General features: G+C 70.5%; 48 protein-coding genes, 1 tRNA gene and 1 pseudogene (1 of these 50 cut by a window edge). 40 read left to right on the forward strand and 10 right to left on the reverse strand.

What is annotated here, in order from left to right; translation table 11 throughout:
• Nucleotides 1-489: 489 nt before the first annotated feature.
• The 15 genes and pseudogenes from NYF13_RS27405 to NYF13_RS27475 all read left to right on the forward strand — a co-directional run.
• Nucleotides 490-822 (forward strand): annotated as a pseudogene (locus tag NYF13_RS27405) (PhoH family protein); the annotation flags it as partial.
• The gene (gene ybeY, locus NYF13_RS27410; RefSeq protein WP_315660648.1) at nucleotides 819-1,370 is read left to right on the forward strand and encodes an rRNA maturation RNase YbeY; all 552 of its coding nucleotides are present in this window, start codon (nucleotides 819-821) and stop codon (nucleotides 1,368-1,370) included. The pseudogene NYF13_RS27405 and the gene ybeY, both read left to right, overlap by 4 nt.
• A 10-nt stretch (nucleotides 1,371-1,380) precedes the next feature.
• A complete protein-coding gene (locus NYF13_RS27415) occupies nucleotides 1,381-2,733 on the forward strand; it encodes a hemolysin family protein (RefSeq protein ID WP_315660649.1) in 1,353 nt (450 codons plus the stop codon).
• The gene (locus tag NYF13_RS27420; RefSeq protein ID WP_315660650.1) at nucleotides 2,726-3,061 is read left to right on the forward strand and encodes a cytidine deaminase; all 336 of its coding nucleotides are present in this window, start codon (nucleotides 2,726-2,728) and stop codon (nucleotides 3,059-3,061) included. Before NYF13_RS27415 ends, NYF13_RS27420 begins: the two co-directional genes overlap by 8 nt.
• A complete protein-coding gene (era, locus tag NYF13_RS27425; RefSeq protein WP_315660651.1) occupies nucleotides 3,061-3,960 on the forward strand; it encodes a GTPase Era in 900 nt (299 codons plus the stop codon). The genes NYF13_RS27420 and era overlap by 1 nt, the downstream gene beginning before the upstream one ends.
• A 172-nt stretch (nucleotides 3,961-4,132) precedes the next feature.
• Nucleotides 4,133-4,459, forward strand: a complete 327-nt coding sequence (locus tag NYF13_RS27430) for a CD225/dispanin family protein (RefSeq protein WP_315660652.1) — start codon at nucleotides 4,133-4,135, stop codon at nucleotides 4,457-4,459.
• A 27-nt stretch (nucleotides 4,460-4,486) separates the two neighbouring features.
• Nucleotides 4,487-4,813 carry a CD225/dispanin family protein gene (locus NYF13_RS27435; RefSeq protein ID WP_315660653.1) on the forward strand — a complete coding sequence of 109 codons (327 nt, stop codon included), beginning with the start codon at nucleotides 4,487-4,489 and terminating at the stop codon, nucleotides 4,811-4,813.
• Entirely contained in the window at nucleotides 4,810-5,259 is a 450-nt protein-coding gene (locus tag NYF13_RS27440) for a DUF2752 domain-containing protein (protein ID WP_315660654.1), read from the forward strand. Before NYF13_RS27435 ends, NYF13_RS27440 begins: the two co-directional genes overlap by 4 nt.
• A gap of 196 nt (nucleotides 5,260-5,455) precedes the next feature.
• The gene (locus NYF13_RS27445; protein ID WP_315660655.1) at nucleotides 5,456-6,499 is read left to right on the forward strand and encodes an RDD family protein; all 1,044 of its coding nucleotides are present in this window, start codon (nucleotides 5,456-5,458) and stop codon (nucleotides 6,497-6,499) included.
• A gap of 68 nt (nucleotides 6,500-6,567) precedes the next feature.
• On the forward strand, nucleotides 6,568-7,104 hold the full coding sequence (locus NYF13_RS27450) for a CD225/dispanin family protein (RefSeq protein ID WP_315660656.1): 537 nt from the start codon (nucleotides 6,568-6,570) through the stop codon (nucleotides 7,102-7,104).
• A gap of 49 nt (nucleotides 7,105-7,153) precedes the next feature.
• Nucleotides 7,154-7,915 carry a DNA repair protein RecO gene (recO, locus tag NYF13_RS27455; protein ID WP_315660657.1) on the forward strand — a complete coding sequence of 254 codons (762 nt, stop codon included), beginning with the start codon at nucleotides 7,154-7,156 and terminating at the stop codon, nucleotides 7,913-7,915.
• 43 nt (nucleotides 7,916-7,958) lie between these two features.
• Nucleotides 7,959-8,795 carry an isoprenyl transferase gene (locus NYF13_RS27460; RefSeq protein WP_315660658.1) on the forward strand — a complete coding sequence of 279 codons (837 nt, stop codon included), beginning with the start codon at nucleotides 7,959-7,961 and terminating at the stop codon, nucleotides 8,793-8,795.
• Nucleotides 8,792-9,220 (forward strand): hypothetical protein, encoded by a 429-nt coding sequence (locus NYF13_RS27465; protein WP_315660660.1) that lies wholly within the window; start codon nucleotides 8,792-8,794, stop codon nucleotides 9,218-9,220. The genes NYF13_RS27460 and NYF13_RS27465 overlap by 4 nt, the downstream gene beginning before the upstream one ends.
• Before the next feature lie 253 nt (nucleotides 9,221-9,473).
• Nucleotides 9,474-10,493, forward strand: a complete 1,020-nt coding sequence (locus tag NYF13_RS27470; protein ID WP_315660661.1) for a permease — start codon at nucleotides 9,474-9,476, stop codon at nucleotides 10,491-10,493.
• Entirely contained in the window at nucleotides 10,490-11,266 is a 777-nt protein-coding gene (locus NYF13_RS27475; protein ID WP_315660662.1) for a TIGR03943 family putative permease subunit, read from the forward strand. The genes NYF13_RS27470 and NYF13_RS27475 overlap by 4 nt, the downstream gene beginning before the upstream one ends.
• Nucleotides 11,267-11,709: 443 nt before the next feature.
• Here the strand turns inward: NYF13_RS27475 and NYF13_RS27480 are convergent, their stop codons facing one another.
• Both NYF13_RS27480 and NYF13_RS27485 read right to left on the reverse strand, forming a co-directional pair.
• On the reverse strand, nucleotides 11,710-12,129 hold the full coding sequence (locus NYF13_RS27480; protein WP_315660663.1) for a Fur family transcriptional regulator: 420 nt from the start codon (nucleotides 12,127-12,129) through the stop codon (nucleotides 11,710-11,712).
• On the reverse strand, nucleotides 12,126-12,509 hold the full coding sequence (locus tag NYF13_RS27485; RefSeq protein ID WP_315660665.1) for a metalloregulator ArsR/SmtB family transcription factor: 384 nt from the start codon (nucleotides 12,507-12,509) through the stop codon (nucleotides 12,126-12,128). Before NYF13_RS27485 ends, NYF13_RS27480 begins: the two co-directional genes overlap by 4 nt.
• A 282-nt stretch (nucleotides 12,510-12,791) precedes the next feature.
• Here NYF13_RS27485 and NYF13_RS27490 point away from each other — a divergent pair, with 282 nt between their 5' ends.
• The 12 genes from NYF13_RS27490 to NYF13_RS27545 all read left to right on the forward strand — a co-directional run bounded on the left by NYF13_RS27490 (nucleotide 12,792) and on the right by NYF13_RS27545 (nucleotide 26,170).
• A complete protein-coding gene (locus NYF13_RS27490; RefSeq protein WP_315660666.1) occupies nucleotides 12,792-13,883 on the forward strand; it encodes a hypothetical protein in 1,092 nt (363 codons plus the stop codon).
• A gap of 2 nt (nucleotides 13,884-13,885) precedes the next feature.
• The gene (locus NYF13_RS27495) at nucleotides 13,886-14,524 is read left to right on the forward strand and encodes a class F sortase (RefSeq protein WP_315660667.1); all 639 of its coding nucleotides are present in this window, start codon (nucleotides 13,886-13,888) and stop codon (nucleotides 14,522-14,524) included.
• A gap of 77 nt (nucleotides 14,525-14,601) precedes the next feature.
• Nucleotides 14,602-15,252, forward strand: coding sequence for a class F sortase (locus NYF13_RS27500; RefSeq protein ID WP_315660668.1), 651 nt, complete (start codon nucleotides 14,602-14,604; stop codon nucleotides 15,250-15,252).
• 96 nt (nucleotides 15,253-15,348) lie between these two features.
• Nucleotides 15,349-16,737 carry a glycine--tRNA ligase gene (locus NYF13_RS27505; protein WP_315661255.1) on the forward strand — a complete coding sequence of 463 codons (1,389 nt, stop codon included), beginning with the start codon at nucleotides 15,349-15,351 and terminating at the stop codon, nucleotides 16,735-16,737.
• 222 nt (nucleotides 16,738-16,959) lie between these two features.
• Entirely contained in the window at nucleotides 16,960-17,919 is a 960-nt protein-coding gene (locus NYF13_RS27510) for an ABC transporter ATP-binding protein (RefSeq protein ID WP_315660669.1), read from the forward strand.
• Nucleotides 17,916-18,656 carry an ABC transporter permease gene (locus tag NYF13_RS27515; protein ID WP_315660671.1) on the forward strand — a complete coding sequence of 247 codons (741 nt, stop codon included), beginning with the start codon at nucleotides 17,916-17,918 and terminating at the stop codon, nucleotides 18,654-18,656. Before NYF13_RS27510 ends, NYF13_RS27515 begins: the two co-directional genes overlap by 4 nt.
• 31 nt (nucleotides 18,657-18,687) lie before the next feature.
• Complete coding sequence (locus NYF13_RS27520) at nucleotides 18,688-19,878, forward strand: sensor histidine kinase (protein WP_315660672.1); 1,191 nt, start codon at nucleotides 18,688-18,690, stop codon at nucleotides 19,876-19,878.
• Nucleotides 19,875-20,480 carry a response regulator transcription factor gene (locus NYF13_RS27525; RefSeq protein ID WP_315660674.1) on the forward strand — a complete coding sequence of 202 codons (606 nt, stop codon included), beginning with the start codon at nucleotides 19,875-19,877 and terminating at the stop codon, nucleotides 20,478-20,480. Before NYF13_RS27520 ends, NYF13_RS27525 begins: the two co-directional genes overlap by 4 nt.
• Before the next feature lie 43 nt (nucleotides 20,481-20,523).
• A complete protein-coding gene (locus tag NYF13_RS27530; protein ID WP_396287729.1) occupies nucleotides 20,524-21,192 on the forward strand; it encodes a YdcF family protein in 669 nt (222 codons plus the stop codon).
• A gap of 30 nt (nucleotides 21,193-21,222) precedes the next feature.
• On the forward strand, nucleotides 21,223-22,500 hold the full coding sequence (locus NYF13_RS27535) for a deoxyguanosinetriphosphate triphosphohydrolase (protein WP_315660677.1): 1,278 nt from the start codon (nucleotides 21,223-21,225) through the stop codon (nucleotides 22,498-22,500).
• Nucleotides 22,501-23,243: 743 nt separating this feature from the next.
• Nucleotides 23,244-24,347, forward strand: coding sequence for a serpin family protein (locus NYF13_RS27540; protein WP_315660678.1), 1,104 nt, complete (start codon nucleotides 23,244-23,246; stop codon nucleotides 24,345-24,347).
• Nucleotides 24,347-26,170: a glycosyl transferase gene (locus tag NYF13_RS27545; RefSeq protein WP_396287730.1), complete on the forward strand. Its 1,824-nt coding sequence runs from the start codon at nucleotides 24,347-24,349 to the stop codon at nucleotides 26,168-26,170. Before NYF13_RS27540 ends, NYF13_RS27545 begins: the two co-directional genes overlap by 1 nt.
• Nucleotides 26,171-26,437: 267 nt before the next feature.
• On the opposite strand, the gene NYF13_RS27550 is transcribed toward NYF13_RS27545, so the two are convergent.
• Nucleotides 26,438-27,382 carry a sigma-70 family RNA polymerase sigma factor gene (locus tag NYF13_RS27550; RefSeq protein ID WP_315660679.1) on the reverse strand — a complete coding sequence of 315 codons (945 nt, stop codon included), beginning with the start codon at nucleotides 27,380-27,382 and terminating at the stop codon, nucleotides 26,438-26,440.
• A gap of 53 nt (nucleotides 27,383-27,435) precedes the next feature.
• On the opposite strand from NYF13_RS27550, the gene dnaG reads away from it, so the two are divergent.
• From dnaG to NYF13_RS27565, 3 genes are read left to right on the forward strand one after another with little or no spacing between them, the layout of a single operon-like run.
• On the forward strand, nucleotides 27,436-29,343 hold the full coding sequence (dnaG, locus tag NYF13_RS27555) for a DNA primase (protein ID WP_396287731.1): 1,908 nt from the start codon (nucleotides 27,436-27,438) through the stop codon (nucleotides 29,341-29,343).
• Nucleotide 29,344: 1 nt separating this feature from the next.
• On the forward strand, nucleotides 29,345-29,869 hold the full coding sequence (locus tag NYF13_RS27560) for a hypothetical protein (RefSeq protein WP_315660681.1): 525 nt from the start codon (nucleotides 29,345-29,347) through the stop codon (nucleotides 29,867-29,869).
• 54 nt (nucleotides 29,870-29,923) lie between these two features.
• Nucleotides 29,924-30,691, forward strand: coding sequence for a trans-aconitate 2-methyltransferase (locus tag NYF13_RS27565; RefSeq protein ID WP_315660682.1), 768 nt, complete (start codon nucleotides 29,924-29,926; stop codon nucleotides 30,689-30,691).
• A 13-nt stretch (nucleotides 30,692-30,704) separates the two neighbouring features.
• Here NYF13_RS27565 and NYF13_RS27570 read toward each other — a convergent pair whose 3' ends face one another.
• Nucleotides 30,705-30,878, reverse strand: coding sequence for a hypothetical protein (locus NYF13_RS27570; protein WP_315660683.1), 174 nt, complete (start codon nucleotides 30,876-30,878; stop codon nucleotides 30,705-30,707).
• 160 nt (nucleotides 30,879-31,038) lie between these two features.
• On the opposite strand from NYF13_RS27570, the gene NYF13_RS27575 reads away from it, so the two are divergent.
• Nucleotides 31,039-31,111 (forward strand) — tRNA-Asn (locus NYF13_RS27575).
• Between the two features lie 670 nt (nucleotides 31,112-31,781).
• Here NYF13_RS27575 and NYF13_RS27580 read toward each other — a convergent pair.
• Nucleotides 31,782-32,024, reverse strand: a complete 243-nt coding sequence (locus tag NYF13_RS27580) for a hypothetical protein (RefSeq protein ID WP_315660684.1) — start codon at nucleotides 32,022-32,024, stop codon at nucleotides 31,782-31,784.
• 922 nt (nucleotides 32,025-32,946) lie between these two features.
• Between NYF13_RS27580 and NYF13_RS27585 the strand changes: the two genes are divergently transcribed.
• From NYF13_RS27585 to NYF13_RS27600, 4 genes are all read left to right on the forward strand, one after another.
• Nucleotides 32,947-40,260: an RHS repeat-associated core domain-containing protein gene (locus NYF13_RS27585; protein ID WP_315660685.1), complete on the forward strand. Its 7,314-nt coding sequence runs from the start codon at nucleotides 32,947-32,949 to the stop codon at nucleotides 40,258-40,260.
• On the forward strand, nucleotides 40,253-40,807 hold the full coding sequence (locus tag NYF13_RS27590; protein ID WP_315660686.1) for a hypothetical protein: 555 nt from the start codon (nucleotides 40,253-40,255) through the stop codon (nucleotides 40,805-40,807). The genes NYF13_RS27585 and NYF13_RS27590 overlap by 8 nt, the downstream gene beginning before the upstream one ends.
• Nucleotides 40,808-41,183: 376 nt before the next feature.
• Nucleotides 41,184-42,170, forward strand: a complete 987-nt coding sequence (locus tag NYF13_RS27595; protein ID WP_315660687.1) for a Dyp-type peroxidase — start codon at nucleotides 41,184-41,186, stop codon at nucleotides 42,168-42,170.
• 33 nt (nucleotides 42,171-42,203) lie between these two features.
• A complete protein-coding gene (locus tag NYF13_RS27600) occupies nucleotides 42,204-42,407 on the forward strand; it encodes a hypothetical protein (RefSeq protein WP_315660688.1) in 204 nt (67 codons plus the stop codon).
• 516 nt (nucleotides 42,408-42,923) lie between these two features.
• Here the strand turns inward: NYF13_RS27600 and NYF13_RS27605 are convergent.
• From NYF13_RS27605 to NYF13_RS27620, 4 genes are read right to left on the reverse strand one after another with little or no spacing between them, the layout of a single operon-like run.
• Nucleotides 42,924-43,466 (reverse strand): hypothetical protein, encoded by a 543-nt coding sequence (locus NYF13_RS27605; protein WP_315660689.1) that lies wholly within the window; start codon nucleotides 43,464-43,466, stop codon nucleotides 42,924-42,926.
• A gap of 1 nt (nucleotide 43,467) precedes the next feature.
• Entirely contained in the window at nucleotides 43,468-44,298 is an 831-nt protein-coding gene (locus NYF13_RS27610; RefSeq protein ID WP_315660690.1) for an ABC transporter ATP-binding protein, read from the reverse strand.
• Entirely contained in the window at nucleotides 44,295-45,335 is a 1,041-nt protein-coding gene (locus NYF13_RS27615; RefSeq protein ID WP_315660691.1) for an iron ABC transporter permease, read from the reverse strand. Before NYF13_RS27615 ends, NYF13_RS27610 begins: the two co-directional genes overlap by 4 nt.
• Entirely contained in the window at nucleotides 45,332-46,351 is a 1,020-nt protein-coding gene (locus tag NYF13_RS27620; protein ID WP_315660692.1) for an ABC transporter substrate-binding protein, read from the reverse strand. Before NYF13_RS27620 ends, NYF13_RS27615 begins: the two co-directional genes overlap by 4 nt.
• Before the next feature lie 785 nt (nucleotides 46,352-47,136).
• Between NYF13_RS27620 and NYF13_RS27625 the strand changes: the two genes are divergently transcribed.
• The 5 genes from NYF13_RS27625 (at nucleotide 47,137) to NYF13_RS27645 (ending at nucleotide 56,379) form a co-directional block, all read left to right on the forward strand.
• Nucleotides 47,137-52,896, forward strand: a complete 5,760-nt coding sequence (locus NYF13_RS27625) for a type I polyketide synthase (protein WP_315660693.1) — start codon at nucleotides 47,137-47,139, stop codon at nucleotides 52,894-52,896.
• On the forward strand, nucleotides 52,896-54,128 hold the full coding sequence (locus tag NYF13_RS27630) for a glycosyltransferase (protein ID WP_315660694.1): 1,233 nt from the start codon (nucleotides 52,896-52,898) through the stop codon (nucleotides 54,126-54,128). Before NYF13_RS27625 ends, NYF13_RS27630 begins: the two co-directional genes overlap by 1 nt.
• 273 nt (nucleotides 54,129-54,401) lie before the next feature.
• Complete coding sequence (locus tag NYF13_RS27635) at nucleotides 54,402-54,767, forward strand: hypothetical protein (protein WP_315660695.1); 366 nt, start codon at nucleotides 54,402-54,404, stop codon at nucleotides 54,765-54,767.
• Between the two features lie 128 nt (nucleotides 54,768-54,895).
• A complete protein-coding gene (locus tag NYF13_RS27640) occupies nucleotides 54,896-55,438 on the forward strand; it encodes an RHS repeat-associated core domain-containing protein (protein WP_315660696.1) in 543 nt (180 codons plus the stop codon).
• A 116-nt stretch (nucleotides 55,439-55,554) separates the two neighbouring features.
• Entirely contained in the window at nucleotides 55,555-56,379 is an 825-nt protein-coding gene (locus NYF13_RS27645; RefSeq protein ID WP_315660697.1) for a tetratricopeptide repeat protein, read from the forward strand.
• A gap of 423 nt (nucleotides 56,380-56,802) precedes the next feature.
• Here NYF13_RS27645 and NYF13_RS27650 read toward each other — a convergent pair whose 3' ends face one another.
• Nucleotides 56,803-57,671 carry the 3' portion of a S41 family peptidase gene (locus NYF13_RS27650; protein ID WP_315660698.1) on the reverse strand. Its footprint extends 52 nt past the window's final position, so only the last 869 of its 921 coding nucleotides appear in the window; the start codon falls outside the window, past its right edge — the gene reads right to left on this strand; it ends in the stop codon at nucleotides 56,803-56,805.

Genomic DNA, 57,671 nt, shown 5'->3' on the forward strand with positions numbered 1-57,671 from the left:
GGCACCCGGTCCCACACCAAGTTCATTCCCGAGCAGTACCTGCAGAACTCGGCGGCGGTCCGGTTCTCGTTGCTTCAAGGGCTGCTGGACTCCGATGGCGGTCCGGTCGCGCAACGGGCCCGCAGTTGCCGAATCCAGTACACGACGACCTCGCCGAAACTCAAGGACGATGTGATCCGCCTGGTGCGGTCACTCGGCGGTGTCGCCTACTCCGGGTGCCGTCCGGCCGAAGGACGAAAACCAGGACGGGCCAAGGGCCAGGACGTCGCCTACCGGCACGATGCCTTCGTCCTCGACATCCGTCTTCCTGCTGGCCTGAAGCCGTTCCGCTTGGAGCGTAAGCTGCGCAAGTACGACCAGGACGGCGGCGGCAGGCCGATGCGCTTCATCGACCGCATCGAGGCCGCCGGGCAAGCCGAGGCCGTCTGTATTCAGGTGGCGGCCGAGGATTCGCTCTACGTCACCGAGGACTACCTGGTCACTCACAACACCCTGAACGACGCCTTCATCATCCTGGACGAGGCCCAGAACACCACGCCCGAGCAGATGAAGATGTTCCTCACCCGGCTCGGCTTCGGCGCCAAGATCGTGGTGACCGGCGACATCACCCAGATCGACCTGCCCGGCGGCCAGCGCAGCGGACTGCGCGTGGTCCGCGAAATCCTCGAAGGGGTCGAAGACCTGCACTTCAGCGAGCTGACCAGCCAGGACGTGGTCCGTCACCGGCTGGTCGGCGACATCGTCGACGCCTACGAGAAGTGGCAGGCCGTGCAGGACAGCCAGGACCAGCCGTCCGGTGGCTGGAAGGGCAACCGCCGATGAGCATCGAGATCGCCAACGAGTCCGGGGTCGACGTCGACGAGGCGTCGATCGTCTCGGCCGCCCGCTTCACGCTCGACAAGATGGAAGTCAGCCCGCTGGCCGAGCTGTCCATCCTGCTGGTCACCCTCGAGGTGATGGAGGACCTGCACGAGCGGTGGATGGACCTGCCCGGTCCCACCGACGTGATGGCCTTCCCGATGGACGAGCTGGACTCCTCCCGCCGCCCCGACGCGCCCGACGCTTCGCCCGCCCTGCTCGGCGACATCGTGCTGTGCCCGGCGTTCGCCCAGGACCAGGCCAAACAGGCCGGCCACGGGCTGATCGACGAACTGCACCTGCTCACCGTGCACGGCTGCCTGCACCTGCTCGGCTACGACCACGCCGAGCCGGCCGAGGAACGCGAGATGTTCGGCCTGCAGAAGCGGATCCTCACCGAGTTCCAGGCGGCCGTGGCCGAGCTGGACCGGAAGAACGCCCAGCGCAACGCGGACGACCGCGTGCTCGGCATCGCGGGCCTCGACGCGCCCGCGGCCGGGGAAACCTCCTAGGCGCACGGTCATGGGCAGTCCCACGACGCAGCTGGTCGTCGCGATCGCGCTCGTCCTGCTCGCCGGGGTGTTCGCGGCGGCCGACGCGGCCATCAGCACGGTCTCGCAGGCCCGCACCGACGGACTGGTCCGGATCGGGCGGCCCGGTGCGCGCCAGCTCGCCGCCGTGGTGGCCGAGCGCCGCCGGCACATCAACCTGCTGCTCCTGCTGCGGCTGAGCTGCGAGCTGACCGCGACGGTGCTGGTCACGGTGGCGTTCGGGCACTGGTTCGGCGAGCTGTGGCCGGCCGTGCTGCTGTCCGCGGTGGTGATGGTCGTGGTCAGCTACGTGCTCATCGGCGTCGGCCCGCGCACCATCGGCCGCCAGCACCCGTACCGCGTCGGCACGGCCGTGGCCGGGCTGGTGCGCGTGCTCGGCTCGGTCCTCGGGCCGCTTTCGCGGCTGCTGATCGTGATCGGCAACGCGATCACCCCGGGCCAGGGCTTCCGCGAGGGCCCGTTCAGCTCCGAGGTCGAGCTGCGCGAGCTGGTCGACCTGGCCCAGGAGCGGGGCGTCGTCGAAGACTCCGAGCGCGAGATGATCCACTCGGTGTTCGAGCTCGGCGACACGGTGGCGCGCGAGGTGATGGTGCCGCGCACCGAGATCGTCTGGATCGAGCGCACCAAGACCGTCCGCCAGGCGCTCGCGCTGGCGCTGCGCACCGGGTTCACCCGGCTGCCGGTGATCGGCGAGTCGGTGGACGAGATCGTCGGCGTGGTCAACATCAAGGACCTGATGCCCGCCTTCATGGACCCGGACGGCCCCAGCACCGTGGTCGACGCCGTGATGAACCCGGCCAGCTACGTGCCCGACTCCAAGCGGCTCGACGAGCTGCTCAAGGAGATGCAGCGCACGCACAACCACCTGGCGATCGCGGTCGACGAGTACGGCGGCACCGCGGGCCTGCTGAGCATCGAGGACATCCTGGAGGAGATCGTCGGCGAGATCACCGACGAGTCCGACACCGACGAGCGCCCCGAGGTCGAGGAGCTCGACGGCGGCGCCGTGCGCGTGTCCTCCCGCCTCGGCATCGACGACCTCGGCGAGCTGTTCGGGATCGACCTCGAAGAAGACCACGACGTGGAGACCGTGGGCGGACTGCTCGCGGAGCGGCTGGGCCGGGTCCCGCTGCCGGGAGCCGAAGCCGAGGTCGCCGGCCTGCGGTTGTTCGCCGAAGGCGGCAAGGACCGGCGCGGCCGGATGCGGATCACCTCGGTGGTGGTGCACCCGGCCGACGCCGAGGCGGTGACCGAATCCGGTGCGCGCCGCCGCACCAGGGTGCCCCAGCCCGAAGAACGCGACAGGAGAGTCGAACATGCCTGACCTCGAGGCCGAGGACCAGAAGCTCGTCACGCTGGCCCGGTCGTCGCGCGCCCGCTCGCGCACGGCGGAAGGTGCCGCCGTGCGCGACACCGACGGCCGGACGTACACGGCCGCGACCATCGACCAGCCCTCGTTCAAGCTGACCGCGCTGCAGGCCGCCGTGGCCGCCGCGCTGTCGAGCGGAGCCGAGGGGCTCGAGGCGGCGGCCGTCGTCACGTCCGACGCGCTGGTCCAGGAGGCGTCCGTGCACGCCGTGCGCGACCTGGCCGAAACGGCTTCGATCATCCTGGCCGACCCGGAGGGCAACGTCGTCGAGGTGCTCGCCTGATGACCGCACCGCACCGCTCGGGCTTCGCCTGCTTCGTCGGACGGCCCAACGCGGGCAAGTCGACGCTGACCAACGCGCTCGTGGGCTCGAAGGTCGCCATCACCTCCAGCAAGCCGCAGACCACCCGGCACGCCATCCGCGGGATCGTGCACCGCGACGACGCGCAGCTGGTCATCATCGACACCCCAGGCCTGCACCGGCCGCGCACCCTGCTGGGCCAGCGGCTCAACGACATCGTGCACTCGACCTGGTCCGAAGTGGACGTGGTCGGGCTGTGCGTGCCGGCCGACGAGAAGGTCGGCCCCGGCGACCGGTTCATCGCGGCCGAGCTGGCCAAGATCGCGAAGCGGACGCCGGTGATCGGCATCGTCACCAAGACCGACCTGGTGCCGCCGGAGCAGGTCGCGGCGCAACTGCTGGCGCTGCAGGAGGTGATGGAGTTCGCCGACCTGGTGCCGGTGTCCGCTGTGGACGGTTTCCAGGTGCAGACGGTGGCCGACCTGCTGGTGGCCCGGCTGCCCGAGGGCCCGCAGCTCTACCCGGACGGCGAGCTCACCGACGAGCCGGAGCAGACGCTGGTGGCCGAGCTGATCCGCGAGGCCGCGCTGGAGGGCGTCCGCGACGAGCTGCCGCACTCGATCGCCGTCACGGTCGAAGAGATGCTGCCGCACGAGGGCCGCGACGACATGATCGACGTGCACGCGTTCCTGTACGTGGAGCGGCCGAGCCAGAAGGGCATCATCCTCGGGCACAAGGGCGAGCGGCTGCGCGAGGTCGGCGCCACCGCACGGCGGCAGATCGAGGGCCTGCTGGGTTCGAAGGTCTACCTCGACCTGCACGTGAAGGTGGCCAAGGAGTGGCAGCGCGACCCGCGCCAGCTGCGTCGGCTGGGTTTCTGAGCGCCTTTCGCGAACGGCCGGTGGCCGCAATGTCTCGATTGGATCGCGGGACCGTCTTTTCCCGGCGGGAACCGGGCAGCGGCCCCTAAAGTCGCAGCTTCGTGCCACCGCCGGCTGATCGGGCAGCCGCGGCGGCGATCCAGGAGAAGACCAGGAAAGGGTTTCCCCCACCATGACCAGTGACCAGGGCCTGCCCCCCTACTCCGGCGGACCGCAGGAGGGCTACCAGCCCGGACCGCCGCCGTCGAACAACCTCGTGTGGGCCATTCTCACGACCATCTTCTGCTGCCTGCCGTTCGGCATCGTGTCGATCGTCCAGGCCGCGAAGGTGAACGGGCTGTGGGCCCAGGGCCAGACCGCGGCGGCGCAGCAGGCCGCGCAGTCGGCGAAGAAGTGGGCGATCATCTCGGCGGTGATCGGCGTGATCTGGATCGTGATCGCGGTGATCCTGTCGGCCACGGGGGCGCTCACCTTCGGCGGTAACGTCAGCACCTACTGACGGCGAACACCCACCAGGGGGATTTCCATGACCGGCCCGTACCCACCGCCCGGCGCCCCGGGCTACGGCCAGAACGGTTACGGACCGCCGCCGGACAACAACCTCGTCTGGGCCGTCCTCACCACCGTGCTGTGCTGCCTGCCGCTGGGCATCGTTTCGATCGTGAAGTCCGGGCAGGTCAACAGCCTGTGGTTTCAGGGCCTCCACGCGGAGGCGCACCAGGCGGCGGCCGACGCGCGGAAGTGGGCCCTGTGGTCGGCCATCACCACCGGAGGCCTCCTGGCGCTGTACGTGGTGTTCATCGTGGTGATGGTCGTGGTCGCCGGGGGTTCGGCCTCGGAGTACACACCATGACGACCGTCTACACGGGAGTTCCGGCGCGAGGGCCACGGGCGAAGGCACGGGCCCTCGCGCCGCCCGCCGCCGCCGTCGCGGGCCTCGGCGTCTGCTGCGCGTTGGTGTGGCTGGGCGACCCGACCACCCCCGGCGGGCCGCTGCCGGTGTGCCCGACCAAGTACCTGTTCGGGATCGACTGCCCCGGCTGCGGCGGCCTGCGCATGGCCTACAGCCTGATGCACGGCGATTGGGCCGGGGCCTTGCACTACAACGCCGTCTCGCTGGTTTTCGTGGTGCTGCTCGCCTGGAGCGGGGCCGCGTGGACCCTCGGCCGGCTGCGGGGCCGCGCGGTCCGTTCGTGGCTGCACTGGCGCCGGACGCCGCTCGTGGTGGCCGTGGTGTTCTGCCTCTGGTTCGTGGTGCGCAACCTGCCGTTCCCGCCGTTCACCGGACTGGCGGTCTGAAGTTCGCCCCCGGGCGGAACCGGGGCGGGCTCGCCCCCGTCGCAGGAGTCCGGCCCGCCTGCAACCACGGGTGCCTGCCCGGACCGGCGGCGGGCGTGACCGAGTACGCTCCCGCGCACCGGCCACCAGCGCGACCACGGCCGGTCCCGCGTGCGAAGCATCGCGCGGGTGAACGACGAACGAGGGGGAATACCCGATGACCGATCCCTACGGCCGGCCCACCGGCCCGCCGCAGGGCCGGCCGCCCACCGGCGGGCCGTACGGCTCGCCGGGTGATTTCGGCCGGCAACCGCCCTCTGGCGGGTTCCCCCAGCCCGGCGAGCCCGGCCGGCCCGTGACCGGTGGCTTCGGCCAGCCGGGTTACGGCCAGTCGCCCGGTGGGTACGGTCAGCCGACGGCTTTCGGCCCGCCCGCGCCGTACGGGATGCCGGGCTCGTACGGTCCTCCCGGCGGTTACGCGAACTGGGGCCAGCGCGCCGGGGCGTACCTGATCGACATCGCGCCGCTGATCGCGGGCATGATCGTGGCCCTCCTGGTCACCATCGCCAGCACCTCCGCGGGCACGATCGTCTACCTCTTCGCGCTCCTGGGCTTCCTCGGCTGGACGGTCTACAACCGCTGGATCGCGGCCGGCGCCACCGGCCAGTCGCTGGGCAGGCGGATCCTCGGCATCAGGCTGATCCGCGAGGACACCGGCCAGCCGCTCGGCGCCGGTATGGCTTTCGTCCGCGATCTCGCGCACGTCCTCGACAGCGCGATCTGCTACCTCGGTTTCCTGTGGCCGTTGTGGGACGACAAGTCCCAGACCTTCTCCGACAAGATCATCGGCACCATCGTCGTGCCTGCGGAGGCCGCGCCCGTAGCCGCCCCGTACGGGCCGCCGGGCTTCGGCCAGCTTCAGCAGCCGTTCGGCGGCGGGTTCCCCCCGGCCGGACCGCAGCCGGGCTTCGGGGGCTGGCCCCAGCAGCCGGGCGGGTTCGCGCCGCCGGGCCAGTCGGGCCAGCCGCAGCCGGGCGGGTTCGGTCAGCCGGGCCAGCCGTTCGGCCGGCCGCAGCCGGACGGTTCCGGCGCGTCCGGTTTCGAGCAGGCCGAGGCGACCCGGATGATCACGCCGGGCCGTCCGGACGGCGGCGCGTCCGACCCGGCCGAGCGCACCCAGGCGCTGAAGCCGGGACCGGCCGAGCCCGGCTGGTCCGAGGCCACGCAGCACCTCCCGCCGGAGCAGTCCGGCCGGAACTGAGCCGTCCATCCGGAAAGACCCGCGGCGGGGGAGCTCGCCGGGACCACGAGAAGTTGGGGTAACCAGTCATGACCAATCCCTACGGTCAGCCGCAGCCCTACGGTCAGCCGCAGCCCTACGGTCAGCCGCAGCCCTACGGTCAGCCGCAGCCCTACGGCCAGCAGCCGCCCTACGGCCAGCCGCAGCAGCCGGGTTACGGCCCGCCGTCCGGCGGCCTGCCCGCCTACGGAGCCCCGCAGGGCCAGTACGCCCAGCCGGCCCCGTACGGCCAGCCGGCCTACGGCGGACCGGGCATGGGCATGGGCCTGCCCGGCGGCGGCGACATCAACTCGATCAAGGAGTACAAGGGCTGGGCGATCGGCTGCATCTTCCTGATGTGGATCCTCGCGATCTTCGCCATCATGAAGTCGAACGAGGTCCGCACCTTCAAGATGCAGGGCAACTACGTGATGGCCGAGCAGGCCTCCCAGACCACGAAGACGCTGTGCCTGATCGCCACCATCATCGGCGCCATCGGGTGGGCGTTCGGGATCATCATGGTCATCGTCTCGATCGCCGCCGCCGCGTCGGTGAGCACGCACTACTGCAGCGGCTACTACTGCTGAACCAGGGTGTCACCGCCCCGATGTCGCCCGGAAGTGGGACGATGTCGGGGTGGTGAACCTGTACCGCGACACCGGAGTGGTGCTCCGCACGCACAAACTGGGTGAGGCCGACCGGATCATCACCCTGCTGACCCGGCGGCACGGCAAGGTCCGCGCCGTCGCCAAGGGCGTGCGCCGCACCTCCTCGCGGTTCGGCGCCCGGCTGGAGCCCTTCGGCCACGTCGACGTGCAGTTCTACACCGGCCGCACCCTCGACGTGATCACCCAGGTCGAGACCGTGGACGCGTTCGCGCTGCCGCTGGTCGCCGACTACCAGCGCTACACCGCGGCCAGCGCCATCGCGGAGACGGCCGACCGGCTGTCGGCCGAAGAGGGCGAGCCGGTGCTGAAGCTGTACCTGCTGGCTGTCGGCGCCCTGCGCGCGCTCGCGGGCGGCGAGCGCGACCCTTCCCTGGTGCTCGACGCGTTCTTCCTGCGCGCCATGTCCTACGCCGGCTGGGCGCCCGCCATCACCGAGTGCGCCCGCTGCGGGCTGCCGGGCCCGCACGCCGCGTTCAACGTCGCCGCGGGCGGCTCGATGTGCCCCGACTGCCGCCTCGCCGGCTCGGTGCACCCCGCGCCCGAGGTGCTGGTCCTGCTCGAAGCCCTGCTGCACGGCGAGTGGCCGGTGGCGGAGGCGGCGCCCGGGATCACCCGCCGGGACGCGTCCGGGCTGGTCGCGGCCCACCTGCAGTGGCATCTGGAGCGTCAGCTCCGGTCCCTGCCCCTGGTGGAGCGGCGCGCCCGGGAGGTCACGGCACCGGGCAAGTAGGGTCCTCCTGGTAGGAAGATTCACCCTTCGGAGGAGGCGCTCAGTGCTGCGCAGGGGTCGTGAGAACCGGGTGTCGGGCTACGAGCAGCGGGCGCCCGATCCGCACCCGTCCGGGGCCCGGCCCCCGGAGATCCCCCGGGAGCTGGTCCCCCAGCACGTGGCGCTGGTGATGGACGGCAACGGCCGCTGGGCCAACCAGCGCGGCCTGCCCCGGATCGAGGGGCACAAACGCGGTGAGGCCGTGATGATCGACGTGGCCAGCGGCGCGGTCGAACTCGGCGTCAAATGGCTCTCGGTGTACGCGTTCTCCACGGAGAACTGGAAGCGCAGCCCCGAAGAGGTGCGGTTCCTGATGGGCTTCAACCGCGACACCATCCGGCGCCAGGTGGACTACCTCGGCTCGATCGGCGTGCGCATCCGCTGGGCCGGGCGGCGGCCGAAGCTGTGGGCCAGCGTGATCAAGGAACTCCAGGTCGCCGAGGAGAAGACGAAGGACAACACGGCGCTCACCATGACCATGTGCGTCAACTACGGCGGCCGCGCCGAACTGGGCGACGCGATGCGCCGGATCGGCCAGGACGTGGCCGCGGGCCGGATCAACCCGGACAAGATCGACGAGCGCACCATCGGCAAGTACCTGTACCAGCCGGAAATGCCCGACGTCGACCTGTTCCTGCGCCCTTCGGGTGAGCAGCGGACGTCGAACTTCCTGCTGTGGCAGTCCGCGTACGCCGAGATGGTCTACCAGGACACGCTGTTCCCCGACTTCGACCGGACCCACCTGTGGCGCGCCTGCCTGGAGTTCGCGAAGCGAGACCGCCGCTTCGGCGCGGCGGTCGACCAAGCGGAGCGGGCGGCCGCGGAAGGAGAGGCATCATGACCACCGCGGAGGCCGCCGAAACCGGCGCACTGCTCACCCTCGCCCGCGAGGCGCTGGAGCGCTACCTCGACGTGCGCGTGGACGACGACGGCGCCATCACCTTCTCCCACGCCGACGTGCCGTGCGTGATCCAGGCGACGCGGCTGGCCGAGGGCCTCACGGTGCTCAGCCTGACCTGCGTCGTGGCCTGGGACCTGCCGGAGGACCCGGCCCTCGCCGTGGCGGTCGCGGAGCGGGCGGGCCAGGGCTTGTTCGGCACCCTCGGCGTCGGGCACACCGAGAACGGGCTCGACGTGACGCTGCGGTACGCGTTCCCGGCCGAGGGCATGGAGCTTTCGCCGCTGGGCACCCTGCTGATGCTGGTGGTGTCGACGGCGTCGCAGCTGCGGACGGAACTGCCCGGGCTCACCCCCGGCGGGGGCTGAGGGCCTTGGTCCGCCCGCCTCCCGGTGTAGGCCGGGTGAGTCTGCCCGGTCCCGGGCGGCGGGCTGAACGGTTGAGTTCGGGCCGGCGCGGTTCCCGTGCGGCCTCCTGAGCTTCGGAGCCCGGCCGGATCTGCCCGGTTTGCCGCTCCTGGGATCGCCGCCCGGGTGAAAATCCCCGGAAACCGTCGCGAGAGGACCGTTCGCGACGCGTGCGGCTGTGATCTCGTCGGGGTGCACTGGCATCATCGGGCTCGTGGAAACCCTCTCCCGCACCACGACCGAGGAGCCTCGGCGCACGCGGCGGTTCCGGATCAGCTCCATCGAGATCCTGTGCGCCGTGCTGCTGGTCGCCATCCTGGCCCAGGGCTGGCTCCAGAACGCCTTCGACGTGCCCGCGCTGCGCACCGGCTCCACGGTGTTCGTCGCGGTGTGCGTGCAGGCGTTGCCGTTCCTGGTGCTCGGGGTCCTGATCAGCGGCGCGATCGCGGCCTTCGTACCGGCGCGGGTGCTGGAGCGGGTGCTGCCGAAGAAGGCCGGCGCCGCGGTCGGAGTCGCCGGGCTCGCCGGGGTCGCGCTGCCCGGCTGTGAGTGCGCTTCGGTGCCGGTCGCGCGGCGGCTGATCGGCCAGGGCGTCGCGCCCGCGGCCGCGCTGACCTTCCTGCTGGCCGCGCCGGCGGTGAACCCGGTGGTGCTGGTGGCCACCGCGGTCGCGTTTCCCGGGCGGCCGGAGATGGTGCTGGCCCGGTTCGCCGGTTCGCTCGCCACCGCGATGACCATGGGCTGGATCTGGGCCCGCTGGGGCAAGCTGTCGTGGATCACCGAGCGCGCGCTGCGGCGGCTGCCCGACGTCGCGCCGGGGCAGCGCTGGAAGGTGTTCGCCGAGACCGCGCGCACGGACCTGGTGGAGGCCGGCGGGTTCCTGGTGCTGGGCGCGCTGATCTCCTCCACGCTGAACGTGCTGGTGCCGGAGAAGTGGTTCGGCGTGCTGTCGGACCAGGTCGTGGTCGGGGTGCTGGTGATGGCGGTGCTGGCCGTGGTGCTGGCGCTGTGCAGTGAGGCGGACGCGTTCGTCGCCGCGTCGCTGACGGCGGTGCCGATGCTGCCGAAGCTGGTCTTCCTGGTGGTCGGGCCGGCCATCGACGTCAAGCTGTTCGCCCTGCAGGCGGGCACGTTCGGCCGGTCCTTCGCCGCGCGGTTCGCACCGGTGACCTTCGTGGTCGCGCTGGCCTGCGGCAGCGTCGCCGGCCTGCTGGTGCTGGGGGGTGCGCGATGAGGCGCGAAACGCAGAACGTGCTGCTCATCCTGCTCGGCGGCGCGCTGGTGAAGATCGCCCTGAACGGCGACTACCTGCGCTACGTCAAGCCCGCACAGCAGCCGTGGATCATCCTCGGCGGGGCGGTGATGCTGGTGCTCGGCGGCGTCGCGATCGTCAGCGACGTCCTGACCGCCCGGGCCACCACCCGTGCGGCCTCGGCGGCGGGCCCGGACCACGGCGCGGAGCCCGCCCACGCCGCCCACGCAGACGACGGCCACGGGCATTCCCACACCGTGCGGTCCGCGTGGCTGCTGGTGGTGCCGGTGCTCGCGGTGTTCCTGGTGGCGCCGCCCGCGCTGGGCGCGGATTCGGTGACCCGCACGGAGGCCCGGATCCCGCAGAGCGCGGCCAACACCTCGGCCGCGGCGTTCCCGCCGCTGCCCGCGGGCCCGGTGGTGCCGATGGCGATGAACGAGGTGGTTAGCCGGGCCGGCTGGGACTCGAACGGAACCCTGAACGGACGCACCGTGTCGATGACCGGCTTCGTCGTCCACGCCGGGGGCCAGACCCTGCTCGCGCGCCTGGTGATCAGCTGCTGCGCCGCCGACGCCTCCCCGGTGACGGTCCACCTCAAGGGCCCCGCCGCCGACCGCTTCCCCAGCGACACCTGGCTCCAGGTCACCGGCCAGGTCGTGCCCGGCACCGCCAGCGAGGCCAACAGCTACACCCCGGACCTGACCCTGGCCACCATCGAGCGCATCCCGGCGCCGAAAGACCCGTACGAGTACTGAGGCCGCGAGCCGACGCATCCGCGCCGAAATCCGGGGTCACCTGCGCCACGCCGAGCGGGCCCACGTCCGGCGGGCCGGTGTCACTGGCGCTGGCGGCTTGGGCCGGGCCGGGCGGCGAGCTAAGCCCGGTCGAGCGTGGCCGGGCCCGCCGAATGGGTGCCGGAGTGCTCTGGCCCTACGGCACTCTCCGGCTTGTCGCGTCGAATCAACCAGAGCCGAGCTGCGCTGCTTGCTTGGCCATATCGGATCGCGCTGGGCCGAGCTGTGCTGCACGCTTTGTCTTGTCAGATCGCGCTGGGCCGAGTCTCGCCGTGCGACCTGTCGCGCCCGGATCGCTCTGGGCTGAAGCGCGCTGCCCGCCCATCGACACCGAGCGCCGTCTGGCGACATCGCTTCGCTCGACTTGTGGCGGAGTGGCCCCGGGCTGAGCTGTCCTGTCCGACTTACCGAGCCGCGCCGGCCGCGTGCTCGGCGCAGGTGCCGGTGATCTCCACCGTGTGGCTGATGTCGGAGAACCCGTTCTCCGAAGCGATCTTCTCCGCCCAGCGCTCCACCGCGGGGCCCTCGACCTCCACCGTGCGGCCGCACACGCGGCAGACCAGGTGATGGTGGTGGTGGGAGGAGCAGCGGCGGTAGATGGCCTCACCCGAATCGGTGCGGAGCACGTCGATCTCGCCGGCCTCGGACAGGGACTGCAGGGTGCGGTAGACGGTGGTCAGGCCGATTCCGTCGCCCCGTTTGCGCAGCTCGTCGTGCAGTTCTTGGGCCGAGCGGAAGTCGTCGACGGTGTTGAGCAGGTCCACCACCGCGGTGCGCTGCTTGGTCGAGCGGCGGCCGGGCACCGGGGCCGAGGTCATCGTCATTTCCCTTCCTGCACGTGGGCCACCGCGTCGACGACGATGTGGGCCAGGTGGTCGTCCACCAGGCGGTAGACCACTTCACGGCCGCGCCGCTCGCCCTCCACCACGCCCGCGGTCTTCAGCACGCGCAGGTGCTGGCTGATCAGCGGCTGCGCCACGTCGAGGGCGTCCACCAGCTCGTGCACGCACCGATCCGACTCCCGGAGCTGCAGCACGATCGCAATCCGGACCGGCGCGGCCAGCGCGCGCAGCAGGTCCCCGGCGTCGGCGAGGATGCCGGCGGACGCGCCGAGCGGGGCGGCGGCGGGACGCCCGGGCGAGTGCGGCTCGGCCTCCGGGGGGATCGGGCCGGCCGAGAGAGCGCCCGAAGTCGCCGTGGCCATCGCTGCCTCCAGTCACGTCTCGATCACCCGGGAATCCGGGGCGCCGGATTCCGAAGCCGGATGTCATTACCGGTAACGGTCGCCACCATCGTAGTGTTCCCCCGCCCTCGCGCGCGGCCACCGCCCCCGCAGTCCGGACTCACCCGCGCGGGTGAGTCCGTGAAGGATTGGCACCACGGCTTCGCAACCGGTCGCCTACGGTGCACTGGTGTCGCGGGGCGTTTCGTCGCTGCTGGCCACGCTGACGACCCGCGCGTGGTGAGCCGGAGGCAGTGGGGAGACATGACCCGTTTCGTGACCAAGACGGTGGTGGCGGTCTGCGCGGCACTGCCCGTGCTCGCGCCAGTCACGGCTTCGGCCCGGACCGCGGCGGGAGTGGACGAGCGGACCGGCCCGGTGTCGTTCGCCAACGCGGCCTCGGTGCGGCTCGGCGCGGACGCGCAGCACGGCGGGGCGCTGATCACCGAAACCCAGCGCTCCCCGGTGAGCCCCGGCCGGTCGAAGCTCGGCGAGGACCGCGTTTCCGTGCCGAAGAACGACGGAGAGCGCGCCAGCTTCGGCGGCAACTACGAGATCGACCTCGGCCCGTACGGCAGCGGCGCGCCGAGCCCGTACCCGGCCGGCATCGCCAGCCGCGACCACGACGTCGTCGCGGAACTGCAGGCCACGGACGTGCCCAGGGCCGTCGCCGAGACCAACTACGCGCTGCGTGACCACGCCCGCGGCGGCGCCGGACCGGTCGACGACACCGTGCTGGTCCTCGAAGGCGCCCGCAGCGCGGTCGACTGTGCTGCGCCGAGGAAGCTCACCGGCACGACGAGCGTCACGCGGCTGTGGGTCCGCGGCGACGGCGACGCGTTGCGCCCGGTGGCCGTGCCCGAGGGCTCGGCCACGCTGCGCGTGAGCAACCTGCGCATGGGCGCGCCCGGCTCCGTTCCGCAGGCCAGCCGCGACACCACGGTGTCGGACCTCGAGGTGTCCCGGGTCTCGGCCTTCGACCAGTTGATCAAGCAGGACGGCTGGCGGGCCGGCGACGTGACCGCGGTGGCCGGCTGGCGGGTCCGGATCACCACCCACGTGCACGACGCGGCGGACGTCCAGCTCCAGGACGTGCCGACGACCATCGTGCTCGGCGGCGTCAGCTGCTCGATCCCGAAGGACTTCGTGGCCCGGCCCGCCGGTGGTACCAGCGGTGGAGCGAAGGTGAACCAGCCGCCGGTGCCGACCGAGGTCCCGGCTGGGTACCTGGCCCCCGCGCCCGCGCCGCCGAGTGGCCGCCGGGTGCCGATCGGTCTCGGCCTGCTGGGCGGCGGCCTGGTCTTCGGCGCGCTGGCGATCGGGCTCGGACGCCGTCGCGTGGCCCGCGGCGAGTAACCGTGCTTCGCCGAGCGCTGATCCTGCTGTTCTCGGGGCTCGCCGTGCTCGGGCTGGCTGCGGGGGTGGTGGTGCTGACCTGGGCGCCCGCCCCGGCGCCGGTCGCCGCGGCCGAGCCCCCGCCGGGCTCACTGCCCGGTGAGGACGGCGCGCCCGCCGTGCTGCCCGCCGACAGCTCCGCGGTGGGGCAGCAGCGGCCCGGCACCGTCCGGCTGCCCGGTGGCGCCGAGTCGCGCCTGGTGCGCACCGAGGTGACCCGCGACGGCGTGCTGCCGATCCCGCGCGGGCTCGTCGACGCGGCGTGGTGGGGCGCCCGGCTCGGTGCCGAACAGGGCGCCGCGGTGCTGTCCGGGCACGTCAACTGGGGCGGCGCCAAGGGGCCGTTCGACGAGCTGTGGCGGATCCGCACCGGCGACGACGTGAGCATCGTCGACGCCGCCGGCGGCCGGTGGCTCTACCGCGTGACCGGAGCCATGACCGTGGCGAAGGGGGAGCTGCCCGCGCAGGCCCCGCGGTGGTTCGCGCAGAGCGGCCCGCACCGGCTGGTACTCGTGACCTGCGGCGGCGACTACGTCGGTGGGCGCGAAGGTTACGACGAGAACCGGATCGTGACGGCGAACCTGGTTTCGCGCCCGGACTGAGCCCGCCGACCCGGTGCAACCCCCGGGGCCTCCCGCGGCATGTCTCCCGGCGAGTACCCGCCGAACCAGGGAGCACGATGCAGGGGACACAGGAACACACCGCGAGGGGTTCGTGGCGAGGGGCGCGGCTGGTCGCCGGGCTGGCGGCGGTGGCCGCGCTGGTCACCGGGTGCGGCTCGGCCGGCCCGTCGCCGTCGTCCGGGTCCGTTGGGTCCTTGCCTGCGTCCGCGTCGCGCCCGTCCGCCGGCCCGGGCGGGCCGCAGCCGCAGGCGGATCCCGGCCGTACGCCCGGCACGGTCAGCCTGCCCGCCGGTGGCACCGCGAAGCTGGTGCCCGAGGAGGTCGGCGCCGACGGGGCGCTGGTCATCCCGCCGAGTCTCGACGAGGCGGCGTGGTGGGGCTCCGGGCTCGGCGCGGCCAGGGGCGTCACGCTGTTCTCCGGGCACGTCAACTGGAAGGGCCGCACCGGTCCGTTCAACCAGCTGTGGCAGCTGAAGGAGGGCCAGACGGTCACCGTCACCGACACCGCGGGCGCGCGGTGGAGCTACCGGGTGGACGAGGTCCGCACGATCCACAAGTCGGGCCTGGCGGCCGAGTCGGAGAAGCTGTTCTCGCCCGACGGGCCGCACCGGCTGGTCCTCGTCACCTGCGGCGGCGACTACGTCGGCGGTACCGAGGGTTACGACGACAATCGGGTGGCCGCGGCCGAACTCGTGACCCGGCCCTGACCGCTTCTCACCTCCGCCGCAGGCGCCACGAGGGCGGCCGGATAGGCTGGACGTTCTAAGTCCGATAACCGTCCCCGCATGCGTCCGGAGCGTGGAGTGCCCGCCAACACCATCGAAACCGTCGTCAGTCTGTGCAAGCGCCGTGGCTTCGTCTTCCCGTCGGGGGAGATCTACGGCGGCACCAGGTCGGCGTGGGACTACGGGCCGCTCGGCGTGGAGCTGAAGGACAACATCAAGCGCCAGTGGTGGAAGACCATGGTGCAGGGCCGCGAAGACGTGGTCGGCCTCGACTCCTCGGTCATCCTCCCGCGCCAGGTGTGGGTCGCCTCGGGGCACGTGAACGTGTTCACCGACCCGCTGATCGAGTGCCTTTCGTGCCACAAGCGGTTCCGGGCCGACCAGCTCGCCGAGGAGTACGCGGAGCGCAGCGGCAAGGAGACCTCGGAGGACGACCTGTCCGACGTGCCGTGCCCGAACTGCGGCACCCGCGGCAAGTACACCGACCCGCGTGACTTCAACATGATGCTGAAGACCTACCTCGGCCCGGTCGAGTCCGAGGACGGCCTGCACTACCTCCGCCCGGAGACCGCGCAGGGCATCTTCGTGAACTTCAACAACGTGCAGCAGGCTTCGCGCAAGAAGCCGCCGTTCGGCATCGGCCAGGTCGGCAAGTCCTTCCGCAACGAGATCACGCCGGGCAACTTCATCTTCCGCACGCGCGAGTTCGAGCAGATGGAGATGGAGTTCTTCGTCGAGCCGGGCGAGGACGAGACCTGGCACCAGTACTGGATCGACACGCGTACGAAGTGGTACACCGACCTCGGCATCAAGGCCGAGAACCTGCGCCATTTCGAGCACCCGAAGGAAAAGCTTTCGCACTACGCGAAGCGCACCGTCGACATCGAGTACCGCTTCGCGTTCAACGCGGGCCAGGAATGGGGTGAGCTGGAAGGCATCGCCAACCGCACCGACTTCGACCTGACCACGCACTCGAACCACTCGGGCGTGGACCTGTCGTTCTTCGACCAGGCCTCGGGCCAGCGCTACCGCCCGTTCGTGATCGAGCCGGCCGCGGGCGTGGGCCGTTCGATGATGGCCTTCCTCGTCGACTCGTTCGAAGAGGAAGAGGTCCCGAACGCCAAGGGCGGCACGGACAAGCGCACGGTCCTGCGCCTGGACCCGCGCCTGTCCCCGTACAAGGCCGCGGTGCTGCCGCTGTCCCGCAACGCCGACCTCTCGCCCAAGGCCCGCGACCTCGCGGCCACCCTGCGCAAGCACTGGAACGTCGACTTCGACGACGCCCAGGCCATCGGCCGCCGCTACCGCCGCCAGGACGAGATCGGCACGCCGTACTGCGTCACCGTCGACTTCGACACCCTGGAGGACAACGCGGTGACCATCCGCGAGCGCGACAGCATGAAGCAGGAGCGCATCGCGATCGACCAGGTGGAGTCCTACCTGGGCGCGCGGCTGATCGGCTGCTGAGGTCTTCTCGGCGGACGGCTTGCCTCGGACTTTGCATGGCCTAGCTGTCGGTGGGCCCCTCGTTGCGTCTGGCCAGGAAGCCCACCGGCGCCAGTAGCTGGCTCTGCCCGTTTTTTCCGGGCCTGCCCGAGGCGGTGAATGCCGCACCCCTGACACCTGTCATGCCCACGTCGTGACGCAACACCTGTGCTCTGGCGTTCTGCGTCCAGCAGGCTTGACCGCATGGAAACCACACAGGCCGGGCGCGAGGCGCAGGACGTCGCGGCTGGGGCGGCCGTTCACCTGAGCGGGTTGAAGAAGCAGTACGGCGGGGTGCGCGCCGTCGACGGGGTCGACCTGAGCATCGCGCCCGGGGAGGTCGTGGCGCTGCTCGGGCCGAACGGTGCGGGCAAGTCCACCACCGTCGACCTGATCCTGGGGCTCAGCCGGGCCGACGCGGGGGTGGTCAGGGTGTTCGGCCGGACGCCGGCCGGGGCCGTGCGGGACGGGATGATCGGGGCGATGCTGCAGGGCGGCACGCTGCTCGACGACCTGACCGTGCGCGAGACCGTCGGCCTGGTCGCGAACCTGCACCGCCGGTCGATGCCGCCGGCCGAGGCGCTCGAGCGGGCGGGTATCGCCGAGCTGGCCGATCGGCGGGCCAACAAGCTCTCCGGCGGGCAGAAGCAGCGGGTGCGGTTCGCCGTCGCGCTGGTGGCCGATCCGGACCTGCTCGTGCTCGACGAGCCGACCGCCGCGATGGACGTCGGGACGCGGCGGGAGTTCTGGAAGTCCATGTACGCCTTCACCGAGAGCGGGCGGACCGTGCTGTTCGCGACGCACTACCTGGAGGAGGCCGAGGAGTTCGCCGACCGCGTGGTCCTCATGCGCTCCGGGCGCGTCGTCGCCGACGGGACGGTGGCGCAGGTCCGCGCGCTGGCCGGCGGGCGCACCATCCGGGCCGTGCTGCCCGGCGCGACGCAGGCCACCGGGCCGATGCTGGCCGGGCTGCCCGCCGTGACCGAGTTCGAGCTGCGCGGTGAGCGTGCCGCCATTTCCAGCTCCGCCTCCGATGCCACGCTGCGGGCCCTGATGGCGGCCGTGCCGGACGTGCGGGACATCGAAATCAGCGCCGTCGGCCTCGAAGGCGCGTTCCTTTCCCTGACCGCGAGCGACACCAGCACGGAAGAAGCAGTCCGATGAGCCTTGGCTACCTCGCCGTCGAGATCCGGCGGCTGTTTCGCTCCCCGCGGTTCCTGGTGTTCGTGGTCGCCTTCCCCGCGGTGATGTTCCTGTTGCAGGCCAACGTCTTCACCAAGGCCGGCGATCCGGGTCACGCGGCCGTCACCGCGGTGGTCATGGTCAACATGATGGCCTTCGGCACGTTCGCCGCGGCCACCATGAACGGCGCCAAGCTCGCCGCCGAACGCGCCACCGGCTGGCAGCGGCAGCTCCGGCTGACCCCGCTCTCCGGCGCGGGCTACCTCGGCGGCAAGGCGCTGTCCGGTCTGCTCGTGGGCCTGCCCGCGCTGGTGCTGGTGCCGCTGATCGCGATCTTCGCCGAAGGGGTGCACCTCGGCGCGGCCGGCTGGGTCCGCATCGTCGCCGGGATCTGGCTCGGCACCATCCCGCTCGTGCTGCTCGGCCTGCTGCTCGGCCAGTACGGCACACCGGAGTCGATGCAGCCGGTGAACATGCTGGTCATGCTGGGCATGGGCTTCCTCGGCGGGCTGTGGATCCCGATCGAGGGCATGCCCGGCTGGATGCACGAGCTGGCCCAGGTGATGCCGACCTACTGGGTGATCGGCCTGGTGCGCCCGGCCGTGACCGACGAGCTGCTGGTGAGCTTCCCGGCGGCGGCCGGCGTGCTCGGCGCCTGGACCGTGGTGCTCGGGACGCTCGTGATCAGGCGTTACCGTAAGGACAGTGCACGGGTCTGAGGCGGGCGGGAACCGGACGGGGGTGGCCGAAGTGGCACAGGAGGACACCGTGAAGCTGTCCCTGCTGGCCGATCGGGACACCTGGTGGGCCGATCCGCTGGACGGTTCGGCCGACGGCGGTCCGCACGCCGGGCGGTGGTGGTTCGTCGGCATCCTCTTCCTCCTGCCGTACCTGTACCCGGTCACCCGGTCGTTGCTGGCCTCGCCGCTCACCCCGGTGAAGGTGGCCGAAGGAGGGCTCCTCTACGGCTACGCGGCCGGTTACCTGCTGTTCCCCTTGTTGTTCGGGCAGCGGCTCAGGTACAAGCTGCTGTTCGCCGGGGCGATGCTGGCGGCCGGTTTCGGAACGGTCGCGGCGCAGGGGGTCAGCGCGTTCGTGCTGCTCTACGTCACCGCCACCCTGGCCTTCCTGCTGCCCGCCGCGTGGGCGCTGATCCTCGACCTCGGCGGGCTCGGGCTGATGGCGCTGCTGCTGCTCGCGACCGGGCGCCTCGCGAACGAAGCCGGTGACCTGGGCTCGGTCGCGGGCATCACCGCGGCCATGTTCTTCATGTCGAACCTGATCCGCGCGATCCGGCGGCTGGAGATCGCGACCCGCGAGATCGCCGCGCTCGCCGTCAGCAACGAGCGCGAGCGGGTCGCCCGCGACCTGCACGACCTGCTGGGCCACAGCCTGACCACGATCACCGTGAAGGCCGGCCTGGCGCGGCGGGTGCTCGAAAGCTCCGGCGACATCCCGCGCGCGGTCGAGGAGATCCGAGAGGTGGAGGGCCTGACCCGCAGCGCGCTGTCCGACGTGCGGGCCACCGTCACCGAGTACCGCGAGGTGTCGCTGCCCGCGGAGATCGCCGGGGCGCGGGCGGCGTTGCGGGCGGCCGAGATCGAGGCGGACCTGCCGCACGCGGTCGACAACGTGCGGGCCGAACTGCGGAGCACGTTCGGCTACGTGCTGCGCGAGGGGGTCACGAACGTGCTGCGGCATTCGGGGGCGAGCCGGGTGAGGGTCCGGCTGGGCCGCGACTGGCTGGAACTCGAGGACAACGGCACGGCGACCGGGGTGGTGGCGGGCAACGGACTGCGCGGGCTGGCCGAGCGGCTGCACTCGGTCGGGGGGACCCTGCGCACGACGGCGCGGCCCGGGGGCGGATTGGCCGTACGGGCGGAGGTCCCGGGACCGGCCGTCGCGCAGGTCCGGACCGAGACTGCGGGAGGACTCGCTTGATCAGGGTGCTGCTGGCCGACGACCAGGCCATGGTGCGCGGTGCGCTGGCCACCGTGCTGGGCCTGGAAGCCGACATCGAGGTCGTGGGGCAGGCCGGTTCCGGGGAAGAGGCGGTGGCCGAGGCCCGGTCGGCGAAGCCGGACGTCGCGCTGCTCGATGTCCAGATGCCGGGGATGGACGGCCTGACCGCGGCCGCCGAGCTGCGCCGGGCGCTGCCGTCCTGCCGGGTGATCATCTGCACCACCTTCGGCCGCCCCGGCTACCTGGCGCGCGCCATGGCGGCGGGCGCGGCCGGGTTCGTGGTGAAGGACGCGCCGCCGGAACAGCTCGTGGAGGCCGTCCGTCGTGTCCACAGTGGACTTCGGGTGGTCGACCCGGCGCTGGCCGCCGAATCGCTGGCCACGGGTGCGAGCCTGCTGACCGCTCGTGAGCGCGATGTGCTGAGCACGGCCAAGGACGGCAGCACCGTCGCCGACATCGCGAAGGCGCTGTGCCTCTCGGAAGGCACTGTGCGCAACCATTTGTCGGCCGCGATCGGCAAGACGGGGGCGCGGACGCGGGCCGAGGCCGTGCGGCTCGCCGAAGAGCGCGGCTGGCTTTAGGGGCCGGGGTGTCGGCGCCGGGCCCGAACGCGGCTCTGCCAGGATGGCGCGCATGAGTTCCGCCGCACCCCCGAGAACCAGGCCGACGCGCGCGAGCTGGCTGCGGCGGGCCACCTTCGGTGCGGTGCTGGTGCTGCTGGTCGTCGTCGGCGGCACGGCGTTCCGGGTGTGGCAGGTGGCGCGCGGCAACGACCGCACGCAGGCCGACGTGATCGTGGTGCTCGGTGCCGCGCAGTACAACGGGAAGCCGTCGGACATCTTCACCGCGCGGCTGGAGAAGGCGAAGCAGCTTTACGACGCGGGGGTCGCGAAGACCATCGTCACCGCCGGCGGGAAGAAGGCCGCGGACAACTTCACCGAGGCTCAGGCGGGCGCCCTGTGGCTGACCCGGCACGGAGTGCCGCGCTCGGCGACCATCGCCGTCGGCGAGGGCAGTGACACGCTGCGCAGCCTGCGCGCGGTTTCCGATCGGGTGCAGGCGCGCGGCTGGCATACGGCGGTGCTGGTCAGCGATCCGTGGCACTCGTTCCGCAGCCGGACCATGGCCGAAGACCTCGGCCTGGAGGCGTGGACCGCGCCGACGCACAGCGGGCCGATCGTGCAGGAGCGGGGCACGCAGGCCCGCTACATCTTCCGCGAGACCGGCGCGCTGCTGTTCTACAAGCTGACCAAGTCGCCCGCGGACGAGCTGTTCGACACGATGCTCGGCTGAATTGTCGTACCCCGCGCTTAAGCTGGGCCGGTGAGTGACGGGTACAGCGAGCACGACCGCGCCCGGGTGCTGGCCGAGGCACCCAAGGGCGCGGCACTGGCGGACGTGCGGCCGGAGGGGCGCAGCGCGTTCGCCCGCGACCGCGCGCGGGTGCTGCACTCGGCCGCGCTCCGGCGGCTCGCGGGCAAGACCCAGGTGGTCGGGCCGGGTGAGGGCGCCGAGGTCAGCGGCGTGCCGCGGACCCGGCTCACGCATTCGCTGGAGGTCGCGCAGATCGGCCGGGGCATCGCCGAGGAGCTGGGCGCGGACCCGGACCTGGTGGACACGGCGGGGCTGGGCCACGACATCGGCCACCCGCCGTTCGGGCACAACGGCGAGAAGGCGCTGAACCAGGTCGCGCAGGCCTGCGGCGGGTTCGAGGGCAACGCGCAGACCTTGCGCATCCTCACCCGGCTGGAGCCGAAGGCCGTGGCCGAGGACGGCTTCACGGCGGGGCTGAACCTCACCCGCGCGGCGCTGGACGCGACGATGAAGTACCCGTGGGAGCGCCGCCCGGGCTCGCCGAAGTACGGGGTGTACCCGGACGACGTGCCGGTGTTCCAGTGGGTGCGGGCCGGGGCGCCGGGCCGGCGGCGGTGCCTCGAAGCGCAGATCATGGACTGGTCCGACGACGTGGCCTACTCGGTGCACGACGTCGAAGACGGGGTCCTGGCCGGGCGCATCCGGCTGAGCGTGCTGGCCGACGCGGACGAGCGCGCGGCCGTGGCCGAGGCGGCGGCGCGGCACTTCTCCACCCAGTCGGCGTCCACTTTGGAGGGTGCGGCCAAGGAACTGCTCGACCTGCCCGTGGTGGCCGAACTGGTCCGGACGGCCCCGGATCGCTCGCTGCGCGCGCAGGTCGCCCTGAAACGCCTGACCAGCGAGCTGGTCGGCCGTTTCGCCTCCGCGGTGGTCGATGCCACCCGCGGCGCGTACGGCGAGGGCCCGCTCACCCGGTACGGCGCCCGCCTGGCCGTCCCGGACCAGGTCGCGGCCGAGGTCGCGCTGCTCAAGGCGCTGGCCCTGCGGTACGTGATGAGCGACCGCCGCCGCCTGGCCATGCAGGACGGCCAGCGCGAGCTGATCGCCGAGCTGGTCGCCGCCCTCGGCGAGCGCGCCCCGGGGCCGCTGGACCCGCTCTTCGCCCCGGCTTGGCTCGCCGCCCCGGACGACGCCGCCCGGCTGCGGGTGCTGATCGACCAGGTCGCTTCGCTGACCGACGCGCAGGCACACGAGTGGCATCGCTGGCTCGTGGGACGGCCGGGCTGAGCGGGTTCACCGGTTCCGGCCACCCGGACTCGCGGGGCCGCGGCTGATCGGGTGGGTTGTCCGCGGTGATCGACGGGGCTGTGGGCGTTGGCGGGTGGGCTGAGCGCCGGAGTTGCGGTGCCGGGGGTGCTCGCGGGAGGCGGTTGAGCGGTGGAGTGCGCGGTGGCTGGGGGTGACGCCGGAGTTGCTTAGCGGCCGGGTGCGGGGCGCGGTGGCTGGGGGACGCTCGGGGTTGGTCGTGGGTCGCGGGCGGGGATGCGGTGGTGTGGTGCCTGGGGGCGTGCAGGGGTTGGGGGCCGTGCGCGGGAGCGTGGTGGTGCGGTGGCGGGAGTTGGTTGGGCGGCGACGTGCGGGAGTGTTGTGGCCGGGGTGTGCGGAAGTTGGTCGTGGCTCGTGCGCGGGAGTGTGGCGGCGGGAGTCGGTCGGGCGACGACGTGCGCGGTGGTCGGGACTCGCGGAAGTTGTTGGTGGGCCGTGCGCGGGGGTGTGGTGGTGCGGTGGCTGGAGTTGGTTGGGCGGCGGCGTGCGGGGGCGGGGGACGGGTGCGGGGGAATTGTCGTGGGTCGGGATGTGGATGCGTGTGGCCGCGGTGCGTGGGAGTTGTCGTGGGCCGGGATGCGGGGGCGCGGTGGTCGGGGGCGTGGGGATTGCCGTGGGCCGGAGGTGCGGTGGCCGGGGTGGTGGCGGCAGGGGGCCGATCGGTTCCCTGCCGCGGAGCCGGGGGGTTCCGGTACGGTCGCCGCATGGCCGTCGACCGCCACCTCAGGTTCACGCTCGCACTGCACCGGGCCGCTGCGGCGGGCGGGGCCGACGCGTGTTTTTCGCCGTATTCCGTCGCCAGTGCGTTGGGGCTGGTCAGCCGGGCCGCGCGGGGGCGTAGCGCGGAGGAGGTGCTGGAGCTGCTGGCCGGGACCGGCACGGGCGAGGACACCGACCTCGAACCGCAGGCCCGCCTCCTGCGCGAAGCCGCGGAGCTGGACGACGAAGCCGCGATCCTGGCCGTCGCGAACACCCTCTGGGCCTCGGACTCCATCATCGTCGAGGACGGCTTCCAGGCCGAGCTGGCCACTTGGCCCGGTGGCCGGGCCGAGACCGCGCCGTTCGCGGGCGACCCCGGGGCCGCCCGCAGGCTGATCAACGCCGACGTCGACCGCACCACCCGCGGGCTGATCCCGGAACTGCTGCCGGACGGGGCCCTCGACGCCGACGTGCGGGCCAGCATCGTCAACGCGCTCTACCTCAAGACCGCCTGGCGCTTCCCGTTCCCCGAAGGCGCCACCGCGCCCGCCGCGTTCCACGGCCCCGAGGGCGCGCGCGAGGTGCCGACCATGCGCCTGCAGGAGACCCTCGGCTACCAGCACGCGGATGGCTGGCAGGTCGCCGTCCTGAACGCGGCCGGCGGCGTCCAGGCCGTCGTCCTGCTCCCGGACGGGGAGCTCCCACCGGCCGAGGCGGCGCTGGACGAGCATCGTCTCGCCGCCCTGATCGAGGGCGCGCAGCGCCGCAAGGTCCGCCTCGCGCTGCCGAAGGTCTCGCTCGACGTCCGCACCGACCTCGACCGGGCGCTCAAGACCCTCGGCGTGCGCGAGCTGTTCACCCCGGACGCCGATCTCACCGGGCTCACCGAGACCCGCCCCTTCTGGGTGCACAGCGTGCTGCACCAGGCCGTGCTCCGGCTCGACGAGCAGGGGCTGGAGGGCGCCGCCGCCACGGCGGTGCAGATGCGCACCATGTCGCTCGACTCCAGCGATCCGGTCGAAGTCACCGTCGACCGGCCGTTCCTGCTGCTCGTGCGGCACGCCCGCAGCGGCGCCGTCTACTTCTTCGCTCGAGTGGTGCGGCCGTAGTGAGCCTGTTCCAACCGGGAGAGCGGATCGAGGCGGTCCCGGAGCCGGCCACGCCCGGGCTCCGGGCACCGATGCGCCGCTCGTGGGCCGACGCGGGCATCATCGGCGCCTACCTGGCCTTCTCCGTGGTGCTGTTCGGCGGGCTCTGGGCCGACCTCGGCCACGGCTACTTGTGGAACAGCGCGTCGGACCAGAACCTGTGGGAGTGGTTCTTCGCCGTCACCGCGCGGTCCGTGCTGCACCTGCAGAACCCGCTGACCACCGACCTGCAGAACTACCCGCTCGGCGTGAACATGATGGCCAACACGGCCATGCTCGGCGTGTCGATCCCGCTCACGCCGATCACGCTGGCCTTCGGCCCCACCGCGACCTGGGCGATCGTGCTCACCGGCAGCCTGGCCGGCACCGCCGCCGCCTGGTACTGGGTGTTCTCGCGCCACCTGGTGCGCCACCGGGTGTCCGCGGCGATCGGGGGCGCCGTCGCCGGGTTCTCCCCGCCGATCATCTCGCACGCCAACGCGCACCCGAACTTCGTCGCCTGGTTCGTGCTGCCGTTCCTGGCGCTGAAGCTGATCCGGATCGCCCAGGGCGTCACACCGGTGCGCAACGGGATCTGGCTCGGCGTGCTCACGGCGTACCAGGTGTTCCTGGGCGAAGAGCCGCTGCTGATCTTCGCGATGGGCTTCGTGATCTTCGCCGTCGCCTACTGCGCCTCGCGCCCGGGCGAGCTCAAGGCGATGGTCCGGCCCGCGCTGATCGGGGGCGGGATCGCCCTCGGGCTGGCGCTGGTGCTCCTCGCGTTCCCGCTGTGGTGGCAGTTCTTCGGCCCGCAGAGCTACACCGCGCTCGAACACGGCCAGGTCGGCAACGACACCGCGGCGTTCACCCGGTTCGCCACGCAGTCGATCGCCGGCCAGCCGGTCGAGGCCGCGGACGTGTCGATGAACCGCACCGAGGAGAACGCGTTCTTCGGCTGGCCGCTGATCGTGCTCGTGGTGGTGGTGACGATCTGGCTGCGGCGGGAGGTCGTCGCGCGCTCGGTGGCGATCTCGATGGTCCTGATGGCCTGGCTCTCGCTCGGCGTGGACCTGGTGGTGGCGCACGTGGACACCGGGGTGCCCGGTCCGTGGAAGCTGCTGGCGAAGCTGCCGCTGTTCGAATCGCTGCTGGAGTCGCGGCTGGCGATGGCCTGCGTGCCGGCGATCGGCGCGCTGCTCGCGATCGCCACCGACCGGGTGGTCACGGCGGCGGCCGAGCTGCCCGAGCCGGGCGAGGGCCGGTCGCGGCTGCCGGTGCGGCTGATCTGGTTCGGCGCCGTGACCGCCGTGCTGCTGCCGATCGCCCCGACGCAGCTGCTGGTCAAGGAGCGCCCGTCCACTCCGGCGTTCTTCGCCGACGGCACCTGGCGGACGTACGTGGCCCCGGGCGGCACCGTGGTGCCGGTGCCGCTGCCCAGCTCGGGGGAGTCCGAACCGCTGCACTGGCAGGTCGACGCCGGTCTCGGCTACAAGATGGCGGAAGGCTACTTCGTGGGCCCGAGCGGCCCGGACGACGAACGGGGCCGCTACGGTGCCGCCCAGCGGCCCACTTCGGCGCTGCTGGACCGGATCCGCGATTCGGGCGCCGCCGTGCCGATCGGCGACCGCGACCGGGACCAGGCCCTCGACGACCTGCGTTTCTGGCACGCCAGCGTGCTGGTGCTGATCCCGCGCAAGAACGACGACGCCTACCGCGCCACCGTGGACCTGTTGCTGCGCAAGCCCGGTCAGTTCGTCGACGGCGTGTGGGTGTGGGACGTGCGCCCGATCACCGCCGCCCGCTGAGCTGGCATCACCTTTCCCGCCGCCGCCCCGTCCTCCTCCCGGACCGCACCGGTGGAGGAGACGACCATGTTCCGAGGCCGGACCGCTGCCGAAGCTCGTTCACCGCATCGCGGGCCGCCGCGCCGATGACCGTGGTGGCGCACCACCCCCGGCTGCTGCCCACGAGCTGGCCGAGTTCGGCCTGGAGAACTCCCGGGCCCGGGTGAACCGCGCGCTCGGCCCCACCGACCAAAGCTTCACCTCGGATGCGGCCTGCCGTGACCCGGTTCAGGGCCGCCGGGGACGCGTGATGCGGGTGAGCTTGTCGGGGTTGACGATGTCGTAGATGGCGGCGATGCGGCCGTCTCGCACGCTCATGCCCTGCACCCGCTCGTCGAGGTCGAAGAAGCCCCCGGGCCCGGGCCGCGGCGGGAGCCACAGGCCGAGGTCGCCGTTGACCAGCACCGGGGCGCCGTGGCCGAACAGCCCGGGCTCGTACTTCTTCATCAGCCCCAGCAGGAAGCGCGCCAGCTTGTCCGGGCCGGCGATGATCTGGCGGGCGGTGCGGGCCTTGCCGTTCGAGTCGCCGATCAGCACGACGTCGGGGTGCAGCAGCTCGGTCATCGCGCGGATGTCGCCGGCCAGCAGCGCGGCGACGAACCGGTCCAGCAGCTCCTGCTGCCGGGCCGGGTCGACGCGCCCCGGCGGGTCCGCCCGGGCGAGCGCCTTCCGCGCGCGGGAGCCGTGCTGGCGCGCGGCGTCGGCCGAACAGCCGAGGATCTCCGCGATCTCCCCGAACGGCACCGAGAACGCGTCGTGCAGCACCAACGCGACGCGTTGCTCGGCGGTCAGCCGGTCGAGCACCACCATCGCGGCCAGCCGGAGCCCGTCGTCGCGCACGGCGGCTTCGAGCGGGTCTTCGCTGGCCGGCGCGCCCCACGGCGTGACGATCGGTTCCGGCAGCCACTGGCCCACGTACCGCTCGCGCCGCACCGCCGCCGAGCGCAGCCGGTCCAGGCCGATCCGGCCGACCACGGTGGTCAGCCAGCCGCGCAGGTCACGGATGGCCGCGCGGCCCGCGTCGTCGAGCGAGGCCAGCCGCAGCCACGACTCCTGCACGGCGTCTTCGGCGTCCTCGCGCGTGCCGGTGAGCCGGTACGCGACGCCGATCAGGTGCGCCCGGTGCGCCGCGAACTCGTCGGCGAGACCGGTCAGGGCCGAAGGGGTGCGCATGAGGGGAGAGTGTGCCGCACGACCGCCGGAGCGGGAGAACTAGAGTGGAGGCCGTGGCAGGACGCATTCGGGAGAGCGACATCGCGGAGGTGCGTGAGCGCAACCGGATCGACGAGGTCATCGGGGAGTACGTCGCGCTGCGGCGGGCCGGTGGAGGCAGCCTGAAGGGCCTCTGCCCGTTCCACAACGAGAAGACCCCGTCGTTCAACGTGCGCCCCTCGCACGGCACCTTCCACTGCTTCGGCTGTGGCGAGGGTGGCGACGTCATCAAGTTCATCCAGAAGATCGACCTCGTCTCGTTCGTCGAGGCGGTCGAGCGGCTGGCCGACCGGGCCGGGCTCCGGCTGACCTACGAGGGCGGCGGGGGCGGGGCGGCCCAGCGCGACCGCGGCACCCGCGCCCGGCTGATCGAGGCGCACCGGGCGGCGAGCGCGTTCTACGTCGAGCAACTGGTCACCGACGAGGCCCGCACGGCCCGCGACTTCCTGGCCGAGCGCGGCTTCGACGCGGCGGCGGCCAAGCAGTTCGGCTGCGGCTACGCCCCCGGCGGCTGGGACAAGCTGACGAAGTACCTGCTCAACCACGGGTTCGAGGTCAAGGAGCTGCTGGCTTCGGGCTTGTCCAAGGAGGGCCAGCGCGGCCCGATGGACCGCTTCCACCGGCGGCTGGTCTGGCCGATCCGCGACGTCGGCAACGACGTGGTCGGCTTCGGCGCGCGCCGGCTGTTCGACGACGACCGGATCGAGGCCAAGTACCTCAACACCGCCGAGACCCCGATCTACAAGAAGTCGCAGGTGATGTTCGGCCTGGACCAGGCCAAGCGCGAGATCGCGAAACGGCACCAGGTGGTCGTGGTCGAGGGCTACACCGACGTGATGGCGATGCACGCTTCCGGCGTGCCCACGGCCGTCGCCTCTTCGGGCACGGCCTTCGGCGAGGACCACATGAAGGTGCTGCGCCGGCTGATGATGGACGACGACGCCTTTCGCGGCGAGGTCATCTTCACCTTCGACGGCGACGCGGCGGGCCAGAAGGCCGCGCTCAAGGCGTTCGAGGGCGACCAGACCTTCGCCGGGCAGACCTACATCGCGGTCGCGCCGGACGGCATGGACCCGTGCGAGCTGCGCATCGCGAAGGGCGACGCGGCGGTGAAGGACCTGGTCGCGCGCCGCACGCCGCTGTTCGAGTTCGCCATCAAGAGCACGCTCAAGCAGTTCGACCTCGACTCGGTCGACGGGCAGGTGGCGGCGCTGCAGAAGACGGTGCCGATGGTGGCCTCGATCAAGGACCGCGCCAGCCGGGACGGCTACGCGTCCAAGCTGGCCTGGTGGGTGGGCTGGCAGGACGTGGCCCAGGTGGTGAACCGGGTGCGCGGCAGCGCGGGCGCCACGGCCAAGCGAGGCGGACCGGCGTTGCGCCGGCCCGCCTCGCGCCCGGAGCCCGAACCGGAGGCCAAAGAGCAGGACCTGCCGCGGCCCGCGCCGGGCGACCCGCGGTTCATCGCCCAGCGCGAGGCGCTCAAGGCCGCGCTTCAGCAGCCCGCGATCGCCGGACCGGAGTACGACTCGCTGCCGGAGGAGGCGTTCACCCACCCGGTGTACGTCGCGATCCACTTGGCGGTGCTGAAGGCGGGCGGCGCGGCCTCCGGGCTGACCGGACCGGCGCTGCTGGACGCCACCGCGCAGCACTGTCCGGAAGGGACGGTCCGGCGGGTGCTCAGCGAGCTTTCGGTGGAACCGTTGCGCGCCTTGGGGGAAGTGGACTCCCGGTACATCTCGGGGGTGCTCGCGGGGGTGCAGGAGAGCCTCGTCGGCCGGCAGATCGGCGAGATCAAGTCGAAGCTGCAACGGCTGTCGCCGGTCGAGGCGCCGGACGACTACCGCGCGCTGTTCGGCGACCTGGTGGCGCTGGAGCAGTACCGGAAGTCGCTGCGGCAGGCGGCCGACAGCGGATGGGGCTGAGATGGGCTGGCTGAGCCGAATCCTCGGTAACGGCGTCCCCGGGGGTTTTCCGGGGCACCTGGAACCGGGGGAGAACCTGATCGCCGTGGCCGGGGTCCAGGGCGGCGGGCACCTGGTCGTCACGTCGCTGGGCCTGTGGGTCCCGGACGGCGGGGGCGGCGCGCGCCGGGTCGGCTGGCACCTGGTGGCCAAGGCGACCTGGGCCGACGGGGTGTTCACGCTCACCGAATCGGCCGAGGCCGAGCGGGCCGGCGGGGTCGTCGTGCTGCGTGACCTGGCGCCGGCGCCGTTCACCCTGCCGGACCCGGGCAAGGTCCCGCAGCAGGTGCGGCTGCGCGTGGACGGCTCGGTGCGCACCCGCCACCGCCACGAGCTGCCCGGCGGCGGCGCCTGGTTCGTCCAGCGGAAGGTGCCCGGCCACGACGGCACCGTGTTGCAGGTCCGTCCGGACCCGGGCACGGACCCGGCGCTGGTCACGGCCATCGCCGAGGAGGTCGCGGAGAAGCTGGCGGACCCGGCGAGCTAGCAGTACGCTTGTACTCAGTACGTTCGTACTGCTTGCCGAGCGGAAGGACGTCCCATGTGGGATCCGGCCAGCTACCTCCACTACTCCGGCCTGCGCGCCCGCCCGTTCCACGATCTGATCGCGCGCGTCCCGGCCGGTTCCGCCCGACGGGTGACCGATCTGGGCTGCGGCCCCGGGAATCTGACGGTTGAGCTGGCGAAACGGTGGCCCGGCGCGGTGCTCGAGGCGTCCGACAGCTCCCCGGAAATGGTCGAGGCCGCCCGCGAGCGGGGCGTCGACGCCCAGGTCCTCGACGTGCGTGACTGGCAGCCGAGCCTGGACACCGACGTGGTGGTGTCGAACGCGGTGCTGCAGTGGGTTCCGGGCCACCAGGACCTGCTGCGCCGCTGGGCCGGTCGGCTGCCGGCGGGGGCGTTCCTGGCCGTGCAGGTGCCGGGGAACTTCGGTGCGCCGTCCCACCGCCTCACGCGTGAGCTGGCGGGCTCTCCGGAGTGGTCCTCCAGGCTCGGGGCGCTGGTCCTGCGCGAGGACGACGCCGTCGCCACCCCGCAGGCGTACGCCGGCCTGCTGGCCGACGAGGGCTGCGCGGTGGACGCCTGGGAGACGACGTACATGCAGCGCCTTTCCGGCGAGCGAGCCGTCCTGGAGTGGATCACGGGCACCGCGCTGCGCCCGGTCCGCGCCGCCCTGGACGACGCGGACTGGGACACCTTCCGGGAGCAGCTCGCCCCGCGGCTGGACGCCGCCTACCCGCCCCGCGCGGACGGGACCACGTGGTTCGAATTCCGCCGGATCTTCTTCGTCGCGCAGACCCCGGCTTGACCGGGTGCGGTGTTCAGCGCCGCCCGAACTTCTCACTCACCTTGGCCCGCGCGACCCCGGCGGCGCCCTGGACCATGGGGTGGTCGGCCAGCTTGCGGTAGGCGCGCACCAACTGCTCGTACCGCCCGCGCCCGGCCTTGGCGCCCAGTACGTACCCCAGGCCCACACCCAGCAGGAACTTCTTCATCGACGGCCACACCTCTTCCTCAGTCGGACTCCCGGCCGCCCATTGTCCAGCAACCCCCGCCACCCGCGGTGATCGGCCAGGAGGGGGGCCGGTGTCCGTCCCCTCACGGCGTGCGCTAAAGTTTCTCCATCAGCCGGAGCGATCCGACTGAGAACGATGATCCCCTGTAGCTCAACTGGCAGAGCATTCGGCTGTTAACCGGAGGGTTCTTGGTTCGAGTCCAAGCGGGGGAGCAAAGCCCAGGCCGATGGCCTGGGCTTTTTCGTTGTCCACGGACAGGCGCGATTTGCCGCCGGTTTTGACGATCGTCCAATGAGGGGCTGCACGGGGGTGGCCGCTCACGGCGGCGGGTGGTGCCGATGCAGCCGAGGCAAGCCTGGGCCCGGTCGCGTCGGTGCGGTTTGTGCCGGGTTGTTGGGCAAGAGCTGCGGACGCACGGGAAACCTGACGCTTCAGTCGAGTCGCCTTTGGTGACCGAGCCGTCCGTCGGCGATTTCGTCATTGCCTCGGTGGGCCGGTAGCCTCACGGCTCTCTGCGCCGTCGTAGCCGGCCTGCTCGAGCTCGGCGTCGATCGGCAGGATCCGGGCGCCGCGAGCAAAATCGGGGATTGGTGGTCACCACGAGCTGGCTGGCGAGTTCGGCCATGCTTACCACCAGTGCTGGGCAGCCGCGCGGGGATAGCGCGCCACCGATCACGGTCGACTTCACCCTCAGCACCTTGTGTGCGGTAGCTGCGAAACGCCGGTGCAGAGATCTCGTCGACCGGCGACCCCGATCTGCGCCTTGAACGGCCTGCTGTGTAGGGCATTTCTGCTGCGGCAGTTTGCCCGACGTCTGCCGGACCGGGGCTCGCGGTGGCCTTCGCCGGGTTCTTGGTGGCGGCGCTGATCGCGGTGGTCCGGCTAGCGCGGTACGGGGTCGTCGTGCGGGAGCTGATGGACCACGATGTCCGGCCCGGCCGCCGTGTCCGGGTGGGACAGCGGCCCGCCGAAGTACCGCGGGATCGAGAACGGTGTGTTCCGCATTCCGGTCGACCACGCCGTGACGTGGTAGGCGACCTCGCTGTGCCCCAGGGTCAGGCTGATGGTGCCCAGGTCGAAGAATGCACCGATGATCAGCAGTCCGCCGGCGACGAGCAGGAGCACCGCACCGGGCTCGGGGAACCGGCGGTCTCCTCCGCCTCGGCGGCGGGGCCGAATTCAGCCATCGGGCGGTCATCCCACCCCGTCCGCGGCTGCGCGGTCTCGGCCTCGACCTCGGGAAAGCCGATGGCTCGCAGGCAGCCGTCGGTGGTCCGGCCGTGTCCGACGATGGTCGTCGGAAACGCCGGGACACCCACCTGCCTGCGACCAGGGAGTACCCAGCGGCCGAGAGGTTTGGATCGCGAATACCTGGTGTGTCACGGCCCGCGTGTTCGAGTCGCACGATCCGGTCCCATCTGCGTCGGCGGCGCATCCCAGCGGTCATTTCCGAACGCCGTGATCGGCAGGCCAACCGCTGCGCCGTAGCTGGACCGACGGACGCCCATCAGCTTTCGACTGCGTCGCCTGCCGATACCTCAACGTCGTCGAACGTTTCTTCAACCGCCGCACACAGTTCCGCGCCACAGCCACCGGTTTCGGTAAGACCGCCACTTCCCGTCGAAACACGATTGACCTGGACGCATTGCTGATTCGACTTTGAGGACAAGTTTCTGGCGGCGCCGTGCTGCGAGGACTTCGGCACCTGGACGGACCATGCTCCGACTGTGGAAGAACGCGACGTGGTCGAGGTACTCGATCATGACTGATCTCCGCGCCAAGACGTCCTGTTACCTGGTGACCGTTGTTCATAAATGTCGGTCAGTAATTTCCGTGCCGTTGCGTCGTTCAATGCTAAAGTCGTGGTCCGTTCGGGTGATGAGACCTGATTTTTCCCTTTTCTCATGTGACCTTCGCGGGTGATCTTGTGTGCGTCGGGGCGGGTGATCTAGCGTCGCATAGCCGGTTCCTCTCAAAGGACGGCAGAGTTGTCCGCAGATCTGTAGTGCGGTTTTTGCTGGTCGGGAACCGTTCATGTCTTGTTTCCGTGGGGGGAATCGTGCCGGTGATACGGCGTGCGTTCGTGCTGGGTCTGTCCGCGATCCTGGTGCTGTCCGGTGCGCAAGTACCGGCTGACGGCGCAGTGGAGTCGGCGCCACGGACGGCGGCTGCGCTGCCGTCGAACCCGGTGGACTACTCCTACGACGCCGCAGGGCAGCTCAAAGGTGTCACCCAGACCGGTGCCGGCGGGACGACCGGCCGGTACAACTACGACGCGTCCGGCAACCTGACCTCGATCGACCGATACGCGTCATCGACCGTGTCGATCACCGGCGTCGTGCCCGCGCACGCTCCGGTCGGGGCCGTGGTTACCGTGTCCGGCACCGGGTTCGCCACTGCCGCTTCCGGAAACACGGTGTCGTTCGCCGGCAAGGTGGCCACCGTGACCGCTGCCACCGCGACTTCGCTGGCGGTGGCCGTGCCGGCCGGTGCGACGAGCGGGACCGTGACGGTCACGACGTCGGCCGGATCCGGTAGCAGCCAGCAGCCGTTCACCGTCGACTCCCCGGTCCCGGCCCCCGCAGTTACCGGCTTCAGTCCCGCCGTGCTCACCGGCGGTTCGACCCTGACGATCTCCGGCTCCGGATTCGACACCGCTCCCGCGAACGACGTGGTGTCCGTCGGCGCGCTGCGAGCAAAGGTGAAGACCGCTTCGGCGACGTCGCTGACGGTCGAGCTGCCGGACTACGCCGCTCCGGGGCCGGTCACCGTCGAGACACCCGGCGGGGCGGCCACGAGCACGGACGAGGTCGTCGTGGCCCCGAACGGGTTTGCCGCGACCGCGGTGGCGACGACGCCGAAACTGACGGCCGACGGCGCAGGAACCGTGGTCAGTGTCCCGACGGCGGGCAAGATCGCCCTGCTGCGGTTCAGTGGTAAGAAAGACCAGCGGCTCACCCTGGGGCTGACCGGATCGACGTTCACCACCGACTTCGGCGTCGGGGCGTTCACCCCCTACGGCGCCAAGTTCGCCCGCGCGCCCTACGATCAGTTCTGGGCCTACTCCAAGCTCGGCGGCGGCTACGAACTCCCACCGCTGCCGAGCACCGGGACGTACCAGATCGCGTTGACCCCGGCCGCTACCGGATCAGGCTCGGTCACGGCCACCCTGTCCAGCCGAATCGCCGGAGCACTCAGCACGTCCGCCGTGGGCACGCAGGTGACGCTGGCCAAGCCCGGCCAGCAGGCCGAGCTGACGTTCGCGGCGGTGGCCGGCCAGCACCTCGACCTCGGGTTCAGCGGCTCCACCTTCGCGGCCGGCACCCTGGCCACGGCATCGATCCGTGAACCGCACGGGGTGGCGCTGCAATGGTCCCCGGGCGTCACCAGCGGGCAGATCCGGCTCGACGGCAACGGCAACTTCGACTTCACCGCCGCGGAAACCGGAACGTACTCCGTGGTGTTCGGTTCCAGTGACCAGAGCACCGGATCGATCACCGTCACCGCCTCGGTTGCGCTCGAAGCCGGGGGGATCGGCCTCGGAACCGACAAGACCGTGTCAGTGGACCGTCCCGGTCAGGACGCGCGGCTGACCTACGCCGGGACCGCGGGCACGGCGCTGAGTCTCGACTTCACCGGCTACAACTTCGCTTACGCCCCGTTCGTCACCGTCACGGGCCCGGACGGAGCGGTAGTCACGTCCGGACTGGCCTCGACCTACCACTGGGAAGTCCCGTCCCTGCCTGCGACCGGTACCTACACGATCACCGTCGACTCGTTCTCCGGCACCGGCGCGTTCCGGCTGCGGCTGACCACTCTGCAGGACGCGGGCGCGCTCACCGCCACCGGCAGCGCCACCGCCATCACCCTGGCCCAGCCGGGGCACACCGCGGTCTCCTCGTTCCCCGGAACGGCCGGCCAGACCGTCACCGTGGCGTTCTCGGGATGGTCGTTCCCCGCATCGGCGACGCTATGGGTGCAGGTCGTCGGTCCCGACGGCGCCGTGGCCGTGCGGACCACCGCGGCCGGCTCCTTGAGTTCCTTCTTCTTCACCCCTCGCACCACCGGGACCTACCGGCTCGAGTTCTCCCTCAACGACGCCACCAGCACCGGCTCGGTCACGGTGACACTGTCGAACGAGCAGGCCGGCGGCGCGCTCGCGGTAGGGGACACCAAGCCGGTCAGCGCGCCACGAGCGGGGCAGAGCACGCGATTCACCGTGGCCGGCACCGCCGGGCAGCACCTCAGCCTGGACCTCGGCACCCCGACCTTCGCGCACACCTTCCGGGTGCAGGTCGTGCGGCCCGACAACACGGTCATGCGCGACGGCAACCTCACCGAGACTCAGGTCGATCTGGACCCGCTGCCCGCGACCGGCACGTACCAGATCGTCGTCTACCCCTTCGCTGAGACCGGATCCGCACAGCTGACGCTCGAGCAGCGCGTCGACGCGGGCACCATCACCATTGGCGGAGCGGCCACGACCCTCACCATGGCGCAACGCGCTCAACTGGCCGAGACCGGCTTCACCGCCACCACCGGGCAACGCTTGGACCTCGGCCTCACCGGTTCGACGTTCCCCGCCGGCACTGCCCTGCGCGTGCGGGTGCTGGGACCGACCGGCGCTGCCGTCTTCGACAACCGAGTCAGCCCGGGCGGCGCCGCGACCTTCACCGCTCCGACCGCCGGGAATTACCGGATCGTGGTGACCCCGGCCGGGTTCGCCACCGGCTCGGTCACCGCGACCTTCTCCGAGCAGATCGACGCCGGCACGATCCAGCTCAACACCGTCAAGACCCTGTCCTTCCCCCGGGCCGGGCAGGAAAACCGCGTCCGTTACGCGGGGACCGCGGGGCAGAGCCTCTCCCTGAACACGACCGGCGCAACCCTGCCGTCCTATCCGTACTACATCGTGTCCAAACCGGACGGCACCGTGCTGGCCAGTGGTCAGGGAGCGGCCAAGATCAGCTTGCCCGCGCTGCCCACCACCGGCAGCTACGAGATCGTCCTCGGCCCGTACTCCAACACCGGCACGGCCACGATCGTGCTCGCTCCCGCCACCGCGTCAGCACGATCGTCCGCACAGCCGCGCGCCCCGACCGTGCCCGGCAACTCCGCCTCGCCTGCGTCGGGTGCTCCGCTGCTGCTGTCCAACGCGGACGCCATGCCGCAGCGCGCGGGCGGCGTTCCGTCGGGCTTCCAGCAGCCCACCCCCGCCAATCTGAGTGGCGCACAGAGCTGGACACCGGACCGGGCGAACCTGTCCGGAAAGGACTGGACGACCCACCGCTCCACCGCCACGGCCGAACTACTGCCCGCCCTGGCGGCGCAGCCCGGAACCACCGCAGTCGCCGGCCGGGTGCAAAGCCTCGACGGCCACGGCCTGCCCGGCGTCACTGTCTCGATCGACGGCACCCGCACCACCAGCGACGTCACCGGGCGTTTCCTGCTCACCGGCGTCGGCGCCGGTCACCGGGTGCTGCGTGTGGACGGCGCCACCGCGAACACGCCGAAGGCCTCGTTCGGGCTGTACGACATCGGCGTCGACCTCGCCGCTGGACGCACGACCGCACTGCCTTACCCGATCTGGCTGACCGCGCTGGACACCGCGCACACGGTCAAGTTCGCCTCGCCGACCCCGGGCGAGGTGGTCGTGACCAATCCGGCCATCCCGGGGCTCGAGGTGCACCTCCCGGCCGGTGCGGTGGTCCGCGACGTGAACGGCCAGCCGGTGACCCAGCTGGGCATCACCGCGATCCCGCTGGACCGCCCGCCGTTCCCGCTGCCCAACTCCCACGTGCCGGTGTACTTCACCGTCCAGCCCGGCAGCGCCTACGTCTTCCCGACCGGGGCGCGGGTGGTGTACCCGAATTACGCCGGCGCCGCGCCCGGCACCGTGATGGACTTCTGGCACTACGACCCGGCCGGACGCGGCTGGTTCGTCTACGGCCACGGCCGGGTCACCGCCGACCGCAAGCAGGTCGTGCCCGACGCCGGCACCGAGGTCTACCAGTTCACCGGGGCGATGCTGATCGAGCCGGGCACCCCGCCGCCGCCCGCGGTCGCGTCCAAGCCGGGCGGCATCGTCAGCGCCGCCGACCCGGTCGACCTGGCCACCGGCCTGCTCACCGGCACCCAGACCGATCTCGCCGTCGACGACACCCTGCCCATCGCGATCAACCGCACCTACCAGCAGGGCGACACCGCCCAGCGCACGTTCGGCGTCGGCGGCGACTTCGACTACAACATGTACCTCTACTCCGACCAGCAGTGGATCGACGGGCAGCTGATCCTGCCCGACGGCGGCCGGGTGCGGTACCACCGGATCACCCCCGGCGGCACGGGTCCGGGCGATTTCCTCGACGCCGTGTTCGACGCCGACCCCACGCCGACGAAGTTCAGCGGATCGGTGCTGGCCTGGAACGGCAACGGCTTCGACGTCCGCCTGCGCGACGGCACCACCTACGTCTTCGGTGAGGAAGCGCCGCTGCAGGCGATCCGGGACAAGTTCGGCAACACGATCACCATCCACCGCGCGGGCGCGGCGGCCGACCCCGACGGGCGGGTGCGGGCCAAGGGGCCGGTCACGCAGGTGACGTCCCCGAGCGGTAAATGGCTCACCCTGTCCTACGACAGCGACCACCAGGTCGGCCTGGCCACCGACAACAGCGGCCGGGCCGTCAGCTACGACTACGACACCAACGGCCACCTGACCCAGTTCGCCGACTCCGCGAACAACGTCACCGCCTACGGCTACGACTCCGCCGGCCGGCTCGCCACGAGCAAGGACGCCCGTGGCAGCGTCTACTCCACCAACACCTACGACGCCAACGGCCGCGTGGCCAAGCAGACCAACGTCGACGGCACCTTCTTCAAGATCGACTACGTCACCGGCTCCTCCGGCAACGTCACCGAAACCCGGCTGACCGACCCGCGGGGCAACGTCCGGCGTCTCACGTTCAATGCCGCCGGGTTCGCGACCAGCGACACCGCGGCGTTCGGCACCCCGCTCGCGCAGGCCACGACCATCGCCCGCGACCCGGCCAGCAACGTCGTCACCAGCGTGACCGACGCCCTCGGGCGCCGGACCGACCTCGGCCACGACCCGTTCGGCAACCTGACGAGCCTCACCCAGCTCACCGGCACCGCCAAAGCCCGCACCGCGACGATCAGCCACGACGGCCCGTTCGACCAGGTCAGCCGTACCACCGATTGGCAGAACCACGCCACCGTCTACGGCTACTCGCCGAACGGCGCCCTGCACACCGTCACCGACCCGACGGCCCGCACCACCACGGTCGACACCTTCGACAACGGGCAGCTCAAGAAGGTCACCGACAACCTCGGCCACGGCACGGTCTACGGCTACACCCGCGGCGACCTCACCAGCGCCACGGACGAGCTCGGCCGGACTTCGAAGCAGGTCGTGGACAGCCTGGGCCGGGTGACCGGCAGCCGCGACCCCACCGGCTCCACCACCACGGTCGGCTACGACGCGCTCGACCGGATTGCCGCGGTCACCGACCCGCTGGGGCGGACCACGTCCTACGGTTACGACCCCAACGGCAACGTCCACACCGTCACCGACCCGCGGCAGCACACCACCGTCTACGAGTACGACCTGCTGGACCGGGTCAAGTCCCGGACCGACCCGCTGAACCGGCAGACCGGCTACGGCTACGACGCCAACGGCAACCTGTCCACCACCACCGACGCCCGCGGCAAGACCACCACCGTCGACCACGACGCCCTCGATCGCGTCTCCACCGTCCGCTACGGCGTCACCCAGACCGGCGCCGAAAGCCAGACCACCTACGGCTTCGACGCAGCCAACCGGCTGACCTCGGCCGCCGACTCGATCGCCGGCACCACCACGTTCACCCCGAACGACTACGACCAGCTCGACCAGAGCACCACCCCGCAAGGCCAGGTCAGCTACACCTACGACGACACCGGCCGCCGCAAGACCATGACCGCCGCCGGTCGGCCGCAGATCAGCTACGGTTACGACGACGCGAGCCGTCCCACCAGCGTCGGCCAGGGCAGCACGTCGACGACCATCGGCTACGACGGCGCCGGCCGCCGCGCCACCGTGACCCTGCCGAACGGGATCGTCCAGACCTACGGCTACGACAACGGCGACCAGCTCACCTCCATCGGCTACAGCCGTGGTTCCAGCACGCTGGGCAACCTCACCTACACCTATGACGGCGCCGGGCGGCCCTCGCACGTCGGCGGCAGCTACGCCCGCGCCACCATCCCCGCCGCCTACGGCCCCGCCACCTACGACGACGGCGACCAGCTCACCGCGCTCGCCGGCACCTCCTACCGCTACGACCAGGCGGGTAACCTCTCCGCCGACGCCACCACCGGCTACAACTGGGACGCCAGGGGGCAGCTGACCAGCTCCACCAAGGCGGGGCAGGCCACGACCTACGGATACGACGGTCTCGGCCGCCGTATCGCCAAGACCGTGGGCGGGGCCACCAGGAACTACCTCTACGACGGTCTCGACGTCACGGCCGAGCTGTCCGGCACCACCGTCACCGCCACGACCCTGACCGGCGGCCTCGACGAGGTCTTCGCCCGCACGTCCGGCGGCAGCACGCAGTCCTTGCTCACCGACCGCCTCGGCAGCACCCTCGGCGTGGCGGACTCCACCGGCACCGTCACCGGCGAGTACACCTACCAGCCCTTCGGCACCACCACCCTCACCGGCACCGACGCGGGCAACCCCACCCGCTTCGCCGGCCGCGACGACGACGGCTCCGGCCTCTACTACAACCGCGCCCGGTATTACTCGGCGGGGGACCAGCGGTTCCTCAGCCAGGATCCGCTCGGGCAGGGGGCTGGCGACACCGATCTCTACAGCTACGTGGTCAATCGGCCGACCAACCTCGTCGACCCGCTCGGGACGAAACCTCAAGACATAGCCGCGGCCGAGACGTTCTACCGCGGTATGGGTGATGGCGAGTTCAACAATCTCGGACCACGCGGGCAGATCACGCCTCGTGGGGAAAACTTTGTCACCTCGCACCGCAACTATGTGGAGGGTCTGCGCAACAGATTCGCGGCCCGCGGGGGAAGGAACGCCCAGCAGTACACGCACTTGATCCAGTACGACATGGAGCCCGGTACCACGGACGCGCTCATTCAGGCTGGCCGTGGATCCGGTGATAACCGTGCTACGATCAAAGAAGAGTTCGGTTTGGATCTGGGCGAAATAGGATCCAGCAAGGATTTCGTGCACGTCAAGATCGAGCGAGGTGGTTTGAATTTCGGACTTCGGACCGGATCGGTAGACGTGTTCAATTCGCGAATAATGGGTTTCAGGGAGATTGGTTGGGATTCTGGTGAGTGAGGAATCGATACAAGAAGAACTTCTTGAGAAGATTTCCTCGATTGTCGGTAATGGCTACCTTGGTGAACCGGAGGCAATGCGTGTAGAAGCCGAGATTCCAGGAGTTGAGGATAAGATTGTCCCACTCCTTGGCTATTTGTTGGCGAGGAAGCGGTGGGGACCGCTTATCAAGGTCAGCAATATCGGCTCGCATCTTCATGTGCAGGGACTGGGCGATCTCCTGGTCGCAGCGCTGAACTGTGCGGAAATCGGGGAGCGCGCGGAGGACTTGGTGGAGATACTCGGCGATCTTCGATATGCACCGGCTGCCAGTCCGATTTTCGATTATTTGAAGAGGATTATCCTGAGGGAACCGTCCCCGTACTACGGCATCAGTGTGAAGTGCGCCCAAGCTTTGGGTGCACTCGGCACCTCTGAATCTCGAGAAATTCTGGCCGAGCTTACTTCCGATGAATGGCCGGCACCGGTGCGCTGGCACGCCGCCGTGGAACTAGGAAACGAAGAAGTCCTAGGATTCGATGAGGAAACCATGCTGGGTGGTATTTGACCGAAGGAACCACATCCGGCAGTATCGGAATAAATGACGGTTCGAGAGGCGAATATCGTTCTGGATCCGAGACGGGAATTTGTCCGAAAGATTTCCCGCGCCGCATCCACGTTGGCATCGGAAAAGGATCGACTGGCAAATTTATGGCGCTGTCGATCCAAGTACTGTACCAGCTCGAGCGTCGGCACGAACGCTGACGGGTCCGCCCGGCCGGAATCGCCTGAAGATGGAGTCGTGGTTGACCAGGAAGACCGTACTTTCGCGCAGAACTGTCCTCGGGGCGATTGTGCCCGGGGCCCTGCTCACTGCGTGCGCTGCCCCTGGCCCGCCACCATCGGACACGTCACTACAACGAGCACTCGCAAAGCAGGCCGGCGTGGTCTCGGCACCACCGAAAGCGGCTGTATTCACGGCCCTGGACGTCGAGGTGCCCGACCGGAACGCGTTGAGTGAGCTGTTCCGTGTGATGAGTGGCGCCGTGGCGGGAGCCGAGGTGACTTTGGCTGTCGGCGCGTCTCTGTTCGACGAGCGTTTCGGGCTGCAGCGGCTGGTACCGCGGCGGCTGACCAAGATGCCGAGCTTCCCCAACGATGCTCTCGACTCGGCCCGCTGTGACGGAGATCTGTTGTTGCAGGTGTGCGCTGCCGACGCACGCTCAGTGGCGGAGGCAACTCGGCGGGTGCTGGAGGCCGGGGGTGCCCGGCTGCGGTCGAAATGGACGATCGACGGCTTCCGCGACGAGAATTTCCTGACCGCCGACGGCCGGCCCTCGACGAGAGATCTGTTCGGATTCCGCGAAGGAGCGGGCAACCCGGACGTACACGACCCGGATCTGATGGATCAGCTCGTCTGGGTCCAGGCGAACAGTGACGAACCCGCGTGGACGGCCGGGGGCACCTACCAAGTCGTGAGAATGATCCAGTTCGCGCCGGCCCTGTGGGACGCCGAGCCCCTCACCCGCCAGGAGGCGGTGATCGGACGGCGCAAGACCGACGGCTCACCACTGGGCCAGACCGGCGAGACAGCGGCGTTCGACTACGCCACCGACCAGTCCGGCCAGGCGATCGCACTGGACGCGCACATCCGACGAGCCAACCCGCGCACGGCGGAGACCGAGCGAAATCGCATCCTCCGCCGCGGCTACTCCTACCGAAAGGATGCCCGGGACGAGGGGCTGATCTTCGTCTGTTTCCAGCAAGACCTCGAACGCGGCTTCGCCACCGCTCAGAGACACCTGAACGGACAGGCTCTCGACAAGTACATCCTGCCATTCGGAGGCGGCTACTTCTTCGTGCTGCCCGGTACCGGCGATCTTCCCGACAGCTATCTGGGTAAGGCGCTTCTCGACGCTGCTCGCGCGTGAACTGAGCACTAAACCTGTCGGTTCCGCTTCGCCGTGGCCGGCGCCGCGGCGCATGTACTGAGCTTTGCTCAACCTTGCCGCCAGGTCATCGGCGAGGTCATGCTCAGCTTGCTGCGGCCTGGCCCGGCTCGCGGCCTGTACGTGCTGCCTGCCGGATGGCTGCTGGACTCGGCCGTCGGCGTCGTCGCGCAGGCCATGGCTGCTCACCGCACCCACCAACCGCAGCTGTGGCCGTGACCATCTGAACGTCAAGGGTTCCGATTACAGGCTTCACCGTTTCACTCGTCCTCGCCCGCACTCAGGTCTCGTCGACCGGCCTTCCCTCCCCGCACGAATCGGATCTCGCCGGCCGCGTCGGAGACCGTCGGCAGCTCGCCGCCGCGTCCGTGGTGATCGCGGTCATCGATGACAACGTCACCGCGCTACTGCTGGCCGACAGCCCCGGCCAGTGTCGAGGGCTGTCCGTCCTCAACGCGCCGCTCGACAGCACAGGCCGGACAGGGTGTGGCGTAGGCCGGGACGCGGTCGGCGTGGATTCTGGTGAAGCGCAGCAGTTCGCGGATGATCCCGGCGTTGCCCATCGCCCAGCCCGGCGCCGAAGGCGGGGAAGGCTTGGGCGTCTCCGGCGGGGCCGTTGCGCCAGCCGTGGCTGTAGCGCTTGATCAGGTCCGGTCGCTGTTGCGGGTCGGGGTGCGGGACGACGAAACCGCCTGGCCCGGTCTTGTTAAGGGCCACCACGTCAGCCCGACCAGTTCAGTCTTCGGTCGACCCGAGGACCGATTGATGGGCTGCGGTGACGCAGGGCGGGTCAGGTCGATGGCGGGCGCGTCCGGGCGGTTTTCTCGCCGGGTGCTCGCCGTTCTTCCACCAGGGGGCGAGAAGATCGCGGGGCAGCTCGGTCAGAGCCGGGCCTGCCTGGTCCGGTGTGCCTGTGCCGAAGGGTGGTTGAGGGGCGTGCTCGGCGCCGAGTTCGAGCAGGCGGGCGAAGTCGTCGCCGCAGAGGTGGGCCGCGAGTCGGAGCACACGTTGGTGACGTACCGGGCGCGGGTTCCCCGCTGCTGCAACGCCTGCATCGCGCGCGTCTCTGAGCAGGATGCCGGTGTCTCCGCCGGGCACGAGGATCACGGTCGGGGAGAGGGGTGGCTGGTCCAGGGTGATCGTGGGAACGAGGGCGGCGCCGCTGCTGCTCGGCACGGCCTGTTTGGCCCTGTCGTCACGGATGACGGTGAACAAGGTGCTACCGGTGACGTCGTGGGTGGCCGTGTGGTCCGCCCTTTTGGTGGTCTCAGCGGTCACCTTATAAATCCTTCCCTTGTCGCTTTCGGTCGCTTTCGGCAGTAGCGGCTTCGTCGTCGGCGTAGGCCAGTTGGAGACGACCGGTGAGCGGGTTGGTCAGCGTGCTGGCGTGGACGGCGAACACGCGCCGCAGCCGGTGCGGCGTGAACACCTCGGCCGGAGGGCCGAAGGCGACGACGCGTCCGTGTTCGAGCATGGCGACCTGGTCGCAGTAGGCAGCCGCGAGGTTGAGGTCGTGCAGGGTCACGAGGGTGGTGACGGACAGGGTGCGCACGAGCGCGAGCAACTGCAGCTGGTGGTGGATGTCGAGATGGTTCGTCGGCTCGTCGAGCACGAGGATCTGCGGCTGCTGGGCCAGCGCACGAGCGAGCTGCACGCGTTGGCGTTCACCGCCGGACAGGGTGCTGACGTCGCGGTCGGCGAACTCGGTGACGCCGGCGGCTGCCATGGCACGCCGCACGATCCGGCTGTCGTCGGCGGGATCGCCCATCAGGAGCCGGCCGTGCGGCAGCCGGCCGGTCGCCACGCAGTCGGCAACGGTGAGTTCGAGGTCGGCGGGGCTGTCCTGCACGAGGGCCGCGGTGACCCGGGCGGCCTGACGGGCGGGGATCGTCCACACGTCGTGGCCGTCGGCGACCACTCGTCCGGCGGCGGGCCGCAGCATCCGGTACACGGTGCGCAGCAGCGTCGATTTGCCGCTTCCGTTGGGGCCGACGAGCCCCACCATGTTCGACTGCGCGGAGAACGCGACCTGGTCGATGATGCGGCGGCCGGCGATGTCGACGCTGACGTCCTCGATGCTCAGCCGGGCGGCGTCGCGGTGGCCGGTCATGCGGCCCGCCCGGAGCGGCGGAGCAGCCACAGGAAGAACGGGGCGCCGATGACGGCGGTCAGGAACCCGACGGGTACCTCGCTGGGGGCCAGGATCAGCCGGGCGGCAGTGTCCACGACGACCAGCAGCAGTCCTCCGGCCAGCGCGGCGGCGGGCAGCACCCACCGGTGGCCGGAACCGATCACCAGGCGCACCGCATGCGGCACGACGAGCCCGACGAACCCGATCGAACCGCTGACTGCGACGACCACGCCCACGAGCAGCGAGGTGATGACGAACAGCACCAGCCGCACCCGTCCGACGTCGACGCCGAGGCTGGCGGCGGTCTCGTCGCCGGTCAGGAACGCGTCGAGAATCCGGGCGAGCAGGACGAGCACGAAGACGGCGGTCACGAGCACGAGGGCCGGCAGCCCGAGATCGGTCCATCGCGCGGCGGCGAGACTGCCGGCCAGCCACGACAGGACCTGCTGCACACCGCCTTGGGGTCCGCTGGAGCGCAGCACGAGGTAGCTGGTGATCGAGCTGAGCAGATAGGACATCGCCACCCCGGTCAGCACCAGCCGGCTGGGCGTCACGCGGCCGCCGCGTTGGGCGATCAGGAAGACGAGCAGCGTGGTCACCAGTGCGCCCACGAACGCCGCGACCGAGGTGGACACCGTTGCGGCGAGCCCGGTGACGAGCGTCAGCGCAGCGACCGCGGCGACGGATGCGCCGGAGGACACACCGAAGACGAACGGGTCCGCCAGCGGGTTGCGCACCAGGGCTTGCAGCACCGCTCCGGCGACCGAGAGCGCGGCACCGACCAGGAGCCCGAGCAGCGCGCGCGGCAGCCGGAACTCCCACACGATCTCATCGTCGAGCCCGTTCCCCGCGTGACCACCGCTCCACGGGGTGAGGTGGGCGGCCAGCACTGAGATCACGCGGACCGGGGAGATCGCCACGCTGCCGACCGCGACCGACAGCACGACGGCGGCGACGCAGGCGGTGAGCAGCACCCCGATCACGATGCGGGGGCGGCGGGCGGACGTACTGGTCATGAGGCCGGAACAGGAAGGTCGAGCCCGGGGTGGAGCGCATCGGCGATCTCGGTCAGACCGGCCATGACCGAGATCGAGGAGTCCGTCTGCTCGGTGGGCATTTCACTGATGCGACCGTTCTTCACCGCCGGGACATTCGGGAAGGTCTGCTCCAGGTACGCCTTCTCCTGCGCGAAGCTCTGCCCTGGGAACGTACCGACCAGGATCACGTCGGCGTCGCAGGCGGCGAAGGTCTCTTTGCTGATGTAGACAGCGTTGGGCGGGAAGACGTTCGTGCCGCCGGCGGTGGAGATCAAGCTGTCGTAGACGCCGCCTGCCAGCACGATCACCGGACCGGTGCCGCCGTTGAAGTACGCCGTCTTGACCGTCGGCTCACCCCTCACCGCGGCGACCACCTTCTGCTTGTCGGCATCGAGCCTCGCGACGACCTTCGCCGCTTGGCTGCGGACATTGAAGATGCGGCCGAAGTCCGTCAGCGTTTTCGCCGCGGTGTCGACGTTCCAGACCTTGACGTCCTGCGCGTCCTGCGCGTTGCAGATGTTCGCCCCGTAGACCGTCGCCCCGGTCTGCTCGATCTGCTGAACCGACGCATAACCCTGCGAGGTATCGAAGGCGAAACCCGCCAGCTCCTGTCCCGCCACGAAGTCGGGCCGCTCGCTGAGCAACACCTCCTTGGCGGGGAAGGACATCGAGCTGCCGATCGCATTCAAGCCCTTTGCCGCCTCCGCCACCGATGGAGGGTAGGGCGCATAGTTGTTCTGCACGCCGACGATGCGGTTCCGCAGGCCGAGAGCCAGCAGCATCTCGGTGACCGACTGCCAGAGGCTCACCACTCGCCGGGGTTCCGAACGTACGGTGATCGTCCGGCCGCAATTCTGCAGCGTCACCGGGTAACCGGAGGCGTCGCCGCTATCCGGCGAGGGGAAAGGTTGCGTTGGGTTCGTGCCCGAGCACGCTGAAGTGGCGATCAACAGCATCACAAAACCGAGCACCGATCGCCGAACCTTCGAACGCACAGCACTCCTCCGTAGCCGCCACCTGGTCTGGCGGCGATGGAAAGGAAGTCGGACCGGCAGCTACGGAAGTTCCAGAGCGCGGCGTGGTTCACGTCACAGCGCGGCACGTACAGGCTTGGACCGAAGCCCACCGCAACTACGCGACCGTCGGCTCACCCAGGGCAGAGGGTGAGGTGTTCGTCCAAGAGCGGGGCAGGTGGGAGGGAATCGGCCGTACCGGTCGCGTTGCCGGCCCCGCGAGTCCTCGGTCTCCCACCGTTCGATCGGATGATGGGCGCTGGATAGCTCGTCGGCCGCTGCGAACGCTGGATCTCGACGGTCTACGCGAGCGTCCAGGTGATCCCAGCGTACGAACGCTTACCCAGGGGACCAGGACGCTGTCACTCCTTTGGGTGGTCATCGGTCGTTCTGACTCAACTTCGGCCTGGGTGAACCGATCTCGGATAGGTCGAGCATCACGCAGCTGGATCGAAGACGAGGAGACGCGGTTGAGCCTGGCGGCACGGTGAAGCCGCTTCGACCTGGCTTGCGGCAAGTGGTGCCGGTGGTGCGCGGCCGTGGTGCGGAACTTCGAGAAGGGTCACCGGATCTGCCCGGTAAACCTGTCTGGTGCGCTGACGTCTTCCTCGCCTGGTCTTCCCGGCTTCTCTGGAAGGGCTCGATACCTCCGGGGGCGCTGTCGTCCACGGTGACCGCACGGCGGGCCGCCGCGGTCGCGGGTCCGGGTACCTGCCAGAGCGAACCCGCCGCCGGAAGACCGGTTTCGGACCTGGAGAGAGTGGACAGTGACAGAAACCGCCGAGCCCGCCGCCGGCCGCCGTCTGCTCGCGGCAGGTCCCGGTACCGCCTGGACCAGCGATGCGCTGACGGTGATCGCCCGGGAAATCGATGCCGTGCTGAACGGGCCCGGCGAACCCGGCCGGACGGTTCCGTTCGGGCGCAACGCACCCTGGCGGCGGCTGGGGATATTTCACGTACGGGCCGAGCGGCTGAGGGAGAACCTTGCGCTGACCTTCGGGGTGACGTTGCCGGCCACGGTGTTCTTTGATCATCCGACGCCCGAGGCTCTGGCCGAGTACCTGCGGGGTGAGGTGGCCGGCAGTCCGGCCGCCGCGCTGCCGCTGGAGCCCCGGGGTGCGGATCTCGACCGCGATCCCATCGCGATCATCGGTATGGGCTGCCGGTTTCCCGGCGGCGTGCGCACCCCGGACGAGCTGTGGGAGCTGGTGCTGCGCGGCGATGATGTCACCTCCGAGCTGCCCTCCGGGCGCGGCTGGGATTTCGACGCGGTCTACGACCCGGATCCCGCTCACCCGGGCACCACGTACTGCCGGCGGGGCGGATTCCTGGCCGACGCCGACCGGTTCGACGCCGGTTTCTTCAACATCGGCCCGCGTGAGGCCGCCGCGCTGGACCCCCAGCAGCGGCTGCTCCTGGAAACCGCCTGGGAAGCCGTGGAACGAGCCGGTCTCGACCCGCTTTCCCTGCGCGGCCGGGCGGTCGGGGTCTACACCGGCATCGCCTACTCGGACTACGGGCCGGACTGGTGCGAGGCGCCCGAGGGCTTCGCCGGGCACCTGCTCATGGGCAGCTTGACCAGCGCCGCCTCCGGACGGATCGCCTACACCCTCGGCGTGGAGGGGCCGGCGCTGACCGTGGACACCGCGTGCTCGTCCTCGCTGGTGACCCTGCACCTGGCCGCTCAGGCGCTCGCCCTGGGGGAGTGCGAGCTGGCCCTGGCCGGTGGTGCGACGGTCATGGCCACGCCGGGGGTGTTCCTCGAGTTCAGCCGCAAACGCGGGCTGGCCGCCGACGGCCGGTGCCGCTCGTTCTCGGCCGACGCGGCGGGCACCGGCTGGGCGGAGGGGGCGGGAATGCTGGTGCTGGAGCGGCTGAGCGCCGCCCGCCGCCACGGTCACCCGGTCCTCGCGGTGGTGCGCGGGGTCGCGGTCAACCAGGACGGAGCCAGCAACGGGCTGACCGCGCCGTGCGGGCACGCCCAGCAGAAGGTGATCCGGCAGGCCCTGGCCAACGCGCGGCTGACCGGCGGTGACGTCGACGCGGTCGAGGCCCACGGGACCGGCACCCGGCTGGGGGACCCGATCGAAGCGCAGGCGATCCTGGCCACCTACGGCCGGGACCGACCGGCCGGACGGCCCGTGTGGCTGGGCTCGCTGAAATCGAACATCGGTCACGCCCAGGCCGCCGCGGGGGTCGGGGGCGTCATCAAGATGGTGCACGCCCTGCGGGCGGGAATTCTGCCGCCGACGTTGCACGTGCGGGAACCGACCCCGCTGGTGGACTGGTCCGCCGGGGCGGTCCGGCTGCTCACCGGCACCACGCAGTGGCCCGAGACCGGCCGGCCCCGGCGCTGCGCGGTGTCCGCGTTCGGGGTGAGCGGCACGAACGCCCACGTCATCCTCGAGCAGGCCCCGCCGGTGAGCCTTCCGGACCGGCCGGAGGGGCCGCAGCCCGGAACGGGCCGCGAACCGGCCCCGTGGGTGGTGTCCGCGCCCACGGTCGCGGGGCTGCGCGCCCAGGCCGCGGCGCTGGCCGAGCACGTGGAGACCCGCTCCGGGCCGTCCCTGGCCGACGTCGGCCTGTCCCTGGCCCGGCGCGGCCGGTTCGAGCGGCGCGCCGTGCTGCTCGAAGGCGACCGGGGGCGGAGAGCGGCTCGGCTGCGCACGTTCGCCGAGGAGGGGCGGGCGCCCGGGATGATCACCGGTGAGGCCGTGGCTCCCGGCCGGCTGGCGCTGTTGTTCACCGGGCAGGGCAGTCAGCGCGCCGGGATGGGCCGGGAGCTGTACCCGGCGTTCCCGGCCTTCGCCGCCGCGCTGGACGAGGTGTGCGCGCACCTCGACCCGTGGCTGGACCGGCCGCTGCGTGAGGTGATGTTCGCCGGCGAATCCACCCCGGAGCACTCGCTCCTGCAGCAGACCCGCTACACCCAGCCGGCGTTGTTCGCCCTGGAGGTGGCGCTGCACCGGCTGGTCGAGTCCTGGGGCGTGCGCCCCGACGCGGTGGTCGGCCATTCGATCGGCGAGCTGAGCGCCGCCTACGTGGCCGGTGTGTGGTCCCTGCCCGACGCGTGCACGCTGGTCGCCGCCCGGGGCCGGTTGATGCAGCGGTGCCGGGCGGACGGCGCCATGCTCACCGTGTGGGCCGGTGAAGAACGGGTGCGGGAGCTGCTGGGTGATGATCCCCGGCCCGTGGACATCGCCGCCGCGAACGGTCCTTCGAACACGGTGATCGCCGGCGACACCGAGGTCCTCGGCGAGCTGGCCCGGCGCTGGCGAGAGCGAGGCGTGCGCACTCAGCGATTACGCGTCAGCCACGCGTTTCACTCCTCCCACATGGACGCCATGGCGAGGGAGTTCCGGCAGATCGCCGACACGCTCACCTATCGGCCTCCGCGGCTGCCGGTGGTGTCCACCGTGTCCGGCAAGGTCGCTCCCGCAGACCAGTACTGTTCCCCCGATTACTGGGTGCAGCAGGTTCGCAGCACGGTCCGGTTCTTCGACGGCGTGCGAAACCTCTACGACTTCGGCGCGCGCACGTTCGTGGAACTGGGTCCCGGCGCGGGGCTCACCGCCCTCGCCGGGTCCTGCTTGCCCGAGGACACCGACCTGGCTTTGCTGTCGCTCTTGCGGGCTGGGCAACCGGAGGACCGAGCCGCGCTCACCGCCGCGGCGCAGTTGCACGTGCGCGGGGTGGACGTCGATTTCACCGGCCTGTTCCCCGGTGCCCGGCAGGTGGATCTGCCCACGTACGCGTTCCAGCGCGACCGCTACTGGCTGGCTTCGTCTCGAACCGGCTCGGATCCGGCCCCGCTGGGAAGCTCCGCCCGCGACGCGGCCGCAGCTGCTGATCCCGGCTGGTTCTACCGGGTCGAATGGCGGCCTGTCACCATCGCGACCTCGCGGCTGCAGGGTCGCTGGCTGCTCGTGGCCCCCGCGGATCGAGCCAGCGCTGGGCTCGTGGCCGCGGTGACGCGGAGCCTGCGAAGCCGGGGAGCCGAGGTCGTGCCGGTCACGCTCGGCGCGGACGAGACCGATCGAGGCTCGATTCGTCACGCCCTGACCGAGGCCACCGAAGCGCTCCCGGCCCGGGGCGTTCTGTCCCTCCTCGCTCTCGATGAGCAACCCGATACCGCCGAGGCCGTGCCGACGGTCGGTCTGCATCAGACGTTCTCCCTGGCCCAGGCACTGAAGGAGATCGACCGGTCGATACCGCTGTGGTTGGTCACCCGGGCCGCGGCCGTGGGGGCGCGCAGTGGTGAGCGGATCAACGCCCTCCAGTCGATGGTGTGGGGCCTCGGCCAGGTGGCCGGCTTGGAACATCCGGGGGGCTGGGGCGGGCTGGTGGACCTGCCGGCGGACCCGGGCGCGATCTCGCTGGAGCGGTTGTGCTCGGTGCTGGCCGCCGGCGGCCCGGAGAACCAGGTCGCCCTTCGCGGCACCGACGTACTGGCGCGGCGGGTCCGCCGCGGTGTTCGGCCGGCCGCCGCGGCGGGGTGGGTCCCTCGTGGCACGGTGCTGATCACCGGTGGCACCGGCGCGCTCGGCGTGCACGTCGCCCGGTGGGCGGCCCGCTCCGGGGCCGGCCATCTGGTGCTGGCCAGCCGTCGCGGCCCGGCGGCGGCCGGTGCGCGCGAGCTGGCCCGCGAACTCGCCGCGGCCGGTGTGCAGGTCAGTGTCGTGTCCTGCGACCTGGCCGATCGCGCCGCGGTCGCCGCGCTCATCGAGAGCATCGACGGGCTCACCGCGGTGGTGCACGCGGCCGGTGTCGCCGGCGGGGTCGTCCCGCTGTCGGACACCGGGTGGGCCGAATGCGCCGAGGTGCTGCGAGGCAAGGCCGCAGGCGCGGCCCACCTCCACGAGCTGCTCGCCCACCGGCACCTCGACGCGTTCGTGCTGTTCTCGTCGATCGCCGGGATCTGGGGCAGTGGCGGACAGGCCGGGTACAGCGCGGCCAACGCCTACCTCGACGGTCTCGCCGAGCTGCGGCGGGCTCAGGGCCGGCCGGCGCTCTCCCTGGCCTGGGGGCCGTGGGCGGAAGGCGGTATGGCCGCGGACGCGGCTGTCCGTGATCGCCTCGCCCGCCGCGGCCTGAACGCCCTGCCGCCGGCGAAGGCGATCGACGCGATGGAACGGGTTTTGGGATCCGGTCAGGCCGGCGCGATCGTCACCGACGTGGACTGGACCGGGTTCCTGCCCGCCTTCACCGCCGGCGGGCCCACCCGGTTGTTCGCCGAGCTATCGGAAAGCGCCACGGACTCGAGGCCGGCGTCATCTCCGGCCGAACCGACCTTGCCGGACCGGCTGTCCGGTCTGTCCGGCGCGGATCGTGAGGCGGAGCTGCTGCGGTTCGTGCGCGTCGAGACGGCCGACATCCTGGGGCATTCCGGGGAGCAGGACATCGACGTCCACCGGCCGTTTCTCGACCTCGGGTTCGATTCCCTGGCCTCGGCGGAGTTGCGTCGGCGGTTGTCGGCATCGATCGGCCGGGAACTGCCCGCGCCGGTGGTGTTCGATCACCCGACGGCGACCGAGCTGGCCGCGTTCCTGCACACGATGCTCGGTGAGGTCACGGCCGGCGGCGACGGCACCGCGTGCCCGTCCGGCCACGAACCGCAGAGCCGATCCGGGATCAAGGCGTTGTTCCGCCGGGCCTGCGAGGGGAAGAACCTGGCTGACGGCCTGACCTTCCTCCAGGCGGCGGCCCGGCTGAGGCCGGTCACCCACGAGGTCGAGCAACTGGTTTCCGGCATCGAGCTGCTTCAGCAGTCCACCGGACCTCAACCCGCCGCCATCGTTTGCCTGCCGCCGTTCGTCGCGCCGTCCGGGCCGCACAACTACGCCCGCTTCGCGCACCACCTCGCCGGGCGTCGGGACACTTTCGCCTTGGGCCACCCGGGTTTCCGCGGTGACGTCTTGCCGGCGGATGCCGCCCTGCTGATCCGAGCCCAGGCCGACGTGCTGTGCCGGCGCTTCGCGGATCGCCGCATCGTGCTGACCGGGTACTCCTCGGGCGGCTGGTGCGCGCACGCGGTGGCGCAACGGCTGGAGGAACTGGGCCGTCCCGCCGATCTGGTCCTGCTCCTGGACTCACTCGCCGTCACGGGCGAAGCCTGGCAACGGATCGAAGCACCGCTGCGCACGATCGCGGTGAGCGATCAGGCACAAGCGCTGACGACCGACGATCAGCTCACCGCGATGGCCCACTACTTCCAGCTCTTCCACGGCTGGACCCCCGGGGCGATCGACACCCCGGTCCTGCTGGTGCGGGCGGAACGGCCGATGCCCGAGTGGGAAGGCGACGCGGTCTCCGAGCAGTACTGGCGTGCGGCCTGGGACTACCCGCACGAAACCCTCTACGTGCCCGGCGATCACTGGACGATCCTGAACGAGAACGCCGCGTCCACCGCACGCGTGGTGCACGACTGGCTGAGCGCCCATCTCGGCGAGCGACCAGACGCGGCCACCCCGACCGGCGGACCTGGACCGGGATGGGCACCAAGCCGGGGCGCGAGGGGACAGCGGTAGTGCGGATCCTCATCCTGACCATCGGCACGATGGGGGATGTGGCGCCGTATACCGGACTCGCGGTGCGGCTCCGGCAGGACGGGCACCACGTCGCCATCGCCACCCACGAACGACTGGCCGGGCCGGTGCGCGCCTGCGGCATCGAGTTCCGCCCGCTGAGCGGCGACCCCGAGGCGCTCCTGGCCTCGGAATCGAGCCGGAACTCGACCGGACGTTCCGGTTTCGCCCGGATGAGGCAGATGCGTCGGCTCAGCCGTTCCCTGATACCCGGCATCGCTCGCGACGCGCTGGCCGCCGCCGAACGAGGAACCGACCTGCTGCTCGTGGCCGCCCCGGTGACCCGGGTGGGGTACCTGGTGGGTGAGGCCCTGGGCGTGCCCAGCATGGGTGTGCTGCTGCTACCGGCTTCTCCCACCGGGGACTTTCCCCCGGTCATCAGCGGCTCTCGCTCGCTGGGACGATGGGGCAATCGCGTTGCCGGCCAGATCATGTCGGCCGTGGCCGACCGGGAGTACGAGCCCATCCTCCGGAGGCTGCGCTCGGAATTCGGTCTTCCCGTCACCGGTGCGAGGCCCGCCCTGCACCGTCGAGGCTGCGACTGGCCTCTGCGCTATGCCTTCAGCCCCATTGTCCTGCCCCGCCCCGGGGATTGGGATCCCGGCTGGGGACCGGTGGGTTTCCTGTGGCCGGCTCGCGCGGCCGGCTGGGAACCCGACGCTTCGCTGGCCGACTTCCTCGCGGCGGGACCACCCCCGATCGGGGTGAGTTTCGGCAGCGCGTTCTTCACCGACCGAGAACGTCTGGCCGAGACCGTGCTCACCGCGGTGCGGGCGGCCGGAGCACGAGCCGTCATCCAGAGCGGCTGGCAAGGACTGCAAGCCTGCGACAATGACGACGTGCTGACCGTCGGGGAGGTGCCGCACGACTGGCTGTTCCCCCGGCTGTCCACTGTGGTCCACGCCTCCGGTGTCGGCACAGCGGCGGCGAGCCTGCGCGCGGGAGTGCCGTCCGTCGCGGTTCCGGTCCGGCTCGACCAGCCGTTCTGGGCCGGCCGCCTGGCCACCCTCGGCGTCAGCCCACCGCCGATCTCGGCCCGCCACCTGACCGCACCCCGGCTGACGACGGCACTGCGCCAAGCGGCCGAACACCGTCAGCGAGCCACAGAACTGGCCGGGCACCTCGCCGACGAAGACGGAGCCGGACACCTCGCCCGGACCATCGCCCGCCTCTGACAGGGGGCGAACCCGTGCGTGGCCGGCAGCACCGCGGTGAACTAGGGCGGGATGGCCAAGCAGGTCACCTCCGCGAAGCCCGCGGTCGGCCTGGCGCGGTGGCTCGCAGAATTGTCAAGGTCGCTACCGCCTAACTTCGAGGGTTGCTGCACGCATGTAGCTTGGCCGAGGGGCCGAGTGGCCAAAAGATAAAATGCTCCGCGTGTCGAAAGATGGACTTCGGCAATGGAAGAGGTCGCAGCTGGAAGCGGATGGGCACTGCTAGGATGATGTATGTCTGATTGCGCTGACACCCGAGTTGGTTCTTTTGACGGCAAAATTGCTTCCTTAGAAAAATATGGCGCCAAATGGGGTTATATTTTTCTTAAAGTAAAGCAAGTGAAAAAAGAGTCTCCGTGGATCGAGATGGAGTTCTTCCGAGGATCTCTCGATGATGAGCTTCCTTGGCGCTACAGTGACCGGATTGATCCAGATGACTACGATACACTTGCGGAGCTCGATGGTGGAGTTATCGATTGGTGGGGTGTTGATTTCACTATACGATGGCTTCAAGGAGACGATAAAAAAAAGTTCGAGATGCAATCGGTAATTCATCGGCATCCTATTATTCGAAAATGCCAAATGGCGGAAAAGGTATAGTTCCGGAAGGAAATGGCCGATGTGACAGGTAAATATTTAGATTCTCTAGCGTCGCCATGCCCGCGACGCCATCAACAATATCGCCCGCAGCGAATCACGCGGCTGCTAGAACGACACTGTCGTCCGCTATGGCTTCACTGGCAACGGCAAGTCCGCGGATCGGCCAGCACCGGCGGCCCTATGAGCACACCGGCGCCCTCGCCCTGGTGCAGATGGGCATCCGGCCCTACAGCCCGCTACTCGGTCGTTTCCTCTCTGTCGACCCCGAAGAAGGCGGCTCCGCCAATGACTACGACTATGTCGCCGGCGACCCCATCAATACTCTCGACCTCGATGGTCACGGGTGGTTCAGTTCATTGGTCAGTGTCGTGACCAAGGTCGCCAAGGTGGTCTCCTGGGTTCTTGGTCCGATCGGAGCGATCGCAAGCGGGGTTGTTGCGGTGGGCAACGCGGTTCAGGGCAACTGGGGTCGCGCAGCGATGTTCGCGGCCGGGACTCTCGCTATGGGAGCGGCCAAGTGCATAGGCGTGGCGATGACAGCGGTCAAGTACGTCAGCAGGGTGGTGAAAGCGAATTCCCGAACTGCTGCGCGATTCGACAGCAGGGTTGGCAAGGTGCGAGTGGCCATGCGGCCAGCGTTCGCCAAGAAGAAGCTTTCGTCGAACCGGTAAATACGAACAAACTTCGCAACGGCGACGCTGGGATGGCATTCAGCTGGTAGCGTGTTGACGCCGTAACGTGAGGAGTGTCGGGTGTCAGTCGTCCGGTGGATCCAGGGAGGAAAGCAGTGGGTGAGGGAGAGGGTTCGCTTACCGAGCAGGCCATCGACCTTCGATATGAGGGCCGTGACGATGAAGCTGTTGCGCTGCTGAGGAAGGCCGTCGACCTGGGTGAACCGGATGCCCTTCCGGAACTTGCTTATGCGCTGCTGAACTCGCGAGATCCTGCGGAAGCTGTGCGGGTTGTCGAGAAGGCCGTCAAGCGGGGTAGGACGGATCTTTACAGTCTGCTGGCTTCCCTCGCCTCAGAGGTCGGTGACGCGAGGAAATCGGAGCGTGCCTATCGCGCTGCCATCGAGTCGGGCGACGCTTCCGCCCTGAACGATTACGGGATCTTTCTTCGCGGGCAGGAGCGGTACCGCGAGTCGATCGAAATCCTTCGCCGAGCGTGCGAACTTGGAGATGTACTGGCCCCAGGAAACCTGGTCGCGACGTATGCCAACGAGCTGGGCGATCTGTCCACGGCTATCGAAATTGGTGAGCGTTACGTCGATCCCGGACGGCCTTCTGTGTACCCGGCATTGGCTGCCGCCTACGCCAAAGCCGGTCGGCTTGAACAGGCGGACGATTTGTTCCGGCAGGGGATCGAAGTCGGATCTCCGAAGTCGCACCAGGCTTATGCCTGGTTTCTCTGGACTGGCCGGAATGATCCGGTGGCGGCGGAACGGCAGTTCTGGCTCGCGTTCGACGCCGACGAACCAAACTGGAGCTTGGGGCTCGGCGAGTTGCTGATCGAACTCGGTCGGCGGGAAGAAGCTCGTGCGGTCTTGGAGCGAGGCGCTGAATGGGGCGACCTGGACGCCCGCGCATTGCTAAATGAGAATGGACTCTGACCAGTCGAAGTATTTTGCCCTGACACTTCCTGGTTGTTCCGGCGACGGATACCATCACGATGGGCCGACCTTCCTGGACGGCGGCAGGCCGTTGCCATTGTCGACGACTCTAATGTCAGCCGATGGTCAACCGGCTGTTCTCGATTGATGACGCTGGAATATACTTCTGGCGGCTGATTGAGGTTGCGCGCGTCTGCTTATGACCTGAAGCGTGATGTTTAATATGGCCGCGCTGTCTCCGTCCGGGTCCGAATGTGGAGTGACCGGCCGAGTCGCCAAGACTGCTTCGCTGGTCACCGCTCACAGCCGCTTCGAGGCTCAGGGAGAGCGGGAAAAATTAGCCGGACGATGCTCAAACCTGGAGCACTACACCATTCCGCTGTGGTGCGCCCGGGCTGCCGGGGCCGGGCGGGCTCGCCGTGATCAGCCAGTACCCTGTTCCGGGTGGGGAGTATCGCCTGATGGTGAGGGCACGGTCGAACGCAGATCGCGGAGTGCGGTCTCGCGGGCCTGGTCGGCGGGGCAGGGTAGGTCGGGCTGGACGCCGAGCTGTTCCCAGTTGGTGCCGGTGATGGCGTTGACCGATCTGGCGACGGGCAGGTGCAGTTCCAGGACGTCGGTGAGCCGGAATGCCTCGACCGGATGTGCGCCGCCGCCGGTGGTCTCGCCGACGGTTGTGGCTCGTCCTAGAGCTTGCAGGTTGTAGGCCAGTTCTTCGCAGCCGGAGAAGGTGGCGTGGCTGGTGAGCACTCGGATCGGGCCGTTGATCCGGGTGGCGGCGGGGGTGGTCCAGAACTGCCGTGGCGGGCCGGAGAGCTCCTCGACGTCCTGGAGGTGCACGGGCACGTTGCCGAGCAGGTGCCCGCAGATCAGCGCGACGGTTTCCGGGGTGCCGCCGCGGCCCTCGCGCAGGTCGAGTACGAGCGCGGTGGCCGAGGACAGGAGGGTGAAGGCCGCTCGGACGTACGGTTCGGCGAGGTGAACCGGTGACAGTGAGGGTGCGATCTGCAGTAAGCCGATTCCGTCGGCAAGCAGTTCGACTCGGCGGAGGCCGCCCGCTTTGCGTGGTGCTTCGGCTGCGTGACGCGCTTCGTGCTCGGCGCCGGCGAAATTCGGTGCTGCGCCGTCGGGTCGGTACCGGATTCGTAGGTGACGGTCGTTGCTGGCCCGGTGGAGGCGCCGGGTCAGAACCGTGGCCGTCGTCTCCGGGTCGAGGCCGGTGAGCTCGGCCTCGCCGGCGGAGAGGTGGGAGACGATGGAGGGAGCGCGGTCTTGGAGGATGTACCGAGCGC

It is taken from the genome of Amycolatopsis sp. PS_44_ISF1 (assembly GCF_032335455.1).
In the GTDB taxonomy this organism is placed as follows: domain Bacteria; phylum Actinomycetota; class Actinomycetes; order Mycobacteriales; family Pseudonocardiaceae; genus Amycolatopsis.

Bases quoted from the DNA above. Each gene is read 5' to 3' on its own strand.
- ybeY (WP_315660648.1), top strand. From the start codon at position 819: ATGAGCATCGAGATCGCCAACGAGTCCGGGGTCGACGTCGACGAGGCG.
- NYF13_RS27415 (WP_315660649.1), top strand. From the start codon at position 1,381: ATGGGCAGTCCCACGACGCAGCTGGTCGTCGCGATCGCGCTCGTCCTG.
- NYF13_RS27420 (WP_315660650.1), top strand. From the start codon at position 2,726: ATGCCTGACCTCGAGGCCGAGGACCAGAAGCTCGTCACGCTGGCCCGG.
- era (WP_315660651.1), top strand. From the start codon at position 3,061: ATGACCGCACCGCACCGCTCGGGCTTCGCCTGCTTCGTCGGACGGCCC.
- NYF13_RS27430 (WP_315660652.1), top strand. From the start codon at position 4,133: ATGACCAGTGACCAGGGCCTGCCCCCCTACTCCGGCGGACCGCAGGAG.
- NYF13_RS27435 (WP_315660653.1), top strand. From the start codon at position 4,487: ATGACCGGCCCGTACCCACCGCCCGGCGCCCCGGGCTACGGCCAGAAC.
- NYF13_RS27440 (WP_315660654.1), top strand. From the start codon at position 4,810: ATGACGACCGTCTACACGGGAGTTCCGGCGCGAGGGCCACGGGCGAAG.
- NYF13_RS27445 (WP_315660655.1), top strand. From the start codon at position 5,456: ATGACCGATCCCTACGGCCGGCCCACCGGCCCGCCGCAGGGCCGGCCG.
- NYF13_RS27450 (WP_315660656.1), top strand. From the start codon at position 6,568: ATGACCAATCCCTACGGTCAGCCGCAGCCCTACGGTCAGCCGCAGCCC.
- NYF13_RS27465 (WP_315660660.1), top strand. From the start codon at position 8,792: ATGACCACCGCGGAGGCCGCCGAAACCGGCGCACTGCTCACCCTCGCC.
- NYF13_RS27475 (WP_315660662.1), top strand. From the start codon at position 10,490: ATGAGGCGCGAAACGCAGAACGTGCTGCTCATCCTGCTCGGCGGCGCG.
- NYF13_RS27480 (WP_315660663.1), bottom strand. From the start codon at position 12,129: ATGACGATGACCTCGGCCCCGGTGCCCGGCCGCCGCTCGACCAAGCAG.
- NYF13_RS27485 (WP_315660665.1), bottom strand. From the start codon at position 12,509: ATGGCCACGGCGACTTCGGGCGCTCTCTCGGCCGGCCCGATCCCCCCG.
- NYF13_RS27490 (WP_315660666.1), top strand. From the start codon at position 12,792: ATGACCCGTTTCGTGACCAAGACGGTGGTGGCGGTCTGCGCGGCACTG.
- NYF13_RS27500 (WP_315660668.1), top strand. From the start codon at position 14,602: ATGCAGGGGACACAGGAACACACCGCGAGGGGTTCGTGGCGAGGGGCG.
- NYF13_RS27510 (WP_315660669.1), top strand. From the start codon at position 16,960: ATGGAAACCACACAGGCCGGGCGCGAGGCGCAGGACGTCGCGGCTGGG.
- NYF13_RS27515 (WP_315660671.1), top strand. From the start codon at position 17,916: ATGAGCCTTGGCTACCTCGCCGTCGAGATCCGGCGGCTGTTTCGCTCC.
- NYF13_RS27530 (WP_396287729.1), top strand. From the start codon at position 20,524: ATGGCGCGCATGAGTTCCGCCGCACCCCCGAGAACCAGGCCGACGCGC.
- NYF13_RS27540 (WP_315660678.1), top strand. From the start codon at position 23,244: ATGGCCGTCGACCGCCACCTCAGGTTCACGCTCGCACTGCACCGGGCC.
- NYF13_RS27550 (WP_315660679.1), bottom strand. From the start codon at position 27,382: ATGCGCACCCCTTCGGCCCTGACCGGTCTCGCCGACGAGTTCGCGGCG.
- NYF13_RS27560 (WP_315660681.1), top strand. From the start codon at position 29,345: ATGGGCTGGCTGAGCCGAATCCTCGGTAACGGCGTCCCCGGGGGTTTT.
- NYF13_RS27565 (WP_315660682.1), top strand. From the start codon at position 29,924: ATGTGGGATCCGGCCAGCTACCTCCACTACTCCGGCCTGCGCGCCCGC.
- NYF13_RS27570 (WP_315660683.1), bottom strand. From the start codon at position 30,878: ATGAAGAAGTTCCTGCTGGGTGTGGGCCTGGGGTACGTACTGGGCGCC.
- NYF13_RS27610 (WP_315660690.1), bottom strand. From the start codon at position 44,298: ATGACCGGCCACCGCGACGCCGCCCGGCTGAGCATCGAGGACGTCAGC.
- NYF13_RS27615 (WP_315660691.1), bottom strand. From the start codon at position 45,335: ATGACCAGTACGTCCGCCCGCCGCCCCCGCATCGTGATCGGGGTGCTG.
- NYF13_RS27635 (WP_315660695.1), top strand. From the start codon at position 54,402: ATGTCTGATTGCGCTGACACCCGAGTTGGTTCTTTTGACGGCAAAATT.
- NYF13_RS27640 (WP_315660696.1), top strand. From the start codon at position 54,896: ATGGCTTCACTGGCAACGGCAAGTCCGCGGATCGGCCAGCACCGGCGG.